A 57,671-nucleotide genomic window follows, 5' to 3' on the forward strand; every position below is an offset into this window, starting at 1 on the left:
AACAAAAGTGCAGAGCGCCGGTTAGCGAAGTACGGACTGGACTGAACCACAAGAACAGAGTAAGCTTCGAAGGTTTACCTATTAGAATAAAGGAAACATGCCCCTTCACGGAGATGAGGGGGGACTCTCGTTAGTCGCTAGCGCTAGGAACTGGACGTGTCAATACTACATGTTATCTACTTTTAGTATATTTTATAATTTCCTAGACAACAAGAAAAGAAGCCTTTTTCACAAAGAAAATGGCTTCTTTTTAATAGTTACTTTATGTACGTTTTTTTCGCTCTTGATAAAGCCTAAACCGATAAATACCTAATACCAATGCAATGACGATCATGCATTCTGCGACAGGCAAACCTAGTATTGCAAAAAAAGTTAACCCAATGCATCCAATTGCTAATATTACATAGACGATCGCTGATTTTAGTAGTGGTAGTTGTTTTGCAAAACCAAGCTTATAGCAGATTACTGTTAGAATAACGATTGTGACATATAGGAAGAATAGGCCTCTGAATAAGATGGCTAATTCGTCATCATTTGCTAAATTAACTTCTCCACCTAGACTGTTCATAAAAAATGTAGTAATTGGTCCAAGATGGTCTGGTATCTGAATTGATTCTTGCTCGATCACTTCGCTTCCCCCTTCAAGTAAAACCTTCCTTTGTTATCATACTAAAAATCCATTATTTAAGCTAGAGTTTCATTGCAACATGAAGTCATTTCTTTTTCTGCGAGAATCACTTATACTATTACAAAGGAGTGAAACGATGAAGTCTATTCAATATTCAAAACTACTTTTAGCAATCTTAGTTATTCTTTCCTTTTCTGGTGTAGGTATCGCAATTGCATATAGGAATACATTCCTAGCCATTGCCGCTTTGTTACTTGGATTTATTATTATGGGATTTGGGATAGCACTTAAAAGAAAAGACGCAGTAAATTAAACTACATTAAAAGGACTGCCTCTTTGGGCAGTCCTTTTTCTTATAAGATAAGAACGTATTTATTTTACAAGTGTCTAGCTCCGAGCGCCAGAAACTACTCGACTTCTCGAATAGCCTACGATAAGTCATCATTGATTCGCATGCTTCATCATGATTCCTTTATCTTTAGTCGATTCGCTCCAGTCGTTACGTTTCTTAGCGGCGCTCTGCGCTTTTCTTGTGTCTAGCTCCGAGCGCCAGAAACTACTCGACTTCTCGAATCGCCTACGATAAGTCATCATTGATTCACATGCTTCATCATGATTCCTTTATCTTTAGTCGATTCGCTCCAGTCGTTACGTTTCTTAGCGGCGCTCTGCGCTTTTCTCACTTCAATTCAATATACTCGGAAATTAATTTTTCATGGATTCGTGTATTACACGCTAAAACTGTGTTATTTGTTAACATATCTAATTTTTGACCATTAGCTTGTGTAACTGTTCCACCTACCTCTTCAACTAATATAGATCCGGCTGCTACGTCCCATGGCGCCAATTTCAATGTTAGATAACCATCGACACATCCTTCAGCAACAAAAGCTAGTTCTAATGCTGCTGACCCATAAGATCTTGTTCCTCTAATTTTTTTAACAAGCGCTTGAACCTTCTTATAATTGATTTTTGGGTTTTCACATACTAAATAGCTATTTAATACCATGATTGATGTATCGAGGTTTCGGTTTTCATCTAGTTTTGGCAATTCGACTCCATTTTTATAAGCCCCTTGTCTACGAATCACGCTATATAAAACGTCCTCCATAACATTATAAATCAGTCCTACTTCACCAACACCATCATGATATATACCGATAGAGATAGCAAAATTCCGCTTTTGGTGAACAAAATTCATTGTGCCATCGATTGGGTCTATGATCCATATCGTGCCGTCTAATGACTCAACATCGTCACCAAAGCCTTCCTCTCCCAACATAAGGTGCTCAGGGTACGTTTCTTTTATTTTATTAGCAAAGAATTCCTCTGTATTTTTATCCATATGTGTAACGAGATCATTTGGGTTAGATTTCGTATCTATGTATAAAGGTTCGTCAATTACATCTCTAATATGTGCTCCTGCTTCGAGAATCCACTTTTTCGCCTGTTCAAAAAGCGCTTGTATTTGCTTTTTATCCATGCTATTTCCTCCAACTTTCATTAATAAGATTTTCATACATCTTACCAAAAAAGGTAATATGATGCACGCTTGGACAATTATCCTCCGTGATAAACTTGTCTAGCTCCCACGTAATGCATGTTCGTTTCTATCATATGTAACTTGTGATAAACTAATATCAATTGAAGATGGAAAGGTAGTGCAAAACAGATGAGTTTTACTGGGTTTAATCAAAATGATTTTCAAACGTTCACCATAAATGGATTAGAGGAACGGATGGAAGCAATTCGCGAGCGTATACAACCAAAATTCACACAAATTGGACAAGAGTTAACTGACCATTTGTCTGCTACTCTCGGAAATGAAATGTTCTTACATATTGCAAGACATGCAAGAAGGTCTGTCAACCCTCCTAATGATACGTGGTTGGCCATTGCAGAAAATAAACGCGGCTATAAAAAGCATCCACATTTTCAAGTAGGCTTATTTGATGACCATGTATTTATCTGGCTAGCGTTCATCTATGAACTACCCAATAAATCAAAAATCGCTAACGTATTATTGGATAAATATGATGAACTAACAAAGTTGCCAGACACTTATGTTGTATCGCTAGATCATATGAAAAAGGTAGCAATGCCCATCTCTGATTTAACAGAAGACAACATCATAAGATTCCGCGATGTAAAAAAGGCTGAATTTTTAATTGGTCAGCATATCGCGTCAGATGATCCAATATTACAAGATGGCAAACAATTTATTAAAGTGTGTAAAGAAACAATTGACACGCTCGTCCCCTATTATCGATTAGCAGTTTCTACAGTTTAAGGGCTGACAATTGCCAGCCCTTTATTTAGTTTGTTATTGCATTGTTAATCGTTGTCCTGAACGAAGCGTTTCTGCTTTTTGAACGGTCCGGTAACAGGAATATCCAGACTCTTTTTCAAATTTAGCACATAGTTGTTTTTCTTCACTTTTTGCAGGAACTATTTGTTTGAATCTTGTATAGGCAATCATGACTTCATCTTGTTTAACACCTGATTCATATGCCTTTTCCACTATAGAAAAGAAATTAACAACATCAATTATTTCTTGTTTTGACCAATGATCTTCAAACGGGTAACTGTAACTCATAAAAACAACTCCTTTTCATCCTATATGTAATTAGTTTATGTGATTCTGACATTTCCATTAATATCGTATCATGAATATAATCATTTATGTCAAAACTAGCTATTAAGCTTATGATTTGCTATAATTCAGTTTGCTTTAATCTTTTTAAGAGGTGTACTTACATATGAAATCACAAAGTGAAACCCCTTTATTTTCAGGGGTAACAGCCCACGCGCAAAAAAATCCAACTCAATTTCACATTCCAGGACATAAAAAAGGAATTGGCATGGATCCCGAATTTCGTGCTTTTATTGGTGATAATGCATTGTCAATTGATTTAATTAATATTCAGCCATTAGACGACCTTCATCATCCGCATGGTATGATTAAAGAAGCCCAAGAGCTTGCTGCTGAAGCATTCGGAGCAGATTATACATTCTTTTCTGTTCAAGGCACAAGTGGAGCTATAATGGCTATGGTGTTAAGTGTTTGTGGACCAGGTGATAAAATTATTGTACCAAGAAATATTCATAAATCGGTTACAACGGCTTTAATTTTTTCCGGTGCAACACCTATTTTCATTCACCCAGAGGTTGATGAGGATTTGGGGATCTCCCACGGGATTACACCGGAAGCTGTAGAGAAAGCGTTGACTGCTCACCCAGATGCTAAAGCAGTATTAGTGATCAATCCTACCTATTTTGGCATCGCAGCTGATTTAAGAAAAATAGTTGGCATTGCTCATCGTTATGATATTCCAGTGCTTGTTGATGAAGCACACGGGGTACACATACACTTTCACGAAAATCTACCTGCTTCCGCTATGCAAGCAGGTGCTGATTTGGCAGCTACTAGCGTCCATAAGCTTGGTGGTTCGATGACGCAGAGCTCCGTATTAAATTTACGAGAAGGATTAGTCTCTCATGAACGCGTGCAAAGTGTACTTTCAATGCTAACAACAACATCAACATCTTATATTTTGTTAGCGTCATTGGACACAGCACGTAAGCAGCTTGCTTTACATGGTAAAGAACTTATTGATCGTACAATAAACCTCGCGCAACAGACGAGACAAGCAATCAATGATATTGAACACTTGTATTGTGTTGGAGAAGAGATTATAGGAAGTAATGCAACATTTAACTACGATCCAACAAAACTAATTATTTCAGTTAAAAACCTCGGCTTAACAGGACATGATGTCGAGGTATGGCTTCGGAAAAAGCATAATATTGAAGTAGAATTGTCTGATTTATATAACATCCTTTGCATTATTACCCCTGGGGATACGATAACAGAGACGAATCAATTAGTAGAAGCGCTGCGAACGTTAGCAACAGAATCAGCTGTTAACGTGACCGAGAAAAAAATAAAGGTTAACATTCCAGATATTCCTCTGCTCGCTTTATCACCACGAGATGCTTTCTATGCTGAAACAGAGATTGTGGAATTGGATGAAGCTGCTGGCAGGATTAGTGCCGAATCTATTATGGTCTACCCTCCTGGTATACCAATATTTATTCCTGGGGAAATAATTACAGAAGAAAATATACAATACATCCATCAAAACTTGGAAGCTGGTCTTCCTGTACAAGGTTTAGAAGATGAAACGATCAAACATATTCGTGTTATCAGAGAACATAAGGCATTTCAATAATTGAAAAAAAGGAAGGTGCTAGATTACATAGCACCTTCCTTTTGCTTATTCTGGAAGCTTTAAAAGCTTTGGATCGACAAACTCATATCCTTTTTCACGTAAACCTATGACGATATCATCAAGAGCTGCAGCAGTCCATTCTCGGTCATGCATGAGTAGATTGGCGCCATTACTTAGTAATGGTGTATTGACCATTATATCCGCAATTGCTTCCTCTGACATATAATCAGAGTTCCAGTCATATCCATACGTCCAATTCATCTGAAGCATACCTTCATCTTTAACAAGCTGTGTTGAGAAATCCGTGTTGACTCCATTTGGGGCACGGAAATATTTAGGCTTTTCTCCAATAATCTCTTCAATTAACTTACTAAGGCTTAAAATTTCTTCTTTCTGCTCTTCCTCAGAAATAGTACTTAATCTTGTATGATTGTATGTGTGGTTACCAATTTCGAAGCCCATCTCATGTATCTGTTTCAACACTTGTTTCTCTTCATCTGTATCTATGAAATGACCATTAACAAAGAAAATAGCTGGTACATTTAATTCCTTTAATGTATGTGCCATTTCCAAAGCATAAGTATCTGGTGCATCATCAATTGTCAATAATGCAACTTTTTCATTAGCATCTTCAGTTAAAGGTTTAACACTCCAAACGCTAGAGATCTCATACTGTGCTTCCAATTCCTCTTCTGGTTGTTCAACAGGTTCTGGATCCGTTTGTTCATCACCAGTGTCTTCTTCTGGTGTAGTTAAATCTTGTTCAGGGGCAGGATCTTCTTCCTGATTAGTGTTATCTTCACCACTGTTATTCTCTTCCTCTACCTGATCCTGCTCATCCGTTTCATTTTCAGGAGCCGGATCTTCGTTCGTGTTACAACTTACTAATAGTACTAAAACAAATAAACTAATGATAAACCAAATGCTGTATTTCACTCTCACTAAAATAACCTCCTGATGTATGTGGACTACCTCTTATTATAATCGATTTAGAAGTAGTTGAGTATGAATATTTGATAAAAGTGATGACATATTTCACCATTTTTAAAACAACTCTATTCAAAAAGCCTACCTCCAGTAAGGAGATAGGCAACTTTTATAAATTTATTTAACAATATGGATAGGTAACCCAAGCGCGACTTCGGCAGCTTCCATTGTTATTTCACCAAGTGTTGGGTGAGCGTGAATAGTTAGTGCTAAATCTTCTGCAGTCATACCAGCTTCAATAGCTAAACCAAGTTCAGCAATCATGTCACTAGCATTAGGACCTGCAACTTGAGCACCAATCACTAAGCCATCTTCTTTACGAGTAATAAGCTTTAAGAAGCCTTCACTATCGTTAAGTGATAGCGCACGACCATTAGCAGCAAATGGGAATTTAGATGCTAAAACATCGTAACCAGCATCTTTTGCTTCTTGCTCTGCATATCCTACAGTTGCAAGTTCTGGTTCAGAGAAAACAACAGCCGGAATTGCATTATAGTCAATTTCAGATTTTTCTCCACTAATAGCTTCAGCAGCAATCTTACCTTCATAAGATGCTTTGTGCGCTAATGGTGGTCCAGCAACGATATCACCAATTGCATAGATGTTATCAATATTTGTGCGACATTGTTTATCAATATTGATGACACCGCGATCTGTCATTTCAATGCCAACTTGTTCAAGTCCAATTTCACTAGTGTTTGGACGTCGACCGACAGTCACTAGTACATAATCAGCTTCAACTGTAACTTCTTTACCTTTAGCTTCATATGTTACTTTTACGCCATCCTTAGATTCTTCCACACCTTTAGCCATGGCTTCTGTAACAATATCTACACCTTTTTTCTTCAAGTTACGTTTTACTAATGACGACATTTGCTTTTCAAAACCGCCCAAAATGTCTTTAGTACCTTCAAGAATAGTAACTTCTGTACCGAAATTAGCGTAAGCTGTACCTAATTCAGTACCAACATAGCCTCCACCAATAACAACCATCTTTTTCGGTATTTCCTTCAAATTTAGTGCGCCAGTAGAATCTAGTACACGTTCTGAATATTTGAAGGTAGGAATTTCAATTGGACTTGAACCCGTTGCAATAATACAGTTTTTAAATGTATATGTTTGAGAGCTTTTATCATCCATTACTTTTACAGTGTTTTTATCTACAAAGTAAACTTCACCTTTAACGATGTCTACTTTATTTCCTTTTAAAAGGCCTTCAACACCGGAAGTTAATTTGTTAACTACAGTGCCTTTCCATTCTTGTACCTTAGAAAAGTCAACACTTACTTTATCGACTGTAATACCCATGTCATCAGAACCATGTGCATATTCATAGCGGTGACCTGCTTGGATTAGTGCTTTAGATGGGATACAACCTACGTTTAAACATACTCCACCTAATGCACCTTTATCAACAATAGTAACCTTCTGACCAGTTTGAGCTGCACGGATTGCAGCAACATACCCACCAGGTCCAGCTCCTACTACTAGTGTATCTAACTCAATTGGAAAATCTCCTACTACCATAATTTACGCCTCCATCATAATTAATTGTGGATCGTTCAACAATCGTTTAATCTGGTTCATTGCCATTTGCGCCGTAGCACCATCTACAATACGATGGTCAAAGCTTAGCGATAATGCTAATACTGGTGCAACAACAATTTCACCGTCACGTACGACAGGTTTTTCACCGATACGTCCAATTCCTAAGATTGCTGCTTCTGGGTAGTTTAAAACCGGAGTGAACCATTGTCCACCTGCTGATCCAATGTTAGAAATTGTGCTAGAAGCACCTTTCATTTCATCTGAAGATAGCTTACCATCACGCGCTTTAGTTGCAAGCTCATTGATTTCTTGTGAGATACCGAAAATTGACTTTTTATCAGCATCTTTAACAACTGGAACAAGTAGACCTTTTTCTGTGTCTGCTGCAATTCCAATGTTATAATAATGCTTTTGAACAATCTCGTCTGTTGCATCATCAATAGAAGCATTAAGTATTGGATACTCTTTCAATGCTGAAACAAGTGCTTTAACTACATATGGTAAATACGTAAGTTTAATTTCTTTCTCAGCTGCAACTGCTTTAAATTTCTTTCTGTGTGCAACAAGTTCTGTTACATCAATTTCATCATGCAAAGTTACATGAGGAGCTTTTGTTTTGGAATTAACCATTGCTTTAGCAATTGCCTTACGAATTCCACTCATCTTCTCACGAGTTTCAGGATATTGCCCTGCAGGTACTGCTTGCTCTTTTGCTGCAGCAGGTGCTTCTGATTGTTGTTCTGCTTGTGCTTCTGTTTCGGCCACTGGCTGATCTCCGCTTAAGAAGCTATCAATATCTTCTTTTATGACACGACCATTTTTTCCAGAGCCTTGTACGTTACTAATATTAACGTCCTTATCTCTTGCATATTTACGAACGGATGGCATTGCGATTACGCGTGCATTACTGTCTTCCTCACTTTTTTGAGGAGCAGCACCTGATTGTTCCGCTGCAGGCGTTTCTGTTTTAGCCTCAGATTTTTCTTCTTTTTTAGGTTCTTCTTCTTTCGCAGGTTCTTCTTCACTTCCACCTGCATCTTCATATCCTTCTGCATCAATAGATATAATTGTTTGACCTACTGTTGCGACAGCACCTTCATCAAAATGAACTTCTTTAACGGTACCTTCTACCGGTGAAGGTATTTCAACTACCGCTTTATCATTTTGCACTTCACAAAGTACATCATCTTCTTTAATTTCATCTCCAGGCTTAACAAACCATTTAACGATTTCGCCCTCGTGAATTCCTTCACCAATATCTGGGAGCTTAAATTCAAAAGCCATTGATTGTACCTCCTATCTTAAGTTAATTAAAAGTTAATTACTGCATTCACTTTTTCAATAATATCATTGTAATTTGGTAACCAAACTTCTTCAGCTTGTGTAAATGCATAAACTGTATCTGGAGCAGCAACAGTTAAGATTGGCGCTTCAAGATGTAGGATTGCACGTTCTTGAATTTGAGAAACAACATAGGAAGCCATACCAGCTGTACGCTGTGCTTCTTGTACAAATACAACACGATTTGTTTTTTCTACGGATTGTAAAATTGTCTCCATGTCTACAGGCATTACTGTGCGAAGATCGATAACTTCAGCTTGTATGCCATCTTTTTCTAATTCTTCAGCCGCTTTTAAACAAGAGTGAACCATCGCACCATAAGCTATAAGTGTAACGTCAGTTCCTTCACGTTTCACATCAGCTTTTCCAAGCTCGATTGTATACTCTTCTTCAGGAACTTCACCGCGGAATGAACGGTACAATTTCATATGCTCAAGGAAAACTACTGGGTCATTATCACGAATAGACTGAATTAATAATCCTTTCGCATCGTATGGTGTTGATGGAATAACAACTTTTAAACCAGGCTGTTGAGCAACTAAACCTTCTAATGAATCCGCATGAAGTTCTGGTGTATGAACTCCACCACCGAACGGTGAACGGATTGTAATTGGTGCATTTTGCGTACCACCAGAACGGTAGCGGATACGCGCAATTTGACCACTAATTGCATCCATAGCTTCATATACGAAACCAAAGAACTGAATTTCTGGTACTGGACGGAAGCCTTCCATAGCAAGACCAAATGCTAAACCACCAATTCCTGACTCTGCTAATGGTGTGTCAAATACACGATCTTCACCGAATTCATCTTGAAGGCCTTCTGTAGCACGGAAAACCCCGCCATTTTGACCTACGTCTTCACCGAAAACAAGTACATTTTCATCATTTTTAAGTTCCGTACGCATTGCATCAGTTATTGCTTGAATCATTGTCATTTGAGCCATGATTTACTTCGACTCCTTTGCTTTATATTCATCAAACTGTTCTTGTAAGTGAGCTGGGATTTCTTCATACATATTGCTGATTAAATCAGTCACTTTTTGTTTTGGATATTCATCTGCTTTTTTAATTGCAGCTTTAATTTCATCTTTTGCTTGATCAATTACTTTGTTCTCTTCTTCTTCAGACCACAGTCCTTTATCCTCTAAGAATTTACGGAAGCGAACAAGTGGATCCTTTTTCTCCCATTCGTTATCCAAATCTTCTGTACGATAACGGGTAGGATCATCTCCAGCCATTGTGTGTGGGCCATAACGATATGTTAATGTTTCAATCAACGTTGGACCTTCACCATTAACAGCGCGTTCTCGAGCATCTTTAGTTGCTGCATACACTGCTAATACATCCATACCGTCTACTTGAATACCTTCAATACCTGCAGCTACTGCTTTTTGAGCAAGCGTTTTGGCAGCAGATTGCTTTTCAACAGGTACAGAAATCGCGAAACGGTTGTTTTGCACGACGAAAATTGCTGGAGCGCCATATGCCCCTGCAAAGTTAATCCCTTCATAGAAATCACCTTGTGAAGTACCACCGTCACCAGTATAAGTAATTGCAACTGATTTTTTACCACGCTTTTTCATACCAACAGCTACACCAGCACATTGTGTATACTGTGCACCGATAATAATTTGTGGGCTTAACGCGTTTACACCTTCTGGAAATTGATTGCCGTGATAATGTCCACGTGAAAATAGGAATGCTTGATATAACGGCAGACCATGCCAAATAATCTGAGGTACATCACGATAAGCTGGAAGAATAAAATCTTCCTTTTCTAATGCAAATTGTGTACCAAGCTGTGAAGCCTCTTGTCCTGCTGTAGGTGCATAGAAGCCTAATCTACCTTGACGATTCAAAGCTATGGAACGTTGATCTAAAATACGAGTATAAACCATTCTGTGCATTAATTCTTTTAATTCATCATCTGATAAGTCAGGCATAGCATCTTCATTTACGATTTTGCCTTCTTCGTTCAGAATTTGAAACGTTTCAAATTGGTTTTCGATAGAATCTAATGTACGTTTCAAAAAGACTCACCTATCCTTTCTTTTCCTTCTTCGATTGTTTTATCATTAACTAGCTTTCCCAAAAGATGAAAAAATCTGTACCATATTTGCTATAAATACCTTACCCAATGTTCGTAAAGTTTAATCTTGTCTGTACCCCTATATAAACTGTTACAATAATAAGATAAATACTGACTGGTACAATTTTTATACAGTTTATAGTTTAGCTTATTTACATATAACGGTCAAACACTTTGAATCGTATTCCTACAATTTTTAATGGATTTTTTTATAGAAAGATAAGGTTATTTAAACATCCTTTTTATAGCATAATATTAACTGTTTCACTAATTGGCTTCTACTGTACTATAAAATCAAATGCTAGCTGATTTTTCTTTTTTCTCGTTAATTGCTATTTTCCAAAAAATAAAAGGCCTCGCATGACGAGACCTTCATAATGTAATCTATTCTGCTTCGCTATATTCAACATCTAGTCCTGCTTGACTATAGAACTGTTCTTTCATGTTATTGTACTCATCAGTTTTGGCATTGAATTGTTCATTTGCTGCAATCACTTCTTCATAACTACTGTTAATGGAGTCGATATGAGTTGTTAACTCTTCCTCAGTTAAATCTTCTCTCTGAAGCATTTCATATAGTTGTTTATCCAACTCTAGTGATGCTACATAAGCTTCATTCAATGCTGTATATGCTTGATAGCGATCTTCCATTGTTTGATATAGTTCTTCTGCCTGTGTTTTGACTTCTTCCTCCTCAATCTCCTCAATCAATGGCTGGATTTTGTCAAATTCATCTTTTGCTGCAGTGATACTTGCTTCTTCAGTCTCAATAAGTTCTGCACGCTCATTTATGATAGTAATTGCCTGTTCTGATAATTCCTTAACTTGATCGATTTCTTCCAAGCCCAAATTGATTACTTGTTGATAGATATCCTTCTCTTGTTGTTCTAATTCGACTAGCGGTTGTTGCTGATCCGCAAAGGATTGTTCTAACGAAACAGCTTCTTCCATATGCTCGTACATTTTTTCTACTGTTGATGGTCCGCTACTACATGACACTAACCAAATAAGTGAAGCAGTCAGGAGTAACGATAACTTTTTCCAAGACACTGTTTTTCCTCCTATCGTCTAGTTGAACGATTTAATATGTAAGTAATTTTCCCATTACTTTTTCCATAGTATAACATATCAATCAATAAAAAAAGAAATTTCTATTATAACTTAATCAATTTGACAATATAGATTTTTAACTATGGTCAATTGCATGCAATCGAAGTAAATAGTTTCTAACTCTTACGGCACTTATGTTCCTTTGCAAAAGACTTGCTTTTATTTAATCATCCTTATTACATTGTATCTCATGTTCAAGCTTTTTATAACATAACTATTGCCATTTTATAGCTTGTCTTGTTAAACTATATTGCAGCTAAAAAAGTGAACGGAGGCGTAAATAAATGATTACAATGGATGATATCATTCGTGAGGGAAATCCTATTTTAACAAAAGAAGCAAAAACGGTGCCACTCCCTGCCAGTGATACAGACAAAGCCATTTTAAATGATATGCTTATGTATTTAAAAAATAGTCAAGATGAAACAACTGCTGAAAAGTATGATTTACGACCTGGTGTTGGATTGGCCGCACCGCAAATAGGCATTTCCAAAAGAATGGTTGCTGTTCACTTTGAAGATTTCAACGAAAATCTATACAGTTATGGACTGTTCAATCCTCGCATTGTTAGTCACTCAGTAGAAAAAGCTTACTTGTCTACTGGTGAAGGTTGCTTGTCTGTTGATCGAGAAGTTCCTGGTTTCGTACCGAGGTATGCTAGAATCACAGTCAAAGCTACTGATCTAGATGACAATGAGCTAACAATAAGATTAAAAGGATTTGCTGCTATTGTTTTCCAACATGAAATCGACCATTTAAATGGAGTTATGTTTTACGACCATATCAACAAAGAAAATCCTTTTGAAGTACCGGAAAACAGTCGAGAAATCGACAGATAATAGAAGACGAATAACAAAGGAGCCGAGAGATATCGGCTCCTTTGTTATTCGTCTAAAAATTTATAAAACCCGTTTAATAATACTTTCAAAACGTCTTAAGTCCAAGTGCCATAAAGGCTAGCGAATCACTTCAAAAGTCCTACCTCATAAAGCCCCTTGACTAACCCTTCATTATCTACATCATCTGTTACATAGTCAGCAACTTGTTTAAGCTCGAAAATAGCATTGCCCATGGCAACACCGACACCAACATGTTGTAACATCTCCATATCATTTAAACCATCACCAAACGCATAGGACTGATCATGACTTATACCGGATGCTGCTATTAACTTATCGACACCTATTGCTTTAGAACCACCCAACGGTAAAACATCACAAGATAAATCATGCCATCTAATAAATCTTAATTGTTGATGTTCACGTGTATATCGATCCTCAGATTGCTGCTCACAAAATAGAAGCACTTGATATATAGCATTTTTTTCATAATATTGTGGATCAATTTCGGGATAATCTCTTTTTAACGTTTTTAAACTTTCACTAACACGTTCGTCATTATTATTAGAAGCTCTCATTTCCTTGTGATTCATATAGACAAGTGAATGACCGGAAGCATTTGAGCTGTTTGTTAGTTCAGTTAAATGCTGATATTCAAGTGGATTTTCATAGATAGTCTCGCCTTCGAAAACAACATACTGTCCGTTAAAGCTTACGTATGAATCGATTTCCAGTTGCTCTCTAATATCTTTGAACATAAATGGAGCACGACCGGTAGCAATCACAACGTAAACTCCTTGTTGCTTCAATTGCTTTATTGCTTCAACCGTTTGATCAGGGATTTGCTTATTATGATCCACTAGCGTCCCATCTATATCAAAAAAAACAATTTTTTTATTCAATTTCATCCCCCTTTGTTACTAATTTAAGTGATCGAATGTAGTGATTTCTGCATAAAAAATGATGAATTAACAAAAAATATCATTACATGAAAACGCGATATAATCAAGTTTCTGAAGGCATGAAAAAAATATTTTGCATACTTTCATGGCTTTTCTATTTCAATATTTTACTAATCATACTATACTGTAAGTTAAGAGGGATTGGATCGGTGAACGTTTTTAAATTGCTTTTCTTTATGTCTAAGAAAGGAGCTGTAAGGAAACAATGTTAAAACGTTTAAGAGAAAAGCTAAAAAAGAGATGGAAAGATTTGTTAGGGCGAAAAGGTCGTGTACCAACTACATGTAAAAATGATTAATATTAATGTAACAATCCTACTCTAGTGTTCGGATTACAATGCTATGCTATGAATAAAAAACGGAAAATAGACAATTAAGTTAGGAGAGATGGTATTGATTTACAAAGTACTATACCAAGAAATACCAAATGAAATTCCTGTTCGTGAACGCACGAAGAGTTTATACATCGAGGCCGTATCAGAAAGAAAAGTACGTAAAGCACTCTCCGATCGCAATATTAATATCGAATTTATCCAGCAGCTTGACGAAGCACACTTAAACTATGAGCAAAACGCAGAAGATTTTGAAGTGGAGACAGTATAACTATGAAATTTGTCAAAAATGACCAAACTGCGGTGTTTGCATTAGGTGGTCTTGGGGAAATTGGCAAAAATACGTATGGCGTTCAATTCCAAGATGAGATTATCTTAATAGACGCAGGTATTAAATTTCCTGAGGATGAATTATTAGGAATCGATTATGTTATTCCTGATTACACCTATCTAGTGCAGAATCAAGATAAAATTAAAGGACTTTTTATTACACATGGGCACGAAGATCACATTGGAGGTATTCCATACCTTTTAAGAGAGATTAACGTTCCTATTTACGCTGGAAAACTTGCGATCGGACTGATAAGAAACAAACTAGAAGAGCACGGTCTATTGCGAAATACCGTGATGCATTCTATTGCAGAAGAAGATATAATTAAATTCCGGAAAACATCGGTAACTTTTTTCCGTACTACTCATAGCATACCTGATTCATATGGGATTGTAGTAAAAACACCACCTGGAAATATTGTTCATACTGGCGATTTTAAATTTGACTTTACACCTGTAGGTGAACCAGCAAACATTGCTAAGATGGCTGAGATCGGAAAAGAAGGCGCACTTTGCCTACTCTCTGACAGTACAAATAGTGAAGTGCCAGGATTTACAATGTCCGAAAAAAAGGTAGGAGAAACCATTAGTGATATCTTTAGCCGCGCTAAAGGTCGATTGATTTTTGCAACGTTTGCTTCTAACATATATAGATTGCAACAAGTTGTTGAGAACGCAGTGAAACATAACCGTAAAGTTGCTGTCTTTGGTCGAAGTATGGAATCTGCCATCACGATTGGACAAGAACTTGGTTATATTCAAGCACCTAAAGAAACATTTATTGATGCCCATCAAATCAATCGCATCCCAGCACAGGACGTAACTATCTTGTGTACAGGTTCACAAGGCGAACCAATGGCGGCTTTATCTCGAATCGCAAACGGAACACACCGACAAATCCAAATTATCCCTGGTGACACAGTTGTATTTTCATCCTCTCCAATCCCTGGAAATACACTAAGTGTAAGCAGGACCATAAATTTACTTTATCGTGCAGGCGCGGATGTTATTCACGGCCCTCTTAATGATATCCATACATCTGGACACGGTAGTCAAGAAGAACAAAAGTTAATGTTGCGTTTAATAAAACCGAAATACTTTATGCCGATTCATGGTGAATATCGTATGTTAAAAGAACACACCAAGCTGGCAACAGCTTGCGATATCGATCCAAGCAACAGCTTTATTATGGATATTGGAGATGTACTTGCCCTCGGCAAAGACAGTGCAGCAATTGCTGGTAAGATTCCTTCTGGGACTGTTTATGTTGACGGTAGTGGTATTGGTGATATTGGTAATATTGTTCTTCGAGACCGACGAATTCTTTCTGAGGAAGGTTTAGTAATCGTAGTAGTAAGCATTAACATGAAAGAATTTAAGATCGCATCTGGTCCTGATATCATCTCTAGAGGATTTGTTTATATGAGAGAGTCAGAAGATCTTATTAACCAAGCTCAAAAAATAGTTGCTACTCATCTAGACAAAGTGATGGAGAGACGAACAACTCAGTGGTCGGAGATAAAAAATGAAATAACCGACACCATTGCTCCTTTCCTTTATGAGAAAACTAAAAGAAAACCAATGATTTTACCAATCATTATGGAAGTATAACTAAAAAGCCCTTTCCTCCAGTTGGAGAAAAGGGCTTTTTCTACTTAATCGTCATCTTCTACTACAAGATTTTTCTCAAATCGAGAAATATCTTTGTCCGCACCAATAACAATCAATATGTCTCCCTCATTGATCATTTCAGATGCCATTGGAGATACGTTAATAAACTTGTCCTTTTTTTGCTTAATTGCCACAACGTTACACCCATATTGAGCACGTATGTCTAGATCAATTAACGTCTTTCCAGTCATTTTACGTCCTGCCTTCACCTCTGCAATACTATGGTCATCAGATAGTTCCAAATGATCCAAAATATTGTTTGAAATAATACTATGTGCAATTCGCTTTCCCATGTCTCTTTCCGGGTGAACTACTTGGTCAGCACCAATTTTATTCAATACTTTCTCGTGGTAATCATTTTGAGCTTTAACCGTGATTTTTTTAATCCCTAGTTCTTTTAACATTAGTGTTGTTAAAATGCTTGCCTGAATATTGTCACCAATGGCGACGATCACATGGTCGATATTTCTTACTCCTAATTCTTTCAATACTTTTTCATCTGTACTATCTGCAATCACAGCATGTGATGCAATATTTTTAAATTCGTTAACCTTGTCCTCTTCAATATCAATAGCTAATACTTCCATACCTTCTTCACTAAGTTCACGGCAGATACTACCACCGAATCGACCTAAGCCAATGACAGCAAATTCTCTTTTCATGACGTTTTCCTCCAACTCAAGTAATGCATGCCATTAGTCTACCATATTTACTTTAATAAAGGGAGTTCATAATATAGAATATTCATTCTGAAAGTTTGTTGTTATTGCGCAAACCAGCTAGTATGCGTCGTAGTGTTTAGGTATTCACTTATCATACATGTGCACCGCTGCGGGGTCTCACTTACGCCACTATTCCCGCAGGAGTCAAAGTGTAGGGCCTACGCTTCATAAAAGGTGTGTAACAGAAAACCACCCTAAGCTGTGGTAAAATACGTCACTCCAGCGGGAAAGGAACAGTCTGAAGCCCCCGCAGAGAGTGCTCTTTGCGATCAAGGAGGCTGAAGCGTTCCCCTCGGAAAGGGCGTATTTTTCCACAGCGCCGGATTAGCAATCACTACTACGACGCATTTTACTTCGATTACGGATTTTCAAAAAAGCAAGTAACTTTACAAATCCCTGTATCTTATAAAAAGACAAAAGCCTTTGTCAAAATTGACAAAGGCTTTTGTCTTACAATGCATCTAACATTTGGAATTGTGATTTGACTAGGTCGAAGTATTCGCCCTTTTCTCGCATTAATTCGTCATGATTTCCTTGCTCTAATATTTTTCCATGTTCTAATACAATAATGTTATCCGCTTCTCGAATCGTTGATAGGCGGTGAGCGATCATAATTGCAGTTCTACCCTTAAGCAGTGTGCGCAATGCTCGTTGAATCTTTACCTCTGTTTCTGTATCAATACTAGCTGTAGCTTCATCTAAAATAATAATTCGAGGATTTGCTAACAGCGCTCTTGCGAATGATAGTAATTGGCGCTCCCCAGCGGAAAGGACGTTACCTCTTTCCTCTACCTCGGTCAAATAACCATTCGATAGTCTTCTAATAAAATCATCCGCTCCAACAACTTTCGCTGCTTCATATACCTCTTGATCAGTAGCTTCGGGTCTACCAAAGCGAATGTTTTCCAAAATCGTTCCAGAAAAAATAAAAGTATCCTGTAAAACAACGCTAATATTGTTTCGCAAACTATCTAGCTTCATGTCCCTAATATCTTGACCATCAATTTTCACAACCCCATTAGTAGGATCATAAAATCGACTAATTAAGTTAGCAATCGTTGATTTACCAGAACCAGTATGACCAACTAACGCGACCGTTTGACCAGCTTTCATTTCTAGAGTAATTTCATGCAGCGCAATTCGATCTTCATTATAAGAAAATTGTACACGATCAAATTCAATATGTCCTTGCATATTAGTGAATTCTTTCGCATTTGCGCTTTCCTCAACATTCGGTTGTTCATCTAAAAATTCGAATATACGTTCAGAAGAAGCCATCGCCATAAGCAACTGATTGTATATTTGACCTAAGCGAGATATCGGCTCCCAGAACATTCCAATTAAAAAGGCAAATGTTACAAAAGTACCTGTTTCTATCCCACCGTTCTCTGGACCAATAATAATTAAATGTGCACCATAGGAAATTAAAATAACAGTTCCAATTGCGTTACTCAGTTCCACGAACGGTCCAAAGAAGGCGCTTTTCTTTGTAGCAATACGCTCAGTTTCAAAATTCTCTGTATTTACACCATCAAAAAACTCTGTATTTTCTGGTTCTTGTGAGAAAGATTGTGTAATTCGAATCCCTTGCATGCTCTCATTTAAATGTGAATTTAATCTAGAGCGCTGGATCCGTACATCCTGCCAAGATCTGCGGATGCTTCTACGTAGTTTCGTAGAAATGTAAAACATAATTGGCAAAATAATCATTACCGCTAATGCTAATTTAGGACTTAGTACAAACAGGATTGCAACAATACCGAAAAGCATGACTAAATCCATTAACAGGTTAATGATCCCGTTCGTAAATAATTCCTGCAATGCATTAACATCATTTAAAATACGTACGAGAATGGAACCAGCTGACCGTTTATCAAAAAAGTTGTGTGATAAACGTTGAACGTGAGAAAAAAGGTGTCTTCTTAGATCATAAATAACGTTTTGACCTAGAATATTAACCCACCTAATTCGAAGCGTGTTCGCGACATAACTAAATAGATATAAAACAGCAATGCCTATTACCAGATAAGTAAGGAAGCGAATATCATTATTCGCTATCGCGATATCAATAGCAACCTTACCGATAAGAATTGGTACTGCCAATCGGACAATTGTTGATATTAACATTGCGATTAAAGCGCCAGGTAATAATTTTTTAGCGTATGGTTTAATATAGGTTAATAATCGTGCCATCTGCTTCCAGTTAAACGGTTTTTCAACTGCTTGATCTAGTGGATAATAGAAGCGTTTTAAATGACGACTTGTTTTATTGCCTATTTGGGTTGTTGCGCGTTTAGTCATTTATGCTCCCCCTTAATTTGCAGCATTCATGATGGCTTCTTTGTCTTGATATTGAATGTCATAGACACGTTGATAAGGTCCACCATGGTGAAGTAGTGTCTCGTGTGTGCCACGCTCAACAATTTCTCCATCATCCAATACAAGAATCTCATCCGCATGTTTCAATGAAGAAATACGGTGCGCAATAATGAATGTTGTTCGATCTTTCATCACTTCTTTTAAAGCTTTTTGGATCTTAAATTCTGTCTCCATGTCTACCGCTGAAGTAGCATCATCTAAGATTAAAATGCTTGGGTTGATTAAGATTGCTCTTGCAATTGCAATACGTTGCTTCTGACCACCTGAAAGCCCCATTCCTCTTTCACCAAGCATCGTATCGTAGCCCTTAGGCATTTCCAAGATAAACTCATGGGCCTGTGCTCTTTTAGCAGCATCAATAATTTGTTCCATCGATGCATCAGGATTTCCGTAAGCTATATTTTCTTTTATCGTAGTAGAAAACAAAAATGATTCTTGAAGTACAAAACCGATATTCCTTCTTAAAGCTTTTAGTTTATAATCGCTAGAAGGCTTTCCATCAACCATCACTTGACCTTGTTGCGGTTCATAAAAACGTGTAATTAATTGTGTAATACTTGTTTTTCCAGAACCAGTTCCTCCAATTAATCCAATAACCTTGCCTGGAGGTGCATCAAACGAAATATCTTTTAGTGCTGCATCATCATCCTCTTCATATCTTAACGTAACATTTTTGAAAGTTACATGACCATGAATGATTTCTTTATCGATCGTAGTATTTTTCTCTTCTATTTCCTCATCTGTTTCCAATATTTCTAACAAACGTTCACTTGCGGCTTTCGCTTGTGAAAATAAGTTGACGATGAAACCTAAATGCATCAACGGTCCTAAAATGTAAGTAACTAAGCTGAAGAATGCAATTAATTCACCTAAGGAAAGCTGATTGTCTACGACTAGATACCCACCAAACGCTAATAAGGCAACCATACAAACATTTCCGATAAATTCCATCAAAGGAAAATACTTCGACCAGATTTTAGATGTTTTTATGTTAATTTCACGATAATTCACATTGTTGTCTGTAAATCTATCAATCTCAAAGTCTTCTTTTGATAGAGATTTAACTGTGTTCATCCCACTAACATTTTCTTGGATCCGCGTATTCAGACGGCCTAATGATTTACGTACCTTTCGAAAAGATGGATGTACTCGCTTGTCAAACCGATAAACAACGACAGCTAGAAATGGCATCGCAGCCATTGTAACGAGTGCCAATTGAACAGAATAAAAAAACATAACCCCTAAACTAATAACAATTAATAAGACAATCTTAAGTAATTCTTTAAATCCAGCTGCTAGGAAAAATTTTAATCCTTCAACATCCATCGTTAATCTGGACATTAAGTCTCCTGTTCTTGCATTATCGTAATAAGTAAACGATAGCCTCTGAAGTTTCTGATATAAGCTATTTCTTAAACGATATACTGTAGAAGCCCCAAATAAATCTCCTAAATATTGTTGAAAAAAGTTAGCAACACCTTTAAATCCCACGAGCACAAAAAATCCTACAGATAAGTATGGAATGAGCTGAAATCGCCCTTCTAATACAACATCATCAATAGTTTTTTGTAAAACGATTGGGTATATGACAGTTATTGCGGTGACAATCAACATCGCAAACAAAGATGCGAAAAAAAACTTTCTATAAGGCCAGTAAAATTTCTTGAATTTTAATAAAGTATGCAACTGTCTCCCTCCTCCTGATGTTTTTTTACGTAACTATAAATATAACGGGTTCCGAAATAATTTTCCACCCTTTCGACTTAATTTTTATTATTTTTTTTATGTAGTTTTCTAGACTGGAATTTCTTAAACAGCAAAACGCTGAAATTGCTTTGCTGCGTTAATTATATGCATCTATGAAAAAACAAAAGCCTAACTCTTCAATGAAGGGTTAGGCTTTTCTAAAATATTACTTATCCGTTTTTCCAAGTACTCGATTAACGCGCTTGCGCAGCATTTTCATTCCACCGCCACCTGCTTGGAAATGGCGTAGGTTTCCTTCTGCATCAAAAACATAATAAGCAGGGACATATTGATTATCAAATGCGTCTGTTAAAGTATGTTTATTATCGACAAAAATAGGTTGTGTAATATTGTGTTCATCAGCAACTGCCTTGATTTGGTCTAAGTCTAGGTCCTTTTCAGAACGCGGCATATGAACTGCAATTACATTAAGCTCATCCTTGTATTCATCTCGGAATTCATTCACATTTGGCATTGCTTCTTTACATAAGCCACAACTCACAGACCAAAAATGAATCAATGTTGGTTTACTTCCTACTAATTCATCCTTAGAAACTTCACCATTTAGCCATGATGTTGCTCCATCAAAGTTAGGCATCGGCTCTCTAAGCTTCAATTTTTTTCCTCCTTTAGTTTCCAAATAGTAAAAAGGTCTAACAGATTGTTAGACCTCCACAAGTACTAAAGTGTTTCTTGTCCAGGTTTCCAATTCGCCGGACAAAGACCACCTGTTTGAAGTGCTTGCAGTACACGAAGAGTTTCGTCCACATCGCGACCTATATTGTTATGATTTACAACTTGATATTGCAGCTCACCTTCAGGACTAATAATGAATAATCCTCGAAGTGCTACGCCTTCATCTTCAATTAAAACACCGTAATCTTTTGCAACCTGATGGTTTGTATCCGCTGCTAACGGGTATTCCAAATCACCTAAACCATTATCTTCACGAGAAGTTTTAATCCATGCTAAGTGTGTATGTATTGTATCTGTTGATACACCAATTACCTCTGCATCTAAATCATCAAATTCATCAAAACGATCAGATAATGCAGTTATTTCTGTTGGGCATACAAATGTAAAATCCATCGGGTAGAAAAATAGTACCGTCCATTTGTCATTTTTCATATTTTCTTCTAAAGAGACTTTTCCAAATTCTTTGTTAGCTAGTACTGCGTCCATTTCAAAACGTGGTGCTTGTTTACCAACCATGCGTTCTGCCATATGTAATCCCTCCATATTATTGTTTAAAAATATGTTGTTCTTTCTTTCACAAACTTGATTATACAAAATTGATATTTCCTAGTCAATATTCAACAATATTCTACAAACTGAAGATTATCTACAATATCTACTAATATACCCAATGAAAAGCATGTTTATTCGATTCCAAATATCAATAACTTGATTATCAGCTCAGATTTCTATTATCATAAAGAAGACTGTAGAAAGGAGATGTACATATGGAATTTATTACGGATACAATAGAAAAGGTTTCGACCCTACTTGTTGGCCAGGGTCTACAAATTATCTTACTAGTTATTGGATTTCTTATCGTATCCAAAATTGGTAAAAAGGTTATTTCATCAAGCTTAACCAAAAACGTTGGTGCAGTGTCACCAGGAAGAATGAAAACATTAGAAAAGATGCTGCAAAATGTTTTTTCATACGTATTGTTTTTCGTATTCATCGTTATGCTACTCGGTATATTTAATTTTGATCTTGCACCACTAATCGCCGCTGCTGGTGTAGTTGGTCTTGCTATTGGTTTTGGTGCACAAGGTCTTGTTAGTGATGTAGTAACAGGATTCTTCTTACTATTAGAGCGCCAAGTTGAAGTGGATGAATACGTCACAGCTGGCGGCTATGATGGCATTGTTGAAGAAGTTGGTCTACGAACTACTCAAATTCGCAGCTTCGACGGAACATTGAACTTTGTTCCTAATCGCAATATTGCTGGGGTAAGCAACCATTCCCGTGGTTCAATGCGAGCACTAGTAGACATTGGTATTAGCTATGATGACAACATTGAAGAAGCGATGGCAGTTCTACAAAAAGTTTGTGACGAATTCAAAGAGAATGATGACCGATTTATCGATGGTCCTGATGTACTTGGCGTCCAAAGCTTCGGTTCTTCTGACATTGTATTACGTGTACTAGGTAAAACAGAGAACATGAAACAATGGGCTGTAGAACGTGACATGAGAAAACGAATCAAAGAAGCATTAGATGAAGCAAATATTGAGATCCCGTATCCACATCAAGTGTACATCAAAAAGGATAACGAGTAAGATATAACAGTAAGAAGGGCTATATTCTTAGTGCAACTAAGAATATAGCCCTCTTTTTTTAATAACTCAGAACTAGTGAAATCTATCCAAACTCTACTTCACACGATTCTCTACTTCTTGGCAGATTTGCTCTGCATTCATCCCAGATGCATTAATTACTGGACCATCTATACTTGCTGTAGCCATTCCCATCACATTTTGATCTTGACCAGAAATAACGCAACAATCACAGCCTTGTGCATCCTGCTCCTGCTTAAGCTCAACGATGTCATAACCTTTTTCTTGTAGTGCACTTCTTACATCTGAAAGTGTACCTTCAACACCTATTCTTGTCATTTTGAAACCTCCTAAGTAAATCTAAATACAAACATACATGTCTAGATTTCCCAGAAGTTTATTAACTATTCATTTCACGCTATAGCTCTCTAATTGCCGTTTCAACAATGTTAACCCCGATAGAAAGCGCTTCTTCATCCGGTGTTAGTTTGCTGTGATGCAGTCCATAAGGAGAATCAACTCCAAACCAGAACATGAAACCCGGAATATCCCTTAGCATGTATCCAAAATCTTCACCTGTCATTGCTGGCTTCGCATCATGCCAATCAAAGCTATGTGCTTGAGCTATTTCTTTAAAGCGCTCAACCACTTGTTCATCATTATAAACCTGATAATAGTTCGATCCATAATCAATCGATATCGAGCACTCATAACTAATTTCAAAACCCTTTACTAACATTTCGACATTAGCTTTAACTTCTTTCATTATTTCTGGGTTAAGTGTGCGAATGGTACCTTCCAATCTTGCCTTTTCTGCAACTACATTTTGTACAAATCCTGCATCGATTTTACCAATCGTGATTACTGCACTTTCTAGTGGGTCTATTCTGCGGGATACAATTTGTTGTAGCTGTGTAACAAAATAACTAGCAGCAACGACCATGTCTTTTGTTAAATGGGGATAAGCTGCATGTCCACCTTTTCCTTTGAAATCAATAAACAATTCACTCGTGTTCGCAAATAATAAGCCTGGTTTCGTTGATATCAATCCTGTTGGAAGTTCAGGAGCAATATGCAATGCGAAAATTAAATCAGGCATCCATGTTTGTAATTCTTCAGATTGCAATAAAGGCTCAGCACCACCTGGACCCTCTTCGGCAGGTTGAAAGATAAATACAACATTATCCTCAATAGGCTTCTCCGCTAATTTTTTTAGAGTTCCCAAGCCAATCGTCATATGAAAATCATGACCACATGCATGCATGTTACCTTCATGTTTAGAACGAAAATCATAATCTGTCTCCTCAAAAATTGGTAATCCATCGATATCACAGCGAAATCCAATCGTCCTTATAGGGTTCGTTCCATGTACCTTCACCAATATACCCGTCTTCCACTTTTTCACTGAAAGGTTATTCTGCTTAAATGTCTGTATCTTATCTAAGAGGAATTGTTGCGTTTTAAATTCTTGAAATCCTAATTCCGGTATTTGATGTAACGCTCTTCTTATTCTTTGTAATTCGGTAATTGCCACGGGTCATGTTTCCTTTCAATTTTATTAGTGAATTTTAAAAACAGCAGGAGGTTTCCTCCTGCTGTTAAAATTTCTATTCTTCGTCTAATTTACGCAATGCTTGCATAATTTCGGTTTTTGATTTTGTTTGAGCATCAATTTCCTTAATTACCTTGGCTGGTGTCCCTGCAACTACTGTGTTTGGTGGTACATCTTTTGTCACTATTGCACCTGCTGCCACTACAGCACCTTCACCTACAGTAACTCCCTCAAGTACAACTGCATTTGCACCTACAACAACGTTATCTTCAATAACTACGGGTTTCGCAGATGGTGGTTCGATTACACCTGCTAAAACTGCTCCAGCTCCAATGTGACAATTTTTACCAACCGTAGCTCGTCCGCCAAGCGTACAGTTCATATCAATCATCGTTCCTTCTCCAATTACAGAACCAATGTTGATCATTGCCCCCATCATAATTACGCATCCGTCTCCAATTTCAACTTGATCACGGATAACTGCACCAGGCTCAATTCGTGCATTGATTCCTTTTAAGTCCAATAGTGGAATAGCCGAATTTCTTCGGTCATTTTCAATGACAAAATCTTCTATCTGGTCTTGATTATTATGTAAGATGTCTTGTATTTCTTTCCATTCACCAAATAGTACAGCTGTATTTCCATTAACAAAATCTTTAACAGTATTAGGGAATTCGATTTTAGCTAGATTTTTACCTTTTACATACACTTTTACAGGTGTGGATTTTTTGCTATTTGAAATAAAAGAGATTATTTCTTGTGCGTCCATCATTTTCAATTCATGTTCCTCCTATGATTACATTGTTTTACTTCTATACTGTACCAAAAACAAATAATAATTTACAAGTAATAAATCTAGTCAAACATAGTACTATCACCACTCAATTCATTTGTTACCAAAAACAAACATACTTATTAGAATGGAAAGGTGGACACTGTGGCTAAACCAGCATAACTATTATCTTTGAGCTCCTCATTTTAAAATTGCTAGGTATTAAAAAGAGCCCCAAAAAGGGACCCTTCCATCACATTATTTAGTAATTAGCTGACTATATTTACTTACATGCAGAAATCTGTTCAGCTGTTTTAAGACTGCTCTTCTTGTTAAAATTCCATCGAAAAACCCTTGTTCGTCTACTACACATACGAATGTATGATCGATTAATATTTTCATGCACTTTAATAAATCATCATCTTTATGTAGACAAGGGATATCTTTGTTCATAACTTCTTGTACCTTTGTGGTGGATAGTTTTTCTAATTCAAATCGTTCGATACCAAGAATATGATTTAAGATAATCGTTTTTCCAATCGTGCCTTGAAACTTATAAGTTGTATCTAATACCGGAACAGCTGAGTACCCCGCCTTAACCAATACTAATAAGGCATGTTCTAGAGGATTACCCATTTGAACATGGGCGACTTTTTCTGAGGATATCATTAAATCCTCTACTACAATATCTGTTAAATCTTTTTCAATGCTTTTCATTGTTTCCACTCCTTTTCTTAGCTGTGAAGGAGCACTTCCTAGACCGTACCTACAACTTTATTCTAGCATAAATTCAAAAAAGTTACTATTGAATTATTGTTTGGTATTTATAATCTTGGATAAATCGTTACGGCGATCTCTAAGTTGGCAAACTGTTGCTGATTTTCACTGTCTTCAAACAATTTCTAGGTCACCATCCCCTACTGCTCTTTCAATATTAGGATTACATTCCCCTGCTGTCCCGTCACGGACAAACTCAAAGTCAGTTTGCCTAAAAATTCCTGGTTGAGCATACTGAATATCCTATTCTCCTCCTGTGAGAGGTTTCAACTGTACCAGCTATTACAATATAAACTTGGTTTTCCACTAAACGAGCTTGCGCACAATAACGTACTCTTAAGCATCCTTGACGATCATCATTACAGAATGGCGTGAATATAATAAGCACTAGGTCATAAATACGATGTCATGACAGCTTCTACATTCTTTTGACAAGTGCTCATCATCATGTTCATAGTATCTTGGAATCCTCCCACCAAATGATAATACTTTTCAAATTAAGCATTCTTGCAAGACCCTTTCTTGCATCATATAGCCTACGTCCAATTTTCATTCTTCTAAAATCAGGGTGCACCATGAATTCAATTCCGTATAAATAATACCCTTCAGGATCATGATTGATAAATATCCTTCATCGGTAATATCATCCGCTGAATACTTATCATCGTATTCATCAAAATTGATAATAAGACTGGAGCAACTGCCTGTGATTTGATCATCATACTCCACGCAAAACTGCCCTTCTAGAAAGCGCTCTAAATAAATTTCTTTCTAAACGCTCTTTTTTCCAATGGCTCATACCAGGAAAGCATATTTGTTGCAGCTTTAAAATTTCAACGATAACTTGGTGAGTGTGATTATGGATATTTATTTTTTTCAAATTTAGTCAGATCTAATTTTGATACTATACCAGCGTTCCTTTCTTTGATTAGTTCATTACATAGATGCATATGCTAAGATTTTATAGGGTACTTTTCCAAATGAACTTCGATACCCTGAATTAAAAGCAAGCAAGTTAAGGATATAAAATTAAAAAGCGTACAAGGGGTCCATTAGTATAAACCGACAATTCATACTATCGGTATTTTTTCTGTATAGTACAAGCATATTTCTTATGAAATTTAGTGTATAATTTATAGTGAATCGCAAAAGGTGAACAATTCGCAGCAAGCAGGTCTAAGCTGTGAATCTCCGAGACCACACTTTAGGCTTTTTAATCGCGTGAAAACTGGAAAAAAGGACCAACTCTAGAATTCACCGCTGATCAGTTACGCCCTTTTGAACAAATTCTATAAGAGATTAATAGAGAAAGGTTTTTGCCTTAATGAATCGTCGATCATTTTTAAAAAAATTATTGGCCAGCACCATTACTTTCTTAGGATTAGGTGGAGGTTCATTCTACTATGCACGTGAAATAGAGCCGACCCTGCTAACCATTCATGAACATACGATCAAATCAACAAAGATTCCTAAAGCATTTGAATCCTTTAAAATAGCTCAATTTAGTGATACACACTTAGGATTTCATTATACATTAGAACAATTCACAGAACTTGTACAAACAATTAATGACCAAGATCCCGACCTTGTTTTATTTACAGGTGATCTGGTAGATATGCCTAACAAATATGATTGGGATGATAAACTAATTGAGACATTAGCCAATATCACTGCACCATATGGCAAGTATTGGATATATGGAAATCATGATCACGGGGGATACGGCACAGATCTTGTTAAACGCGTGATGGATCAAAGTAACTTTCAGCTTTTACAAAATAGCAATGTTCAAATTAATATAGAAGAAAATTTCTTTACGCTAGCTGGATTAGATGATGTCATGCTTGGTCGTCCTGATATTGAGTCTGCCTTAGCGCAAACTGACGAAAATATTTTCACAATGTTGCTAGTTCATGAACCTGACTATGCAGATATAACCAAAAGTTATCCTGTTGACGTGCAGCTGTCCGGACATAGCCATGGTGGTCAAATCCAAGTTCCTCTCTTAGGTTATTTGTATACTCCACCTTTTGCAGAGAAGTATGTCGAAGGTAAGTACACAATAGGTACAAATCCACTTGAGTTATATGTCAGTAGAGGCATAGGAACTACAAGAATGCCTTATCGCTTCTTATGTAGACCAGAAATAAGCTTTTATACATTGAAACCTACCAATTAACTATATAAAACTAAGACAATTTATCGATTTTTTATTGTTATAATGATAAAATTGAAACGATTATTAGAATTGGGGGATAAACGATGCATAATCATTTGTACAAGAAGCTTATAGTGCTCCTATTATTATTTGTACTCACAGCATGTGGTTCAAAATATGAAGGTGATTTCTCTTATAACGTTCAACCATTTGAATTCACAAATCAGGACAACCAAACGGTCAGTAACGAGGACCTTGAAGGAAAGTTTTGGATCGCTGATACAATCTTTACGAATTGCCAAACTGCATGCCCGGTAATGACTGCAAACATGGTCCAATTACAAGAAAGACTTCAACAAGAAGGCTTGGACAGTGTAGAGTTCGTTTCATTTTCGATTGACCCAGAACAAGACACTCCAGAGGTATTAAAAGAATATGGACAAGTGCGTGGAGTTGATTTTAGTAATTGGAATTTCCTTACTGGCTATCAGTACGATGAAATTAAGAAGTTTGCAATGGATTCCTTTAAGGCATATGTTGATGATGCAGGTGAAGATGACCAATTTATTCATACATCAAGATTTTATCTTGTCACCCCAGAGGGGAATACGATAAAAAGTTATGATGGATTTACAACAGATCAATTTGATACGATTATATCTGATTTAAAAAAAATGATGTAAACCAGTAGAAACTAAGAATAACTGCAGTTATTCTTAGTTTTTACGTTAACACGATTTGCCAATTGATGAAAGATTGTGTAAGATTAAAACAATCATAGATAAAGGGAGGTTTGCTAATGAGTGATACTGATCAAACGAACATTGACAATATTGCTAAAGCATTGTTTGTTGTCAATCGTCATGCAAAAACAGCACCAATACCACGACAATTGTATACAATGAAAAAACAAGCGATCCTTAAATTAATCAAACAAGAACAGGCAACAAAGGTTGGGCTTCACTTTTCTGATCACCCCAAATTTAGTCATCAACATTCTACCTTACTAGTAAAAGTAAGTAATTACTATTTCCATATTCCTCCATCAAAAGAAGATTTTAAAGCCCTGGAGCATTTAGGAAACGTTGATAAAGATTATCGAAATCCGAAGCCACAAATGTCATTATCACAAGCAAAAAGAATTCTTTCCAAATTTCTAGGATGGAATGAAAGTAAACAAAAAGAATTTGATCATAAGAAACCTTACTCTTCTTATTTCACCGCCTCTTCACTGGGTCAAATTAGTCGTTCTCCTTATAAACGTAATCGTAACTACTAAGTTCTCCCGGTTACAGGTGTTAAATGCAACTAAAGCATTTAGCACCTATTTTGATGTAGTCCTTGCTCCTATAGCATTAGTCTGATATTGCTCTAATAATCAAATATACAATTAACCCAACTACAGGAAAAAATAGGGTTCCAAAAAGAACTATAATAGCAAATTCTTTACTATTTCCCTTGCGAATAGAATCACGATAAGCCCAAATGCTTGTAATTATATTCAATACTAATAAAACCAGTCCGATAAAGATAAATACGCCAAAGACAAGTGCGATATCCAATTTAATCCCTCCTATATAATGTATATACGGATTGAATATCTTTATTGTTTCATTTTTATAGGTGGGTATGTAGAAATTTCTATATCAATTCTACGGCGTGAACACTCTCCACCTAAATCTAAGATTTTGATGGAGCATCTTTCCTAACATTGAAAGAACTTTTCCTGCTTCTGCGATCCTTGCCTTTCTCTTTCGAGGAAGGTCTTACACTATCTCCACAGGCGTAGATTATACTGTTCGGTCGTGACCTCGACCTACAGTGCATAGGGAATTGTAGAATAGGATACAATTGCTTGTACCTTTTCTAATCCTCGGTGTAGAATATTTAGGGCTGCATTTTCATCTCGATCCATCACCAGACCACATTTCGGGCATATATGTGTACGGACAGACAGCGATTTCTTGACATGGTTACCGCAGGTCCGATAGCTCTGTTTATGGAGAAAATCTCGTCGTTGGTTGGCTACTTTAGTGTGGACTTTTTGTACTTTTTCGACTTGCTTTTCCCAATTTTGGGTACCCTTTTGTCTGCGGGATAATCGACGTTGTTCCTTCTGTAGTTTCTTTTCTGCTTGCAAAAGATACTTGGGTGGCTCAATCTTCCCGCCATCGAAAAGAAAAGCAAAGCATTGGATGCCTAAATCAATACCAATTGTATTTGCAATCATCGGTGGATGGGTTTGTACTTGTTTTTCAACACTAAAAATAGCAAACCACTTTCCACTTTGTTTTTTGATGATTACTTGCTGCTACAAACTTTACAACTTCTTTATTAATCCATGACACTTAGCCGATCTGTTTGTCATAGAACTAGAGGCATGCTTTTAAACTTTGGCTATCTGTTCTTATTACGCAAATTATCCTAGTATGCGTCGTAACTTGGAGAGTGGTTAACTGCCTGGAGCGGAAATCACGAGCAATACATTACCTCGAATTATACTTCAAGTCTGAAGTTAAAAACTTTATAAAAAAAGTTTAAACAAAAAAGAACGCCCTCTGTCGTCCGAATATACTAAAGCGATTTTGAATTTTGTCGCTTCATTAGAGATGCTGTTGCTTGAACCAGTTGAATAACAAATAGAATTAACCCAAAGCCAATTATTCCGAGTATAGTGTCAGCTAAGTAACTAATCTCAAGCTCTTTTGAAAACTCTACTGCTTGCATTGTTTCAAAAAAGCAAATCATGAATAATAGCAATAAACTTCCTGAAATATATGCTAAAAGCTTGTCCCATTGAAGTAATACGAGTAAACGAAGCAGAGGCAACAACAATATGTAACAAAGTACAATTCCTAAAAATCCAAGTCCGATATAAATGTGTTGATCTGTTATTCCTAGCGGGCTGAGTTGTGATTTATTTATAATCCACTGGCTTCCGCTTGTTACCTGAGCATAAATCCAATTATCCATTGTAATCTCCCCTTTCTTTTTTATCATTATTCCCAAATAATTTGGTTGGTATACTAGCAATCTATTAGTGACAGCCTTATAATTAAAAGCAAAATAAAACACTGCAAAATAAGTACCCAGCAGTGTTTTTACGTTTCTAAATCAAGGAATTCTCGAAGACGGTTACGATAACTTTCAGCTTCTTTATATCCTTGCAAATAAAGAGCATGTAGCTTTTCTCTGTTCCTTTCAATTCGACTAACGTGGAGAGGTGCTTGCGGTCTAATAACTAGAACTTCACCATTCTTCTCCATTTCTTCAATTTTTGCAATCGTTTGATTGTATTTCAAATGTCTAGTTGCGATTGCCTTTATTAATTTAGGGTGATCTTTATAAGTTCGACTAAATAGCCATGAAAATTTCATGGCTTTTTTTACATAACCAGGGTTCCTTGTTAATACAACCACATGCTTTTTATTACCTGCATTTATAGAAGGTTGAATTGGAATTGGATCTGCGATTCCACCATCAAGCAATTCTTTCCCTTGTATATGTATACTTGGTGCTAATAATGGTAATGAACTTGAAGCTCGAATTACTTGAAGTAAATCATTCTGATTATGAAATTCATTAAAGTAAACTGCTTCCCCTGTTGTAATATCGGTTGCACCTACAACAAATTTTATTTTCGTTTCAAAAAACGTTTCAAAATCGAAAGGAACTAATTTTTTTGGAAGTATGTCGAATATAAAATCCATACCGAATAATTCTTTATTTTTGAACCATCGTTTAAAAGAAATATACTCAGGGTGCTCGCCATATTCAACCAGAACCTTATAATTTCTTCCTCTTTGTCTAGATATATAGGAGCTACCTACACTTGCTCCCGCAGATGCACCTATTACGTATGGGAATGTGATATCTTCATCATGAAAATAATCGAGTACGCCAGCAGTGTAAGTTCCTCGCATGCCGCCACCTTCAAGAACAAGACCAGTCTGCTCCAACATATTTACACTTCCTTTTACAATAATACGGAATCAATTTCATAATTACCTTATAGTTTTTGTTTCAACAATATAATGCCTGAAAATAGCTTAAAATTAATATTATGAAATTGATTAAACTATATACAGATTATAGCAATTCAAAATAAAAATCGAGTAATAAACCTCTCCCAACTTCTAATAAGGTAGTAGAGTAAAAAATACAAAAACCAAAAAATCCTTATAACAGTTTGTTATAAGGACCATCTCTACTTCATTTGGGTTATTTATAGGTTCTATGGTATTATCAACTTATGTGTTTTGTAATTGTTTTTTCACAGTACTAGCCTGTTTAAGCTCAACTTGCTCTTCAATTTTTTTCATTGCTTTTTCGTCATTTAATAGTTCCTGTTTGTTTTGATTGACTAGTTCTTCAAACGAGAGTTTACGAAGTCTCACACGTTTCACCCCTTATTTTACTGTTGTTAATCGCTTTCATTACTATTATAACCTATTTTCTATTTTAGACAAATCGAAATTGTGTAAATATTTTGTATTTTTTAATTATGGAGGAATCACCGTGGAACATTTGATCAATACCAATGTCGCACAAATTAAGATATCTGGAATTAGACAGTTTTTTAATTTAGTAGCGAACAAACCTGATGTTTTATCCCTTACAATAGGACAGCCAGATTTTCATACACCTGAACACGTAAAGGATGCTGGAAAGAGAGCAATTAACGAAAACTATACTACATACACTCAGAATGCAGGAATTTTGCCATTACGAAAAGCAATCTCTACTTTTGTACGAGAGCAATACGATTTATCCTATGATGCAGATTCAGAGGTAATCGTGACTGTTGGTGCATCACAAGCTATTGATATTACCTTAAGGACAATCCTTCAACCAGGTGATGAAGTTTTATTACCAGGACCCATTTACCCAGGCTATGAACCATTAATTCGTCTCGCTGGCGGTATTCCAGTACATGTTGATACAGCAGATAATCAGTTCAAATTCACCAGAGAATTAATAGCAAACTATATTACAGATAAAACAAAATGTATCATTTTACCATACCCATCTAACCCAACAGGAGTGACATTAACAAAAAATGAGCTTCATGAAATAGCGACAGAATTAGAGAATAAAGACATCTTTATTTTAGCAGACGAAATATATAGTGAATTAACGTACGAACAGAAACATGCATCAATTGGCATATTTAGTGAAGTTAGTAATAAAACAATAATTATTAACGGCCTCTCTAAGTCTCATTCAATGACTGGTTGGAGAATCGGTTATATACTAGCACCAAAATGGTTAGCAGAACATTTGCTTAAGGTACACCAGTATAACGTGTCTTGTGCATCCAGCATAAGTCAGTATGCTGCGCTTGAGGCATTAACTGCAGGAAAATCAGATCCAATTTTGATGAAAGATCAGTACAAACTAAGACGGGATTACTTGTTAAGTAGATTAGATAAAATGGGACTTGATACAGTGAAACCTGATGGTGCATTTTATTTCTTTTTTAAAATCCCAGGTATAACTACACAATCCTTCGATTTAGCAGTTCAATTAGTAGATGAAGCAAAACTTGCATTAGTCCCTGGAGATGCATTTTCAGATTATGGGCAAGGTTACTTAAGGCTATCTTACGCTTATAGTATGGAAACTCTCGTGGAAGGTATGAATCGACTGGAGCAATTTTTAATCAATAAAAAAATATAATGTAGTGAGGACTAATAAAATATTTGTTAGTCCTTTTTTTTACACTTAAACCTAGAAATTTTATCATTTTTCTTTTCCAGGTACTTGTTTTTCTCATACAAGTTAAGTAGCTTGTCCAGTTCTTGGCTTATTTGAATAGATTCAGAACTAGTAAAACCTTTGTTCCTGGCAACCTCGGTCATTTTATTCCGTAAACTTTCAATTCTATGCAACAAATACTGTGATCTAATCATTATACCGGGCTACCCCCCCTCTATGCTGAAAGAAATTTTGAACATGAGAATAAACAGTTGGGGTCCATGTCATCATCAAAAAATAATCAATGAACTATTGCTGTTGGCAAAGATATTGAAATATGAGGGCGTCTAGTTCTTGGCTCTGCCTTATTGTCTCACTACTAGACAGACCCTTTTTAGTTGCTATTTGAATCATTTGCATTCGTTTCGTTTTAATCTGGAGGTGTAAACTATCCGTGTCCATTACTGCCGTATTATATTCCTTACTCACTATCCCCAATACCCTTCTTTTTATATTTTAGATTAAAAAATACCATATAAACGTTACTGATTATGCCAAAGGTTGAGGTAGAAGTAAAGCGAATCGCAAAATAAGACAAAAAACAATAGAAATATTAAATAAAACCAATCGATACGACAATGATTCGACATATTTTTATTATTAATAAAAAGGTGTATTTGTTGTAATTACTGGTTCTATACAGAAGAAAATGATGGCAAAATGCCATCATTAACCTCGATCAAATATTTCAAATCCAATAAACGTTATAAGAATACCAATGGCAACAATAGAAAAAAGAGTATCTTCCATATGTAAAACCTCCTCCCAGTAAATCATAACCTTTTCTAATTATATCATACACATTTACCCTCGAGAAATATCAAAATTAAATACCATTGCATGTGACATCAAAATATTTAATTACATTAAATGGGTATGTTCAATAGTGCCGATATGATAGAATATTTGATGAGCAACAGAGATTGTGCTGGTTCACGTATGAAAGCAGGTGTAATAATTATGCTCTATTGTCCGTATTGCGGAGCTAAGACAAAAGAAGATGAACTATTTTGCACTCAATGTGGTAATAAAATCCCTAACGACATTTACAATAGGATGAGTAAAAATAAAGTGAATTATCGTTTTTGGTATATACCTTTGTCTCTACTAATAGCATTATTCATAGCCGTAGGTGCTTACTATCTTCATTTAGAAAACCAAAAAACACAAGCAAAACAATTATTTAACGAAGGCGAAGACTATGCATTAAATGGCAACTATCAAAAGGCCCTCCAATCATTTAGTAATGCCTTGGATCTAAATCCTAATTTCCCTTCAGCTGAAGAGAACAAAAATTTCATGAACATCACGATTGAAATCCAAGGAGAGCTGAGCAGAGTAGACTACTTGATACAGGAACAAAATTTCCAAGAGTCATTAGAGCTTCTCTCTAATGCAGAAGATAGACTAAAAAACTATAAAGGAGAACTAGTTAGCAACTTAGTTGATGAAATTGTCTCTAATAGAAAAACAACCCAACTAGAACATTTAAACGCGCAAATGGAGGAAGACCCGTCATTTGAGGATCTCAAGACGCTACTTTGGCAAGCTGAAGCTATTCAAATCGAGCAAGCAAATGTAATTGCAGATGATATAAGAAATAGGATCGTCTCTTATGCCTATTCCAATGCTAATCAGCAATTAAAAACACATCAATTCTTAAATGCTCGTGACATCATTGAAGATGCATTAAAATATGCTCCTGAATCTGAAAAGCTCAAAAGTTTAAAAACTACAATTGAGAAAGAAAAAATTTCTTTTGAAACTGAACAGCAGCAACGAATCGAACAAGCAATGAGTGCAGCCGAAGAAGAACGCGAGAAAAATCAAAACGATGCAGTCAGCCTTGGTGATATAAAAATCAGTAAAGATGATCAAAATAATTTAGTTGTGTCAGGTAAATTAACAAGTGTTGCTACAGTTCCGATAAACTCTATTTCCGTGGAATATGTATTGCTGGATGAAGATGATGTTGAACTTATGGCTAACGAAGTATTTGTATATCCAGATACACTGTATCCAGGAGAACAAGGTAACTTCGATTACACACATTTTGAAATTGCACCGGAAGATAAGGATAAACAATTGAAAGTGAAGATTAATAAAATAAAATGGTTTCTTGACTAGATAAAATGGAGTGAAACAATGAATAAAAGACATACCTATCTTCCTATTTTCCTATCGGTTATAATTTTAATTATTGGGGCTTCGTGTATATTTTTCATTTACAAGGATTGGACAAACTCTCCAATTGAAGTAAAAAACACACTAGCTCTCCAAGTTGCAGAACAAGAAGCAAGTGTAGATCTAACTTCAATTATTCACGAATCACAAAAAAGCGTCGTTCAAATTGAAGCTTTAAGCGATGCCAGTGAAAAAATAGGTTCTGGATTCTTATATAATGAAAAGGGAGATATCATTACAAACGCCCATGTTGTCAAAGATGCTACCTCGATTTATGTGAAGACAGCAAATGCTAGAACCTATAACGGGGCATTAGTAGGCATCGGCAAAGATACAGATATTGCAGTTATCCGAGTACCACAGTTGGCCAATCAGGCGAAAGCAACATTAGATCTTGATTATAACCCGACAGTCGGAGATGAAATATTAGCAGTAGGAAGTCCATTAGGTTTTCAGAATACCGTTAGTCTTGGCATTGTTGCAGGAGAAAACCGTACCTTTTCAATCGATGAATATAATTATGAGAATGTATTACAAATTTCCGCAAATATTACACACGGAAACAGTGGCGGGCCGTTAATCGATAGAGAAACAGGTGACGTGATTGCTATTAACTCAGCAGGAACCGAAGAAGGTGGAATTGGTTTTTCTATCCCTCTAAAAAAAGTTATTGAACAAATAGAGACTTGGTCTGAAAAAGCTGATCACAGAGAACTAGAATACCAAAGTGCAACAGAACTGGCGCAATCGATCAATCCTGTTCAATTAAAAGACGATGCGACATACCTGATTACGTATTTCTTTGACAGCCTGGCGATTCGTGACTATATAAATGCTTATGCACTTTTAGGAAGTGAATGGCAGAGCCGAACCACTTATCAAGCATTTCGTGAAAATTACATCCACCTAGTCGAAACTAATATATCGAATCTAACTAGTACCTTTGATGACGAAACAAATCAAGTTATGCTCACATTAACTGCTGATAATGTATTACGAACTTCCAATCAAGAAACAAAAACAGAAACTTATCAATATAAACTATATGTGGGGTATGAAAACGATCAATTAAAGATAATAGATAGTAACCGCGAATTAGTTAGTGAGTAAAATTATAAAAGTATCAATAATACAATCATCTTACACTGGAGGATGATTGTTTTTATTCCTTTATACAACTCTACTCAAGTTGTAAGGATTAGAAATTCAGTTTTTTATCCAAATTAGGTCAAACGTTTATACACAAGCGTAACAATTTCCCTATAGTATAAGTGTAATTATTCAGGAGGTGAGTATGTATGTCACACTTTGGATATAGTTGTGGATACCCTGGAACTTCTAGGAGGCTCACTAGCTCCCCTAAGGTGCGCGAAGTGGATTTCCGAAGCGGTGCAAGCACTCTCCAAGTTACGACGGAGTTTAGCTATTTTGCGTATTAACAACAATCTTTTAGAAACAGCCTTTGTTAATCTGTAATTCAAAATAAAAAATACAAACCCTACTCATTTAAAGGGTTTGCATTTTTTATCAGTAGAGCACCAATATGAACGTACATTGCTATATTTAAGTATTAATAATGAAGCCTGTCTTATGCTCTATCCTTAAATTCGTCCAACAATTCGTCACCCTCAAAACCTTCATCAATTAAGCTCTTTAACACCTTCGTGAATTGCCCTTTTTTCCGGTCGACTAATGTAGCAAAGAAAATAACAGTGATGTCATCTTCAATTTGTGTTATTTCACTAATAGACGCCATAAAAGTTGCCGGTTGGTTACTCTCTTTCGTAATCTTAGCCAACAAAATAATAATATTATTATCGTTCATTAAATCACGAAAATAATCTTCATAGCTCCGTTCAACATAAGCCTCAACTAACCATTGATTTTTATCATCTTCACGATCAATAATTAAGCCGTCTTTCAATTGAATTGGATTTTTACTCACAGTTTCCTTTGTTTCTTTCAATACATTTAGAGATATAAGTTTAAAGGTTTTCATAGTTAACCTCCTTTTCAATTGAAATGAATTGCCCTGTTCTCTTCGATTAACCCTGCACCTTTCCCCTATTAGATAAATCACTAACCTCTTAAATATAAATAAAATACCGTTTGTCGGGAAAATTTTAAATATGAAGCTATTTATATGATTCGTACTTTCGTATTTGTGAGTTATTCTATAACCGAGTTTAGTAATTGAACTCAATATATTTATATTTACCAAGAAAATCTGGCCAGCCATAACTTTTATGTGATTGTTTTCCCGAATACTTTCAACTGTACCTATTGTTATAATCCCTTCAAAAATCGATACCTTATAGTATCATTGTTCTTGTAAATACCTTTGTTACTCATTTTCAACTATAACATAAAGTACCTTTTACTATGAATTATTGTTTTTGTCGGAACTATATTTTTTGATTAAAAAATATATCTGGTGGTATAGTTCCATATACTATATATAAGGTTGGGTTTTTTATGGAAAATGAACAGAAGAAAAAGGAATATATCGATTTCCAAATCGGAAAGTATGATTTGTTTTTCAAAAAATCATATGAAATCATTTATAATGTAAATGACTTTCTTATTTCCTTATGGTTTTTATTAGGGAGTATTGGCTTTTTGTTTAAAGATTGGGAAAATCTAGCTGTTTGGCTTTTTATAATAGGTAGTGTACAATTTAGTATTAGGCCTCTTATTCGCGTTATCCATTCATTTCATCTAAAAAGATATGTGAAAAAACAATTTAAAGATTTTTCGTAAATAGTGCTCTTGGGAGTTGTTTAATATGAGAAAAGCAAGTTTTGGATTAATACTATTATTACTACTGATCAGCTGCTCACAACAGCAAGTAGAGCAAAGTAATGAAGAAAATGCACAAAGTGAAAAACAACCTTCACTAACGATTGAAGATACTGACGAAGTTATCGAAAATGAAGAGTTATATATAGAAATCAGCCAAAATAATGAAAAAGTGAAATTAAATTTAACAAACATACCTATTTTGAATAACTACCTAAAAGCTTCACCTGACACGCAGAAAGCGATTAACAGTATATCAGTTTCACCAATCGAGGCTACCGAACTCATATCATTATACTTACTTGAATTTTCTTGTAGCAATAGTCGTTGTTCATACATTTTGCTTGATCAATCCGATGAAAGTCGTTCTTATTTATTAGCTGATTTGGCAGAGTTAGATACAATCTCAGCTTCACCTTCACAGGATAAACTAATGTTTGTATTTAAAAGAATGAAGCAAACTAAAGTAGAAACAGCCATATTCAATAAATTAGTTATTATGGATATTGTAAATTGGAAAACACTACCGTTTACGTCTACTTTGCCAAACAGTCTAACTAAGTATACATCGCCAATATTAACCACTTATTGGAAAGATGATCAATCCATTCTAGTTACAGTTCCTGATGTAATCGAGCCAAACGTTGACTCTATAGTGTCTTGGGAATTATCATCAGACATGAACACAATAACAACTGAATTAAGTATCAAAGAATAACAAGGAGTGCCTACATGAATGCTACGCTAGAAACAATACTAAATCATCGATCTATCCGAAAATTTAAAAAGGAACAACTTACGTATGATCAAATTACAAATATTGTAGAGGCTGCTTGTCGTGCTTCTACTTCAAGTTATATGATGGCATACTGCATTATTGGAGTCACAGATGAAGTAAAAAAGCAAAAACTAGCAGAGATTTCCCATCAGGACTATGTTCAAAACAACGGTCATCTGTTTGTTTTTTGTGCAGACCTAAATCGTTTAACTATAAAAGCAAGTAAATCTGACTACGATAAAATGCTTGAAAACCTACAAAATACAGAACACTTCTTGGTCGCTTCTATAGATGCTGCTCTAGCAGCCCAAAACGCCGCCCTAGCAGCAGAATCTATGGGTTTAGGCATTTGCTATATCGGAAGTCTAAGAAACAACATCCAAGAAGTTGATTCCTTACTGAATTTACCTTATCATGTTATTCCTTTATTCGGAATGGCGGTAGGAGTACCCGACCAACAAAGAGAAATAAGACCACGATTGCCACACAAAGCAATCTATTTTGAAAATGAATACGAGCATGATAATCAAATTATAAATAACTACCTAAATGAATTTAATGATTTAGTTAATGATTATTATCAAAAACGAAGTTCGAATCAACGAAATGATACATGGACGGAGCAAATGGTTCGTAAATTCAATAAGCCAACGAGAATGGATGTTTCAAGCTTTGTCCAAGAAAAGAAATTTAATCGAAAATAAAGGTAGTCCAATTAGGACTACCTTTTTCTATGAGTTGTTATTTGAATATAAAATCACGATTTATTCGAATGTTAATCGGTTCGCCATTAACTTCTAATTGACAATGAACAAAAAGCGTATATGAACCAGGTTCACGAAAAGCAAATACCTGAAGATCATCCGGATGATAAATATCACCAGGGTCCATAATTTTAGTTACTGGACTTCCAGTAAACTTAGGGTTGTCATGATTAATAGATAAGCCTATTAAAGGAGTGCGGTGACTGAGTGTTATCGTTTCTGTACCAATATATTCTAATGAACGTAATACCTGTAAACCATTTTCATGATTTTCCATACGAACGTGTAGGATGAAGTTGTTGCTCTGTTCATCAATTCTTATTGGCTCAATCAATTTGGCGGTTGATGTCCCTTTTAACCAGTAGACAGTCAAAGATCCAACTAACAATAAAATGCATGTGACGAAAACTACTTTTTTTAACAACCACTACTCCCCCTTCTGTTCCTATGTACGATTTAACACCTACCTGTATAGACGGATAAAGTTATCAAATAGTTTCACTTTTTATAAAATTTGGAAAAAAACATAGTTTTAATATGCCACTGTTCAAGAGAATCTTATCGAATGATTATTATTGGATGACCCTTTAGAACCTAGAGACTCGCAATTAATGGTTGATATTCCCATACATTTTCTATCATAACATTGCAAATAACACAAATAGTATTTTTAACTATTTACCTAACCGTTAAGCATAAATCCTCTTATAATTTATTACCCCAATGAGAAAATTTTAATCCTACCTTCTCTTCCAACTATCTATATCCTTTAGTACATTTTATTCTAACATGTACCGAATAACACTTTACCATTTTTTGTCATTTGTCTACGCAGAATAAATTCACTCGTATAACTCATCCTATAATTGCAACACATTTTATTTGAGGAGGAACATAAATGACCGTTGCAACACAAGTAAAACAAACATTAGCTGGATTAAAAAGTGCCCAAGCTAGCTTTGAAACCTTTGCATTACAGACAGAAAATAAACAAGCAAAGAAAATGTATCAAAATGCAGCTCAACAAACCGAAACGATTCTCCAGTCTTTAGAACCTCGTGTTCAGCAAATTGAGAATGAAGAGCCGCAGTATAAACAGTAATACTAATAAAAGGTTGGCTCGTTACCAGCCTTTTACATAAAAAAGGTGGTGCACCATGAATGTAAATATAAGGTACTTTGTAGCAATTTTAATTATTAGTTTTCTATTTGGTTGTACACAGGATAGTCAAAATACACAGCCAAACGATATTGACAGTCAAAATATAACAAATATTACTCATCCCTCTTCCTTTGACCAAACGATAGCAAATCAAGCAAAGGAATGGTTATTATCTCGAGAAGAGGTTAGTGCAGTAAGTGGTTTTAATACGGATAAAAACCTATTATTAGCAATTAAAGTTAAACCGTTTGATCAATTTAATGAGCAAGTCTTAGAAAAAGAATTTAAAAAAGAATTAAAAAAGCAAAATCCAGATATGACTGTAGACGTTTCCTCTGACCAAAAAATATATATTGAACTAGATAAAATAGAACATAGAATGGTTAAACAACAAATGAATAAAACAGACGTTTTGAAAAAATATAAACAAATAACAAAACTAATGGACGATACGGCTTGATTGGAGAGTAATGTTTATGGCTAATAACAAGAAAAAAAACCTAACACCAACACAACAGCAGTACCAATCTTTTGCTGAAAAAAGAGAAGTTAAAAGACCGCTCTATAAAAATTGTTTAAGAGCTTTCTTAATCGGTGGAACAATTTGTCTTATAGGTCAATGTATTTCTACATTTTACATGTATTTTTTTGATTTTACAGAACAAACCGTAGGAAATCCTACGGTCGCAACACTTATTTTCTTTACGTTGCTCCTTACCGGTTTTGGCGTCTATGACCATATTGCACAATTCGCTGGTGCTGGAACAGCTGTTCCAGTTACAGGATTCGGAAATGCTGTAATATCAGCATGTATTGAACACCGGACAGAGGGGTTTGTACTCGGTGTCGGTGGCAATATGTTTAAACTAGCTGGTTCTGTAATTTTGTTCGGTGTGTTTTCTGCTTTTGTCATCGCCCTTGTTAAAACTATAATAACGCAATTGGGGGGATTGTAATGCTTATCGGTCATCGAACTTGGACATTTGAGAACAATCCAACAATTATTTCTACCGGTACTGTTGGTGGTCCGTTTGAAGCGAACGGTCGAATTCCAGAAGATTTTGATCTGTTACATGATGATTTATGGTTGCAACAAGACTCATTTGAAAAAGCACATAAAATTCTTATTGATGAGGCTTGTCAGAAAGCAATTGAAAAAGGTGGTATTCAGAAAGAGCAGGTGCAATTCTTCTTAGCGGGTGATTTAATCAATCAAATTACCCCTACAAGTTTCGCGGCCCAAACACTTGGAACCCCTTATTTAGGTCTTTTCGGCGCATGTTCAACCTCGATGGAAGGTTTAGCATTAAGTGCTTTCCTTATAAATGGCAAAGGAGCAAAATACGTACTAACAGGTGCAGCGAGTCATAACGCTGCAGTTGAAAAACAATTTCGATACCCTACTGAATATGGAGGACAAAAGCCTCCAACAGCACAGTGGACTGTAACAGGTGCTGGTACCGCACTCCTTAGTGATAAGGGGCAAGGACCTAAAGTAACATCTGCAACAATTGGAAGGGTTATTGATATGGGATTGAGTGACCCGTTTAACATGGGAGGCGCAATGGCTCCTGCTGCCGTCGATACTATCGAAGCACATTTGAAAGAGAGGAATGTCACTGCAGATTATTACGATTTAATCATCACAGGTGATCTTGCCCACATTGGACGTGAAATTGCACTTGATTTATTAAACAAACAGGGTACTTATATACATCCAGATAAATTTGTTGATTGTGGATTGACGATTTATCGGGAGGATCAACCCGTGCTTGCAGGAGCTAGTGGTGCAGGTTGCTCTGCAGTTGTTACTTATGGCCACTTTATAAACCGGATGCTAAAAGGAGAACTAAACCGTATTTTAGTCGTTGCTACCGGCGCGCTATTATCACCACTTAGTGCACAACAAAACCAGACGATACCATGTATCGCTCATGCTGTCTCAATAGAAAATGGAGGTGCGTAATCGATGACATTCTTTTGGGCATTTGTTGTAGGTGGTCTGATTTGTGTGATTGGACAGATTATGTTTGATGTATTTAAATTAACGCCTGGCCATACGCTCAGCACCTTAGTAGTGTCAGGAGCTTTACTTAGTGGATTTGGTTTATATGATAAATTAATTGATTTTGCTGGCGCAGGAGCAACTGTTCCAATTACAAGTTTCGGGAACTCATTAGTTCATGGAGCCATGCAAGAAGCTGAAAAGCACGGAATTATAGGGGTCGTAACGGGAATGTTCGAAATAACTAGCTCAGGAATATCAGCAGCAATTATTTTCGGGATGATTGGCGCGATTTTTTTCAAGCCAAAAGGATAAAGGAGGAAAATTTTTTGACCGTTGGATCGCAAGTAAAACAGACGTTATCAAGTGTGAAAGGAATGCAAGCAAGTTTTTCCAACCTATTACAACGAACACAGGAAAAAAAGGCTCAACAAGTTTTTCATGAAACAATGCTATCACTCGATGAAATAAAAAAGGACTTACAACAACGTGTCGGTGAATTGGAGCGCGAAGAGTTACAATATAAAGGCTTTTAAAACAAGGAGTAGACCATATGCCTGAATGGGTAAATGTTATTATTCGATCAACTAGTCTCCTGATAACACTTTTTTTCTTTACCAAGTGGCTTGGTAAGAAACAACTTTCTCAGTTAAGTATCTTCGAGTATATAACCGGTATCGCTATTGGTAGTATTGCAGCAACGATGTCAATGGGTACTGATATCCCCATTGTACACGGCTTTCTTAGTATGAGTGTGTGGTTTGTTATACCATTATTGATAGGTATCATAACATTAAAAAGTAAAAAAATCCGTGATTTTATTGAAGGAAAAGGAACTGTATTTATTAAAGATGGTAAAGTGATGGAGGATAATCTAAAAAAAGAGAAATATACAACCGATGATCTGCTCGAAAAATTACGAAATAACAATTTTTTTCAAGTGGCTGATGTTGAATTTGCCGTGCTTGAAACAGACGGAACATTAAGCATACTACCGAAAAAAGAAAATCAACCTTTAACACCTAAGGACTTAGGCTTAGATTTAGCTCCTGTAAAAGAACCACAAACAGTAATAATGGATGGTAAACCAATATACGAACCTTTGGCGACCGCAGGCTTGAGTTATAATTGGCTGACTACAGAATTAGACAAGCTTGGTGTTACGATTGAAAACGTATTTCTTGGTCAAATTGATCATTATGGGCAGTTAACTGTAGATCTATTTGACGATAACCTAAAGGTACCAACACCACAGGAACTTCCCCTGCTGTTAGCAACGATGAAGAAATGTCAAGCAGATTTAGAATTGTTTGCCTTAGCAACGGAAAACCAAGCCGCGAAAACAATGTATTCGCATAACAGCGAAAAATTACAAGCAGCTATTGAACGCGTCAAACCATTTTTAAATAGTTAGATAAGAAAAGCGCAGAGCGCCGCTTAGAAACGTAGCGACTGGAGCGCATCGACTAAAGATAAAGGAATCATGCCCCCGCATAGGGGGTATGTCGACGTTGGACGGCAAGTCCGCCTTTAGTCGACCTTCGATAAAACTTGAATCGATGATGACTTATCGTAAGTCGATTCGCGAAGTCGCCTAGTTTCTGGCGCTCGGAGCTAGACACATGAAAAATTCTATATGAAAAAGACCGATACAGCTATCAGTCTTTCCTTACATCTATATCTTTAAAGCGACCTTGCCAAATTGCTTCGCTTCCTCCAAGTAGAGAAATGCAGTATCTGTATTTTTCAACGGAAACACTTGATCAACCACTGGATGCAATTGGTGTTTTTCAATAAATGCGAGCATCTCACGCAATTCTTCTCGACTGCCCATGGTTGAGCCGAGCAACTGGTATTGTCCATAAAAAAATGAGCGAATATCGATCGTGACATGATCATCTGTAGTAGCTCCAAAAGTAACCATTCTACCTCCACGCATCAACACTTGCAGTGAACGATTAAACGTAGCTTCTCCCACACTGTCTATTACAATATTAATTGTTTCATTCGCCAAAACATCATACCAATCACTATTCGTGTCTATCGCCCGGTCCGCTCCTAACGCTATTGCCTTATCTTTCTTTTTCTGACTCCTAGACGTAACAATTACTCTTGCTCCTACAGCTTTTGCAAACTGAATTAAAAATGTCGTGACACCGCTTCCTGCACCAGGAATAAAAACCGTATCACCTTGTTTCAGCTGTCCTTTTGTAAAAAGAGCTCGATAACCCGTTAAGCCAGATAGAGCAAGTACTCCCGCTTCCTCACCTGTTAGAAACGCAGGCTTTTTCTCCAACCAATCTGCTACTATTACAATTTTTTCAGCAAACGTACCATGACCGGGCATTCCTACTATTTCAAATCCTTCAGGCGGAGCATCACTCTTTTCTTTCCATCCGATACCAGGGTTTATTATAACCTCATCTCCGACAGAGTAATTTGATACACCCTCTCCTACTTGTTCCACAATTCCTACTCCGTCCGACCCCAACACTAAAGGATTCGGATTATCTCCTCTTCGTTTAGGAATGTTCAGGTCACGATGATTTACACCTGCATATTTTAATGCGACCTTTACCTCTCCTCTTGCAACTTCCGGCTCATCAATATCTGTATAACTTACAGCTTGTCCCTTATGTACAAATGCCTTCATTAGTCCACCTCTTTAGTAATTATTGTGTGTATAATCTTATCATATTCATTTATAAACTCGCTAAAAGCTTGTTTACAGACAGAAATATCAAAAAATGGTGCGCACATGATTCATATTATAGTACACATTCCCAAAATATGATAACCACTTAAGATCCCGATAGGGCTAGATAATTCTATACTTGTCTAATAAGAAAAAGCCCCAGTATGGAGCTTTTTCCAACATTTAAAAAATAACTAGAGCCAACAGCGTGGAAACAATCAAACCGATAATTACTGGCACAAAGTTTTTCCGAACTAACTCCATAACTGGTACACCACAAAATCCTGCAATTGCAATTAATGAAGACCATGCAATAATCGTACCGCCACCAGTCCAAATAGATCCCATTTGTCCTATAGCCGCTAAAGTTGTAGGATCAATTCCGTTAGCAAGCGCCTCTGATAGTGAACCGGTTAAAGGTAATCCAGAAAAACCTGAACCATCCAATCCAGTAATCATGCCTATAATCAATATACTTACTGCAGCGAGCAAGGCATTCTGCGGTAAAAAGTCTTGTGTAGAATTTACAAGATCAAACAATAGCTTAGGCCCACCTTCTTCAATTCCCAGTATACTTCCTGAGAAATCAGAACTACCGAGAAAAAAGAATCCTGCAATCGGAATTACTGGACCCATTGCCTTAAAAGCAAAGATGAATCCTTCTGTAATATGATCAGAAATATTATCTAATGCACGGTGCTTTCCGAAAGCCACAGTTGAAAGTAAAAGTAATATAACAGCAACTCCGCCTATAAACGCAGCGCCATCTCCTCCTTCAAATCCTCCCATTCTACCTGCAGATAACTTCGTTGTGATCATAACAATCATTACGATTAACATGGAAACAGGAACTAAAATGGCAAATAGCTTGCTCCACAAAGTTAAGTGTTTTGCATTAGAGGATTTGTTTGTTTCTTCTTTCAACCCCTGCATGAAAGATAGTTCCTGCTCAATTTTCGGGTCATCTTTTGTACGAATTGACTTACGGTTAAATAGATATGCTAATGAAATTGCAACACCACCAGTAATAAGTGAAAGGATTAACGCTTGGTCTGCTAGTGTTGTTACATCAACTCCAGCTGCTTTTGCGGATAATCCTGGTGCAACTTGAATCACATAATCTGATGATAAGGCCATCCCTTGACCAGCTAGTGCTACTGCCATCGCAGCCACCATCACTGGCAACCCTGCACGAATAGCCGCTGGTACAAGTAACGCACAAATCAAAGGAACAGCTGGTGTCGGCCAGAAAAATAAGGAAATTAGGTAGGTCACGATGATGAGTACAAAATAGGCAATATGTCCGTTGACCATTACCTTCTGAATCGGTTGAATCATGCGACGATCGGCACCAAGGTCTTTTAATGAATGTAGCAATGCAACCATGAACGTAATAATTAGAAATATGTTAAACAACTCTTTAGCTGCGACTAAATTTGCATTAAACACGGTTGTAAAACCATCAATCACATTACCTTGATAAACCCAAGCAACCAAAAAGGTCCCTAATAATGTAGGAAGTACTACCCCTTTTCGGAACACCATCGTTAAAATGATAATTAATGTAAAAGCCCCATATATCCAATGAGACAAAGACAATTCAACCACGGTTCGTTACCTCCTCTAAGCACATAGTTACAGCAATTAAACTGTGCTATAGCCTATGCGTAGAGAAGTAAATAGGTTCTCCACTGCTAAAACTACTATATATATAATTAAGGACCGGTTAATGTCATTGACAGACTGATTTCGTCATATCTATAAAAAAACAGACTAGCATGTAATTCTTTGCTAAACTTTTTTAGATGCTATTTCTTTTTTATAAAGTCTAGCACCTCTTGATCAATCTTGCCTAATTCTAATTCGCGTTCTTCGAAATTTTCCGTATGAAGGAATCGTATTAAAGCATCAAAAAGTGTATCATCAACTACTTCGTCTGATTGTAAATATCCCCATCGATATAGTCCTTGTTACTCATCGGACCTTACTTCTCCTGTGATTTCCAGGATGTTTTATGGTTTTGTTTCCCAAAACATAGTTGTTGGAGCTGATATAAACGGATAAGTTCATCAATTGGCTCTGGATGATCATCGACACGTAAATCAATTAAAATATCATTTAATCCACCATAACCACCTTTGTCTTTTACAACATAGATGGCAGACGATTGCTTCCCTCTACTATCGCCTCCAGCAGTTTGAGCTGCAGTCAATGCAGCTAGCAAGCGATCAGAAAGACTACCTGATGTCGTTTCAAACGCTTGTCCCATCGAAGTGACTGTTTCTTTGTTAATTAAAATATTCCCTTGGGCAGCATAGTTGTTCCCAGTCATTCCCCTTGCCCAATCATAACAATTAGTCCCTGTAAAGCTGGCTGCATTGCCACGAAAATCAACAATTCCTACTTGCTTTTCGTTATCAGGATCCGATTCAGTAAGGATTTTAATGGTTTCTTCAACATATTACCAGCTTCTAGTAGTTCCAATCCTTTAGAATCCGTACGATGGATTCGCAAAGGCCTGGGTTGCAATCGCACCGACGCCGTCTTTCGCCCAAGGTACATCCGAACCAATCGCAATGATTTTGATTGTACAGCTACACCTAGCTCCCCTGTATCCGGATCAAAACCTACAATAGAAAATGTTGCAATAATGTCCTTTTTACGTATGTCTCATTCATCCTCCTCTTATTTTGTTACTTATTTTATAGGAAAGCCCATATAACTTGCCATACAAACGATTGTAAGTGGATCTAATAGAATTAAAAAAACTTGTATTCAACAGTCAACTCTCCATATATAATCAAATCATTAGAGTCAATTTCATGACATTCTCACCCGTTTGTATCCACGTATAGTTTTGGGTGCAGTTTAATCTAAATACATGTGAATGGTTAAAGATCAATTATGAAATCAACAAAACTAAAAATCACCTAATAAGATCAGAAAGGATTTTTCATCTTGTTATTTCTTCCGGTAAACTTAGAATCTGCAAAACAAATAAGTACATGGAAATACGAACAACCGTACAATTTCTATGATCATTTAGAAAATGAAAATGGTATAAAAGAATTACTTAACGGGACTTACTATGCTGTCAAAGATAGCAAAAATGAATTAATTGGATATTTTTGTTTTGGTGAAAGTGCTCAAGTACGAGACGGTGTTACATTAGGTATATATAGCAATAAACAATCTATTGACATCGGATTGGCGATGCATCCTATTCTTACAGGAAAAGGATACGGCAAACAATTCGTCCAGTCTGGAATACAATTTGCCATACATCAATTTCACCCTAAAGCACTTCGTCTTAGTGTTGCCACATTTAACCAACGTGCAATAACCGTTTACGAAAAGATAGGATTTAGACTAATAAAGTCATTTAAGAATGGTTCGAAAAATTTTCAATTGATGGAGTATCAATTAGAAAATGATAAAAATCGAAAGAGGTAATACATTTGTCCGAGTTAAAATCAAAGTTATCTTCTTTATCACCCCCAAGACTTCTAGCACTTAGCTTTCTTGGAGTCATCTGTGTTGGAACATTGCTACTTAAGCTACCAATCTCTACATCTATGTGCATTTCATGGGTAGACGCCCTATTCACAGCAGTCTCAGCTACAACTGTAACTGGACTTTCTGTGGTCGATACAGAGAGCGGGTTTACGATGTTTGGCAAAACTGTGATCATGCTAATGATTCAATTTGGTGGAATAGGATTAATGACCTTTGCCGTATTTACCTTATTGATTATGGGACGAAAAATATCCTTACGTCAGCGCGTAAACATTGCAGAGTCATTTAATCAACATTCACCAGGCGGGATTGTTAAACTAGTGAAGCTATTAATGACCTTCGTATTTTTAGTAGAGGGGATTGCTTTTTTTATATTATCTATGCGGTGGGTACCGGTATTTGGATGGAAAGACGGACTATTTAATAGTCTATTTCACACAATATCGGCTTTTAATAATGCCGGGTTTTCTACTTGGTCAAATAATTTAGAAGATTACGTGACCGATCCAATTATAAATATAACGATTACTATTTTATTTATTGTTGGCGGTTTAGGGTTTACTGTTATCGCTGATTTACGAGCAAATAAAAATTGGCATCCTTTAATGCTGCATACAAAAATGATGTTAATAGGTACTTTAATCATTAATGTCGTATCGATGCTAGTTATCTTTTTCATTGAATATAATAATCCAGATACTTTAAAACCATTAACCGACTTAGGCAAACTATCTGCATCCTATTTCCAAGCTGTTACAACAAGAACAGCAGGCTTTAATACAATAACCATTGGGAACATGGAAGACACCTCACTCATTTACATGATGCTCCTCATGTTTATCGGGGCTGGAAGTGCGTCTACAGGAAGTGGTATAAAATTGACGACCGCAATGGTTGTTGTCCTTGCAACAATCACCTTTTTGAAATCGCAAAGAGAACCAGTTTTATTCAAAAGAAGAATTGAACAAGCCGTAATTGTCCGTTCAATTTCAATTGTAATTATGAGTTCACTTGTAGTTTTTTCATTCATATTGATTTTATCAATAACCGAGAATGCACCTTTTTTAGCGATAATGTTTGAAGCCGTTTCCGCGTTCGGAACCGTCGGATTATCAATGGGTATTACAGCAGATTTATCTGTTGTGGGCAAGATTCTAATAGTAGCTTTAATGTTTATTGGTAGAATTGGTCCTTTAACCTTTGCGTTTTTGCTTGCTAAACCACACGAAACCCATATACGTTACCCAAGCGATCGTGTGTTTACGGGGTGAATCTTACATTTTATAAATAATGGCGCTTTTGATAAAATTTGTTGCTCTTTATACTTTGTAATTGAACTAAAATGCGTAGTAACCTGAGAGTGTGCTTATACCCGCTCCGGAAATCCACTTCGCTTTCCACGGGTGGCTAGTGAGCCTCCTCACGCTATCGCGTTGCGGGGTCTCACTTACACCACTAGTCCCGCAGGATAAGGAAAGCTACGGCAGCGATACATCGCACGAAGAAAATTGGGTTTTATTTTCGAGGAGTCGAAATGGATTTCCTCCGCTGCTAACGGGATTGCTCTTTACGTCGGGTGATTGGAGCTCCAGGCAGTCGACTCCAGCGGGAAAAGTGCGAGCTGAAGCCGCGCCCGCGAAAAGCGACTGCCTGGAGCGGAAATCACGTGCACTACGTGACGACTCATATTAGCTACTTTACGCAATAACAACACTATGTTAAATATAGGCTAAAATTAAAATGGTCGGTAAACTGAATCTTCAGCTACCAGCCTGTTTTAATTACTTATCTATCTGAGTCAATTTCATAATTACCTTATACAGCTATCTTCATCCATATATAGTCCGGAGACGGTTCAATCCGACTATATATGGATGAAGATAGCTAAAAATCAGTATTATGAAATTGACTAATCTAATACATGTTTAAACCTTTCTATTAAATTCTCTCGGTAAGTTTCGAAAAGTTTTTTTGCACCGTCCAAAATAATTTTTATATATTCTTTAGATGGTTCAACTTCACTAGCCTCTTTATTGACAACACCATATGTTGTTGCTTCCATAGAGTTTCGATCATCAAAAGGAACTACTTGTACACTAACCCTTTTATACATCTGCCATAGGAAAAATACAAAGCCATATCATTCTACTCCTTTACATAGTTAATAGTTTATCTCTCACCATCTTATCATTGGATTAGATAATTGGCCGGCCACTTCGGATTGATTGCTTAAGTAATTGCTGCATATAACCAATACCCTTACAACGCTGTAATGGAAACTTATATAAATGGTCATCTGAAAAACTCCCGAAAATGTATGGTTTATATTTTTTCCCTGTTAAAATAACTAGTTCTTGATATTGATCTAGCTGTTTACTATATATCTGGTCTTGTAGGAATTGATTTGATACAACTTCAACATTTTTCATCCCGAAGGTAACATTATAATTTTCTTTAACTATATCAGTAGGCAATAAATATCCGTACTTAGCAGATAACACTACCCATTGGTCACAAAAAGTTTCTGCATACTGTTCGCACAAACAGTGAAAGGTACTAATATAAGCCTGTTTAGCAGGAACAGGTCCGACAGCATCTTTTACATCCCATATTTTTTTCGATCCACAGGGAATAACAGCTAATTTTTTCATTTTATCCTCCCTCTTTATCAATTTCGTCACCATATAATTGTTTCAAGTCATCTCGAACTAAAAAGCATTATAATTAATATAAATATCTATTAATAATAGCATAATATTTGTTGAATAATAATTCATAATTTTCATCAACTAACGAACACTAAACGTAAGGTTATCTTACATCGCAAGATACAAAATATAGCGCAAGCACTTGATAATGTTGTACTTTACAATAATACCCAGATTTTATTGCATGACCTAATAAAAATTGATGAAAAATTTTTTCAATTTTAAATTTCTTGTTATTATTAGGTTGTAAACGCTTACCGCGCGGGCGATTGTCTCAAATATCAGAAAATTTTAACTAAAGCTGTTGACCTGCTGTCTAAATGGTTGTATGATTGTCGTCAACCAAAGGATTTAGTTAGTAAATTTCACTAAGGTTAGATTGTATATTTTAAGGTTATTGATTGGCACACATAAATCTTTAACTTAATTTCAAAAATGATGGACTTTCTGCTTTGGTCATATTACAATAGCTTGGGAATTCATCTATAATAACGAGATCAACGAACAACAATATATGAAATCGATGACGGGAACAAAAGAATAAGACATGTGTAATTACAGAGAGCCGGGGTTGCTGGAAGCCCGGAATTACACCTTATTCTGACATCGTCCCTGAGTGTTAAGCAGAACGGGGAAACCTATTAAGCTTAGCCAGGTGTATAACCTACACCTGTTATCAAAAGATGCCACGCTTACTAAAGCATGCATCATAAGGCAGCATTTGTAAGAATGCTGTGAATTCAGGGTGGTACCGTGAAAAGCTAAAGGCCTTTTCTCCCCGTGTAAACCGCAAACTAGTTTTGTATTTGTGGTGTATTCGGGAAGAATTGGCCTTTTTATATTAGGTGTATAAAACAAACTGAAATCAGTTTCACTTTATTATTTAGGAGGGATTACTAGTGAAGGTAGAAGCAAAGCACGAAGTTGAAGCCAAAACGAAGCCGAAGACAGGTGCAGATTTACTCGTAGAGTCGTTGATCAAGGAAAATGTCGACACAATTTTTGGTTATCCAGGTGGCGCAGTGTTACCCATCTACGATTCCTTGTTCCGATATAAGGAGAACTTTACGCATATCCTTACTCGTCATGAACAGGGAGCCATTCACGCTGCGGAAGGTTACGCAAGAATTTTAAGAAAACCCGCTGTTGTAATTGCTACTTCAGGACCAGGGGCGACAAACTTAGTTACTGGTATTGCTGATGCGATGATGGATTCATTGCCAATGGTTATCTTCACTGGTCAAGTAGCTAGAGGAGTTATTGGTACGGATGCCTTTCAAGAAGCTGACGTAATCGGTATTACTACACCTATTACAAAGCATAACTATCAAGTTCAAGATGTTAAAGATCTACCGAGGATCGTTCGTGAAGCATTTCATATTGCTTCCACAGGAAGACCTGGCCCAGTTGTTGTTGATATCCCTAAGGATATATCAGCTAACCATTGTGAAGATAGCTATGACACAGATTTTCATCTTCCCGGTTACCAACCGACAACAAAGCCGAATCCATTACAAATTAAAAAACTTGGGGAAGCATTGGCAAATTCAAAAAAACCAGTAATTCTATCAGGAGCTGGAATATTACATGGAAATGCAACAGAGCAATTAATTGCATTTGCCGAACGACACTCCCTTCCAGTTACAACAACACTGTTAGGACTTGGCGGATTTCCTGGAGATCATGAACTAGCACTAGGAATGGCCGGTATGCATGGCACGTATTCAGCTAATATGGCTTTATACGATTGTGATTTACTCATTAATATCGGAGCGCGTTTTGATGATCGCTTAACAGGAAACTTACAACATTTCGCTCCTAACGCGGTTGTTGCGCATATTGACATTGATCCAGCAGAAATTGGTAAAAATGTTTCTACAAACATTCCAATTGTTGCTGATTCTAATGAAGCACTACTAAGTATGCAAAAATTAATTAAAAACTCTCCAAATCACGGAGATTGGTTAAGAGACTTGCAGACAAACAAGAAGAACTACCCACTCTGGTATAACAATCCGAAAGAAGAGATGGTGCCACAATGGTTAGTTGAAGCGGTTTATAAAGTGACCAATGGTGAAGCTATTGTTACAACCGATGTGGGTCAACATCAAATGTGGGCTGCACAATATTATACTTTCAATAAGCCTAATCGCTGGATTACTTCTGGTGGACTTGGAACGATGGGATTTGGCTTCCCAGCAGCAATCGGAGCACAAATTGCTGCTCCCAACGAAACCGTAGTTGCACTAGTTGGGGATGGCGGCTTTCAAATGACATTGCAAGAACTATCTGTATTGCAAGAAAGAGGCTTGCCTGTTAAAGTAATCATCGTTAATAACTGTGCACTTGGCATGGTCCGACAATGGCAAGAGAAGTTTTACGAAGAACGTTATTCCGAATCTTTACTATATGTTCAACCAGATTTTGTGAAGCTGGCGGAAAGCTATAACATTCGAGGCGCAAAATTTGAAACACAAGAAGAATTAATTGACCAATTGCCTGAACTAATCGCTTATGAAGGACCAGTAGTAATCGATGCACGCGTGCTTCAACTGGAAAATGTATATCCTATGATCGCACCAGGCAAAGGACTTCATGAAATGATTGGGGTGAAACCATGAGACGCATTATAACTGCAACTGTTCAAAATCGCAGCGGAGTGCTGAACCGTGTAACTGGTCTGCTACAAAAAAGACAGTTTAATATAGAAAGCATTTCTGTTGGTCGAACAGAAATCGAAGGTATTTCTAAAATGACTTTCGTTGTCGAAGTAGAAGATAATCAAAAACTAGAGCAAGTAACAAAACAGCTAAACAAACAGATCGATATTATAAAGGTTTCTGACATTACCGATAAAGCAATCGTTGCACGCGAATTAGCTCTGGTGAAAGTCCTAAGCAGCGCTCAGTTACGCAGTGAAATTCAAGGTATTATCGAACCGTTTCGGGCATCCATCATTGATGTGAGCAAAGATAGTCTCACTATCCAAGTAACAGGTAAGCCCGATAAGATCGAGGCTTTAATTGATTTATTAAGACCATACGGAATCAAAGAACTTGCTCGTACTGGCATGACTGCTTTCCTTCGGGGACAGCAGCCGCAAGTAAATGAGTTTACACCGTATTCATTGTTGAAATCATAAGCAATATTCAGAGGCTAAACCTCTGAGTACACAAAAGTTTCTGAATGTTTGAACTACTACCCTTGTTGTACACTTACTTTATATATACTAATAAAATTTGGAGAGGATGTTTCATAATGACAAAAGTACTATACCACAATGATATTCAAGAAGAGGTTTTAAAAGGAAAGAAAATCGCTATCATCGGATATGGGTCGCAAGGTCATGCCCATGCACTGAACTTAAAAGAAAGTGGATTTGATGTAGTTGTAGGCTTGCGAAAAGGCGGCTCTTGGGATAAAGCTGTTGAAGATGGTGTTGAGGTCCAATCCGTTGCTGACGCAACTGCTGTAGCAGATGTTGTAATGATTCTATTACCAGATGAATACCAACCTAAAGTGTACGAAGAAAGCATTAAACCGAACTTACAACAAGGAAATGCACTAGTATTTGCACACGGATTTAATATTCACTTTAACCAAGTTGTTCCACCAGAAAATGTCGATGTTTTCTTAATTGCACCTAAAGGTCCTGGACACCTTGTGCGCAGAACATTTGAAGAAGGCGCTGGCGTTCCTGCTCTTTATGGCATATTCCAAGATTATACTGGTCAAGCAAAAGACATTGCACTTGCTTATGCAAAAGGAATTGGCGCAGGACGTGCAGGAATTTTAGAAACTTCTTTCCAAGAAGAAACAGAAACAGATCTTTTCGGTGAGCAAGCCGTTCTATGTGGTGGCGTTACTAGTCTTGTAAAAGCGGGATTTGAAACACTAACAGAAGCCGGTTATCAACCTGAAGTTGCTTACTTTGAATGTTTACACGAATTGAAATTGATTGTTGACCTAATGTATGAAGGTGGACTAGAGGGTATGCGTTACTCTATCTCCGACACTGCTCAATGGGGTGATTTCGTCTCCGGTCCAAGAGTTGTAAACGAAGATACAAAAGCACGTATGAAAGACGTATTAACTGATATTCAAACAGGTGCATTTGCTAAAGGCTGGATTCTTGAAAACCAAGCAAACAGACCACAGTTTAACGCTATTAATAATAAAGAAAATAGCCATCCAATCGAACAAGTTGGAAGAGAGCTTCGTGAATTAATGCCATTTGTTAAGAAAAGAGTAAGCCCAAAAAAGGAAGTGGTCACGAATGACTCAAATTAAAATTTTTGATACTACCCTAAGAGACGGCGAGCAATCTCCTGGGGTTAACCTAAACCAATTGGAAAAGCTAGAAATAGCAAAACAATTGGAGCGCCTTGGAGTAGATATTATGGAAGCGGGATTCCCCGCTTCCTCCAAAGGTGATTTTGAAGCAGTCAAGAAAATTGCGCAAACCATCAAGCATTCCTCCGTGACAGGTCTTGCACGAGCAACAAAATCAGACATTGACTACGCATGGGAAGCGTTGAAGGAAGCGGAAGAACCACGACTGCATCTTTTTATAGCTACCTCCCCTATTCATATGACATATAAACTCAAAAAATCGCCAGAACAAGTGATTGATATTGCTGTCGATATGGTAACCTATGCTAAAAAAAATTTTCCGCAGGTAGAATGGTCTGCAGAAGATGCATCGAGGTCTGATTTAGACTTTTTAGCTAAGATTATTGAAAAAGTAATCGATGCTGGTGCAACTGTCATAAATTTACCAGACACCGTTGGTTATACTACACCAAAAGAATATGGCCAAATGTTCCGTTATATTCGTG

The 57,671-nt window shown here is 36.6% G+C and carries 63 protein-coding genes and 2 pseudogenes (1 of these 65 only partly in view); 29 read left to right on the forward strand and 36 right to left on the reverse strand.

Annotated elements, in window-relative coordinates; genetic code table 11:
• Positions 1-262: 262 nt before the first annotated feature.
• Complete coding sequence (locus ACI6MV_RS01845; protein WP_407268140.1) at positions 263-628, reverse strand: YlaH-like family protein; 366 nt, start codon at positions 626-628, stop codon at positions 263-265.
• A 136-nt stretch (positions 629-764) separates the two neighbouring features.
• Here ACI6MV_RS01845 and ACI6MV_RS01850 point away from each other — a divergent pair, with 136 nt between their 5' ends.
• Positions 765-941, forward strand: coding sequence for a DUF5325 family protein (locus ACI6MV_RS01850; RefSeq protein ID WP_407268141.1), 177 nt, complete (start codon positions 765-767; stop codon positions 939-941).
• A gap of 366 nt (positions 942-1,307) precedes the next feature.
• Here the strand turns inward: ACI6MV_RS01850 and ACI6MV_RS01855 are convergent, their stop codons facing one another.
• The gene (locus ACI6MV_RS01855; protein ID WP_407268142.1) at positions 1,308-2,111 is read right to left on the reverse strand and encodes an inositol monophosphatase family protein; all 804 of its coding nucleotides are present in this window, start codon (positions 2,109-2,111) and stop codon (positions 1,308-1,310) included.
• 189 nt (positions 2,112-2,300) lie between these two features.
• Between ACI6MV_RS01855 and ACI6MV_RS01860 the strand changes: the two genes are divergently transcribed.
• Complete coding sequence (locus ACI6MV_RS01860; protein WP_407268143.1) at positions 2,301-2,918, forward strand: YktB family protein; 618 nt, start codon at positions 2,301-2,303, stop codon at positions 2,916-2,918.
• 33 nt (positions 2,919-2,951) lie between these two features.
• Here ACI6MV_RS01860 and ACI6MV_RS01865 read toward each other — a convergent pair whose 3' ends face one another.
• On the reverse strand, positions 2,952-3,224 hold the full coding sequence (locus tag ACI6MV_RS01865) for a UPF0223 family protein (protein WP_407268144.1): 273 nt from the start codon (positions 3,222-3,224) through the stop codon (positions 2,952-2,954).
• A gap of 163 nt (positions 3,225-3,387) precedes the next feature.
• Here ACI6MV_RS01865 and ACI6MV_RS01870 point away from each other — a divergent pair, with 163 nt between their 5' ends.
• On the forward strand, positions 3,388-4,860 hold the full coding sequence (locus ACI6MV_RS01870; RefSeq protein WP_407268145.1) for an aminotransferase class I/II-fold pyridoxal phosphate-dependent enzyme: 1,473 nt from the start codon (positions 3,388-3,390) through the stop codon (positions 4,858-4,860).
• A gap of 45 nt (positions 4,861-4,905) precedes the next feature.
• Here the strand turns inward: ACI6MV_RS01870 and ACI6MV_RS01875 are convergent, their stop codons facing one another.
• The 6 genes from ACI6MV_RS01875 to ACI6MV_RS01900 all read right to left on the reverse strand — a co-directional run bounded on the left by ACI6MV_RS01875 (position 4,906) and on the right by ACI6MV_RS01900 (position 11,878).
• Entirely contained in the window at positions 4,906-5,802 is an 897-nt protein-coding gene (locus ACI6MV_RS01875) for a polysaccharide deacetylase family protein (protein WP_407268146.1), read from the reverse strand.
• A 162-nt stretch (positions 5,803-5,964) separates the two neighbouring features.
• Positions 5,965-7,374, reverse strand: coding sequence for a dihydrolipoyl dehydrogenase (gene lpdA / locus ACI6MV_RS01880; protein WP_407268147.1), 1,410 nt, complete (start codon positions 7,372-7,374; stop codon positions 5,965-5,967).
• Positions 7,375-7,377: 3 nt separating this feature from the next.
• Entirely contained in the window at positions 7,378-8,679 is a 1,302-nt protein-coding gene (locus ACI6MV_RS01885; protein WP_407268148.1) for a dihydrolipoamide acetyltransferase family protein, read from the reverse strand.
• Positions 8,680-8,705: 26 nt separating this feature from the next.
• Entirely contained in the window at positions 8,706-9,683 is a 978-nt protein-coding gene (locus tag ACI6MV_RS01890; protein ID WP_407268149.1) for an alpha-ketoacid dehydrogenase subunit beta, read from the reverse strand.
• 3 nt (positions 9,684-9,686) lie between these two features.
• Entirely contained in the window at positions 9,687-10,769 is a 1,083-nt protein-coding gene (gene pdhA, locus ACI6MV_RS01895; protein ID WP_407268150.1) for a pyruvate dehydrogenase (acetyl-transferring) E1 component subunit alpha, read from the reverse strand.
• Between the two features lie 443 nt (positions 10,770-11,212).
• A complete protein-coding gene (locus tag ACI6MV_RS01900; protein ID WP_407268151.1) occupies positions 11,213-11,878 on the reverse strand; it encodes a YkyA family protein in 666 nt (221 codons plus the stop codon).
• Positions 11,879-12,222: 344 nt separating this feature from the next.
• Here ACI6MV_RS01900 and def point away from each other — a divergent pair, with 344 nt between their 5' ends.
• A complete protein-coding gene (gene def / locus ACI6MV_RS01905) occupies positions 12,223-12,777 on the forward strand; it encodes a peptide deformylase (protein WP_407268152.1) in 555 nt (184 codons plus the stop codon).
• A gap of 125 nt (positions 12,778-12,902) precedes the next feature.
• Here the strand turns inward: def and ACI6MV_RS01910 are convergent, their stop codons facing one another.
• A complete protein-coding gene (locus ACI6MV_RS01910) occupies positions 12,903-13,685 on the reverse strand; it encodes a Cof-type HAD-IIB family hydrolase (protein WP_407268153.1) in 783 nt (260 codons plus the stop codon).
• 446 nt (positions 13,686-14,131) lie between these two features.
• Between ACI6MV_RS01910 and ACI6MV_RS01915 the strand changes: the two genes are divergently transcribed.
• Both ACI6MV_RS01915 and rnjA read left to right on the forward strand, forming a co-directional pair.
• Positions 14,132-14,341 carry a DNA-dependent RNA polymerase subunit epsilon gene (locus ACI6MV_RS01915; RefSeq protein ID WP_407268154.1) on the forward strand — a complete coding sequence of 70 codons (210 nt, stop codon included), beginning with the start codon at positions 14,132-14,134 and terminating at the stop codon, positions 14,339-14,341.
• Positions 14,342-14,343: 2 nt separating this feature from the next.
• Complete coding sequence (gene rnjA / locus ACI6MV_RS01920) at positions 14,344-16,011, forward strand: ribonuclease J1 (RefSeq protein ID WP_407268155.1); 1,668 nt, start codon at positions 14,344-14,346, stop codon at positions 16,009-16,011.
• 44 nt (positions 16,012-16,055) lie between these two features.
• Here the strand turns inward: rnjA and ACI6MV_RS01925 are convergent, their stop codons facing one another.
• From ACI6MV_RS01925 to ACI6MV_RS01945, 5 genes are all read right to left on the reverse strand, one after another.
• Positions 16,056-16,733, reverse strand: coding sequence for a potassium channel family protein (locus ACI6MV_RS01925; RefSeq protein WP_407268156.1), 678 nt, complete (start codon positions 16,731-16,733; stop codon positions 16,056-16,058).
• A gap of 510 nt (positions 16,734-17,243) precedes the next feature.
• Positions 17,244-19,094, reverse strand: coding sequence for an ABC transporter ATP-binding protein (locus ACI6MV_RS01930; RefSeq protein ID WP_407268157.1), 1,851 nt, complete (start codon positions 19,092-19,094; stop codon positions 17,244-17,246).
• A 12-nt stretch (positions 19,095-19,106) separates the two neighbouring features.
• Positions 19,107-20,858, reverse strand: coding sequence for an ABC transporter ATP-binding protein (locus ACI6MV_RS01935; RefSeq protein ID WP_407268159.1), 1,752 nt, complete (start codon positions 20,856-20,858; stop codon positions 19,107-19,109).
• Between the two features lie 226 nt (positions 20,859-21,084).
• Entirely contained in the window at positions 21,085-21,534 is a 450-nt protein-coding gene (locus ACI6MV_RS01940) for a TlpA family protein disulfide reductase (RefSeq protein WP_407268161.1), read from the reverse strand.
• 65 nt (positions 21,535-21,599) lie between these two features.
• Positions 21,600-22,142 carry a peroxiredoxin gene (locus tag ACI6MV_RS01945; protein WP_407268163.1) on the reverse strand — a complete coding sequence of 181 codons (543 nt, stop codon included), beginning with the start codon at positions 22,140-22,142 and terminating at the stop codon, positions 21,600-21,602.
• A gap of 239 nt (positions 22,143-22,381) precedes the next feature.
• Here ACI6MV_RS01945 and ACI6MV_RS01950 point away from each other — a divergent pair, with 239 nt between their 5' ends.
• Positions 22,382-23,209, forward strand: coding sequence for a mechanosensitive ion channel family protein (locus tag ACI6MV_RS01950; protein ID WP_407268164.1), 828 nt, complete (start codon positions 22,382-22,384; stop codon positions 23,207-23,209).
• Positions 23,210-23,302: 93 nt separating this feature from the next.
• Here the strand turns inward: ACI6MV_RS01950 and ACI6MV_RS01955 are convergent, their stop codons facing one another.
• From ACI6MV_RS01955 to ACI6MV_RS01975, 5 genes and pseudogenes are all read right to left on the reverse strand, one after another.
• Entirely contained in the window at positions 23,303-23,545 is a 243-nt protein-coding gene (locus ACI6MV_RS01955) for a YkuS family protein (RefSeq protein WP_407268165.1), read from the reverse strand.
• A 79-nt stretch (positions 23,546-23,624) separates the two neighbouring features.
• Positions 23,625-24,740 (reverse strand): N-acetyldiaminopimelate deacetylase, encoded by a 1,116-nt coding sequence (locus tag ACI6MV_RS01960; RefSeq protein WP_407268167.1) that lies wholly within the window; start codon positions 24,738-24,740, stop codon positions 23,625-23,627.
• 73 nt (positions 24,741-24,813) lie between these two features.
• The gene (gene dapD / locus ACI6MV_RS01965; protein ID WP_407268168.1) at positions 24,814-25,536 is read right to left on the reverse strand and encodes a 2,3,4,5-tetrahydropyridine-2,6-dicarboxylate N-acetyltransferase; all 723 of its coding nucleotides are present in this window, start codon (positions 25,534-25,536) and stop codon (positions 24,814-24,816) included.
• A 252-nt stretch (positions 25,537-25,788) separates the two neighbouring features.
• Complete coding sequence (gene cbpB / locus ACI6MV_RS01970) at positions 25,789-26,247, reverse strand: cyclic-di-AMP-binding protein CbpB (protein WP_407268169.1); 459 nt, start codon at positions 26,245-26,247, stop codon at positions 25,789-25,791.
• A 93-nt stretch (positions 26,248-26,340) separates the two neighbouring features.
• A pseudogene (locus tag ACI6MV_RS01975) lies at positions 26,341-27,215 on the reverse strand (GNAT family N-acetyltransferase).
• A gap of 416 nt (positions 27,216-27,631) precedes the next feature.
• Between ACI6MV_RS01975 and ACI6MV_RS01980 the strand changes: the two are divergent.
• The 3 genes from ACI6MV_RS01980 to ACI6MV_RS01990 all read left to right on the forward strand — a co-directional run bounded on the left by ACI6MV_RS01980 (position 27,632) and on the right by ACI6MV_RS01990 (position 29,744).
• Positions 27,632-28,486, forward strand: a complete 855-nt coding sequence (locus ACI6MV_RS01980) for a metallophosphoesterase (RefSeq protein WP_407268170.1) — start codon at positions 27,632-27,634, stop codon at positions 28,484-28,486.
• An 83-nt stretch (positions 28,487-28,569) separates the two neighbouring features.
• Positions 28,570-29,148 carry an SCO family protein gene (locus tag ACI6MV_RS01985; RefSeq protein WP_407268171.1) on the forward strand — a complete coding sequence of 193 codons (579 nt, stop codon included), beginning with the start codon at positions 28,570-28,572 and terminating at the stop codon, positions 29,146-29,148.
• Positions 29,149-29,264: 116 nt separating this feature from the next.
• Positions 29,265-29,744, forward strand: a complete 480-nt coding sequence (locus ACI6MV_RS01990) for a YkyB family protein (protein ID WP_407268172.1) — start codon at positions 29,265-29,267, stop codon at positions 29,742-29,744.
• 76 nt (positions 29,745-29,820) lie between these two features.
• On the opposite strand, the gene ACI6MV_RS01995 is transcribed toward ACI6MV_RS01990, so the two are convergent.
• The 5 genes from ACI6MV_RS01995 to ACI6MV_RS02015 form a co-directional block, all read right to left on the reverse strand.
• Positions 29,821-30,021, reverse strand: coding sequence for a hypothetical protein (locus ACI6MV_RS01995; protein ID WP_407268225.1), 201 nt, complete (start codon positions 30,019-30,021; stop codon positions 29,821-29,823).
• Between the two features lie 260 nt (positions 30,022-30,281).
• On the reverse strand, positions 30,282-30,767 hold the full coding sequence (locus ACI6MV_RS02000; RefSeq protein WP_407268226.1) for an RNA-guided endonuclease InsQ/TnpB family protein: 486 nt from the start codon (positions 30,765-30,767) through the stop codon (positions 30,282-30,284).
• Positions 30,768-31,039: 272 nt separating this feature from the next.
• Positions 31,040-31,438 (reverse strand): hypothetical protein, encoded by a 399-nt coding sequence (locus ACI6MV_RS02005; protein ID WP_407268173.1) that lies wholly within the window; start codon positions 31,436-31,438, stop codon positions 31,040-31,042.
• 128 nt (positions 31,439-31,566) lie between these two features.
• On the reverse strand, positions 31,567-32,427 hold the full coding sequence (locus ACI6MV_RS02010) for a patatin-like phospholipase family protein (RefSeq protein WP_407268174.1): 861 nt from the start codon (positions 32,425-32,427) through the stop codon (positions 31,567-31,569).
• 288 nt (positions 32,428-32,715) lie between these two features.
• The gene (locus tag ACI6MV_RS02015) at positions 32,716-32,862 is read right to left on the reverse strand and encodes an FbpB family small basic protein (RefSeq protein ID WP_407268176.1); all 147 of its coding nucleotides are present in this window, start codon (positions 32,860-32,862) and stop codon (positions 32,716-32,718) included.
• Positions 32,863-32,983: 121 nt separating this feature from the next.
• Here ACI6MV_RS02015 and ACI6MV_RS02020 point away from each other — a divergent pair, with 121 nt between their 5' ends.
• Entirely contained in the window at positions 32,984-34,144 is a 1,161-nt protein-coding gene (locus ACI6MV_RS02020; RefSeq protein ID WP_407268177.1) for an aminotransferase A, read from the forward strand.
• A gap of 26 nt (positions 34,145-34,170) precedes the next feature.
• On the opposite strand, the gene ACI6MV_RS02025 is transcribed toward ACI6MV_RS02020, so the two are convergent.
• Both ACI6MV_RS02025 and ACI6MV_RS02030 read right to left on the reverse strand, forming a co-directional pair.
• Entirely contained in the window at positions 34,171-34,377 is a 207-nt protein-coding gene (locus ACI6MV_RS02025) for a Spo0E family sporulation regulatory protein-aspartic acid phosphatase (RefSeq protein WP_407268179.1), read from the reverse strand.
• 94 nt (positions 34,378-34,471) lie between these two features.
• Positions 34,472-34,651: an aspartyl-phosphate phosphatase Spo0E family protein gene (locus ACI6MV_RS02030; protein WP_407268180.1), complete on the reverse strand. Its 180-nt coding sequence runs from the start codon at positions 34,649-34,651 to the stop codon at positions 34,472-34,474.
• Positions 34,652-35,131: 480 nt separating this feature from the next.
• On the opposite strand from ACI6MV_RS02030, the gene ACI6MV_RS02035 reads away from it, so the two are divergent.
• Complete coding sequence (locus ACI6MV_RS02035; protein WP_407268182.1) at positions 35,132-36,349, forward strand: tetratricopeptide repeat protein; 1,218 nt, start codon at positions 35,132-35,134, stop codon at positions 36,347-36,349.
• 18 nt (positions 36,350-36,367) lie between these two features.
• On the forward strand, positions 36,368-37,516 hold the full coding sequence (locus ACI6MV_RS02040) for a S1C family serine protease (protein WP_407268183.1): 1,149 nt from the start codon (positions 36,368-36,370) through the stop codon (positions 37,514-37,516).
• A 478-nt stretch (positions 37,517-37,994) separates the two neighbouring features.
• On the opposite strand, the gene ACI6MV_RS02045 is transcribed toward ACI6MV_RS02040, so the two are convergent.
• Positions 37,995-38,405: a YwpF family protein gene (locus ACI6MV_RS02045; protein ID WP_407268184.1), complete on the reverse strand. Its 411-nt coding sequence runs from the start codon at positions 38,403-38,405 to the stop codon at positions 37,995-37,997.
• A 476-nt stretch (positions 38,406-38,881) separates the two neighbouring features.
• On the opposite strand from ACI6MV_RS02045, the gene ACI6MV_RS02050 reads away from it, so the two are divergent.
• From ACI6MV_RS02050 to nfsA, 3 genes are read left to right on the forward strand one after another with little or no spacing between them, the layout of a single operon-like run.
• A complete protein-coding gene (locus ACI6MV_RS02050) occupies positions 38,882-39,166 on the forward strand; it encodes a YrhK family protein (RefSeq protein WP_407268185.1) in 285 nt (94 codons plus the stop codon).
• Between the two features lie 25 nt (positions 39,167-39,191).
• On the forward strand, positions 39,192-39,923 hold the full coding sequence (locus tag ACI6MV_RS02055; protein ID WP_407268186.1) for a hypothetical protein: 732 nt from the start codon (positions 39,192-39,194) through the stop codon (positions 39,921-39,923).
• A 14-nt stretch (positions 39,924-39,937) separates the two neighbouring features.
• Positions 39,938-40,687 (forward strand): oxygen-insensitive NADPH nitroreductase, encoded by a 750-nt coding sequence (nfsA, locus tag ACI6MV_RS02060; RefSeq protein WP_407268188.1) that lies wholly within the window; start codon positions 39,938-39,940, stop codon positions 40,685-40,687.
• Positions 40,688-40,724: 37 nt separating this feature from the next.
• Here nfsA and ACI6MV_RS02065 read toward each other — a convergent pair whose 3' ends face one another.
• Positions 40,725-41,171, reverse strand: a complete 447-nt coding sequence (locus ACI6MV_RS02065; RefSeq protein ID WP_407268190.1) for a hypothetical protein — start codon at positions 41,169-41,171, stop codon at positions 40,725-40,727.
• 474 nt (positions 41,172-41,645) lie between these two features.
• Between ACI6MV_RS02065 and ACI6MV_RS02070 the strand changes: the two genes are divergently transcribed.
• The 7 genes from ACI6MV_RS02070 to ACI6MV_RS02100 are packed head-to-tail and all read left to right on the forward strand — an operon-like array spanning position 41,646 to position 45,328.
• A complete protein-coding gene (locus ACI6MV_RS02070; RefSeq protein ID WP_407268191.1) occupies positions 41,646-41,849 on the forward strand; it encodes a DUF1657 domain-containing protein in 204 nt (67 codons plus the stop codon).
• 55 nt (positions 41,850-41,904) lie between these two features.
• The gene (locus ACI6MV_RS02075) at positions 41,905-42,369 is read left to right on the forward strand and encodes a YhcN/YlaJ family sporulation lipoprotein (RefSeq protein WP_407268193.1); all 465 of its coding nucleotides are present in this window, start codon (positions 41,905-41,907) and stop codon (positions 42,367-42,369) included.
• Between the two features lie 16 nt (positions 42,370-42,385).
• Positions 42,386-42,865: a stage V sporulation protein AC gene (gene spoVAC / locus ACI6MV_RS02080; RefSeq protein WP_407268194.1), complete on the forward strand. Its 480-nt coding sequence runs from the start codon at positions 42,386-42,388 to the stop codon at positions 42,863-42,865.
• Positions 42,865-43,875: a stage V sporulation protein AD gene (gene spoVAD / locus ACI6MV_RS02085; RefSeq protein WP_407268195.1), complete on the forward strand. Its 1,011-nt coding sequence runs from the start codon at positions 42,865-42,867 to the stop codon at positions 43,873-43,875. The genes spoVAC and spoVAD overlap by 1 nt, the downstream gene beginning before the upstream one ends.
• 3 nt (positions 43,876-43,878) lie before the next feature.
• Positions 43,879-44,229: a stage V sporulation protein AE gene (gene spoVAE, locus ACI6MV_RS02090; RefSeq protein WP_407268197.1), complete on the forward strand. Its 351-nt coding sequence runs from the start codon at positions 43,879-43,881 to the stop codon at positions 44,227-44,229.
• A 14-nt stretch (positions 44,230-44,243) separates the two neighbouring features.
• Positions 44,244-44,450, forward strand: a complete 207-nt coding sequence (locus ACI6MV_RS02095) for a DUF1657 domain-containing protein (RefSeq protein ID WP_407268199.1) — start codon at positions 44,244-44,246, stop codon at positions 44,448-44,450.
• A 17-nt stretch (positions 44,451-44,467) separates the two neighbouring features.
• Positions 44,468-45,328 (forward strand): DUF421 domain-containing protein, encoded by an 861-nt coding sequence (locus ACI6MV_RS02100; RefSeq protein WP_407268200.1) that lies wholly within the window; start codon positions 44,468-44,470, stop codon positions 45,326-45,328.
• 261 nt (positions 45,329-45,589) lie between these two features.
• Here the strand turns inward: ACI6MV_RS02100 and ACI6MV_RS02105 are convergent, their stop codons facing one another.
• The 5 genes and pseudogenes from ACI6MV_RS02105 to ACI6MV_RS02125 form a co-directional block, all read right to left on the reverse strand.
• Positions 45,590-46,567, reverse strand: a complete 978-nt coding sequence (locus ACI6MV_RS02105) for a zinc-binding dehydrogenase (RefSeq protein ID WP_407268201.1) — start codon at positions 46,565-46,567, stop codon at positions 45,590-45,592.
• Between the two features lie 225 nt (positions 46,568-46,792).
• Positions 46,793-48,154, reverse strand: coding sequence for a hypothetical protein (locus ACI6MV_RS02110; RefSeq protein WP_407268227.1), 1,362 nt, complete (start codon positions 48,152-48,154; stop codon positions 46,793-46,795).
• Between the two features lie 263 nt (positions 48,155-48,417).
• Positions 48,418-48,513: pseudogene (locus tag ACI6MV_RS02115) on the reverse strand (putative peptidoglycan binding domain-containing protein); the annotation flags it as partial.
• 80 nt (positions 48,514-48,593) lie between these two features.
• Positions 48,594-48,941, reverse strand: a complete 348-nt coding sequence (locus ACI6MV_RS02120; RefSeq protein WP_407268202.1) for a DUF1028 domain-containing protein — start codon at positions 48,939-48,941, stop codon at positions 48,594-48,596.
• A 156-nt stretch (positions 48,942-49,097) separates the two neighbouring features.
• Positions 49,098-49,196, reverse strand: coding sequence for a DUF1028 domain-containing protein (locus ACI6MV_RS02125; protein WP_407268228.1), 99 nt, complete (start codon positions 49,194-49,196; stop codon positions 49,098-49,100).
• 371 nt (positions 49,197-49,567) lie between these two features.
• On the opposite strand from ACI6MV_RS02125, the gene ACI6MV_RS02130 reads away from it, so the two are divergent.
• Both ACI6MV_RS02130 and ACI6MV_RS02135 read left to right on the forward strand, forming a co-directional pair.
• Positions 49,568-50,062 (forward strand): GNAT family N-acetyltransferase, encoded by a 495-nt coding sequence (locus ACI6MV_RS02130; RefSeq protein ID WP_407268203.1) that lies wholly within the window; start codon positions 49,568-49,570, stop codon positions 50,060-50,062.
• 5 nt (positions 50,063-50,067) lie between these two features.
• Positions 50,068-51,396 carry a TrkH family potassium uptake protein gene (locus ACI6MV_RS02135; protein WP_407268205.1) on the forward strand — a complete coding sequence of 443 codons (1,329 nt, stop codon included), beginning with the start codon at positions 50,068-50,070 and terminating at the stop codon, positions 51,394-51,396.
• A gap of 638 nt (positions 51,397-52,034) precedes the next feature.
• On the opposite strand, the gene ACI6MV_RS02140 is transcribed toward ACI6MV_RS02135, so the two are convergent.
• Together ACI6MV_RS02140 and ACI6MV_RS02145 are read right to left on the reverse strand one after the other, a co-directional pair.
• Positions 52,035-52,238, reverse strand: a complete 204-nt coding sequence (locus tag ACI6MV_RS02140; RefSeq protein WP_407268207.1) for a gamma-glutamylcyclotransferase — start codon at positions 52,236-52,238, stop codon at positions 52,035-52,037.
• Between the two features lie 82 nt (positions 52,239-52,320).
• A complete protein-coding gene (locus ACI6MV_RS02145) occupies positions 52,321-52,776 on the reverse strand; it encodes a DUF6884 domain-containing protein (RefSeq protein WP_407268208.1) in 456 nt (151 codons plus the stop codon).
• 956 nt (positions 52,777-53,732) lie between these two features.
• On the opposite strand from ACI6MV_RS02145, the gene ilvB reads away from it, so the two are divergent.
• The 4 genes from ilvB to ACI6MV_RS02165 form a co-directional block, all read left to right on the forward strand.
• On the forward strand, positions 53,733-55,454 hold the full coding sequence (ilvB, locus tag ACI6MV_RS02150; RefSeq protein WP_407268209.1) for an acetolactate synthase large subunit: 1,722 nt from the start codon (positions 53,733-53,735) through the stop codon (positions 55,452-55,454).
• Positions 55,451-55,975 carry an acetolactate synthase small subunit gene (gene ilvN / locus ACI6MV_RS02155; RefSeq protein WP_407268210.1) on the forward strand — a complete coding sequence of 175 codons (525 nt, stop codon included), beginning with the start codon at positions 55,451-55,453 and terminating at the stop codon, positions 55,973-55,975. The genes ilvB and ilvN overlap by 4 nt, the downstream gene beginning before the upstream one ends.
• Before the next feature lie 116 nt (positions 55,976-56,091).
• The gene (gene ilvC / locus ACI6MV_RS02160) at positions 56,092-57,123 is read left to right on the forward strand and encodes a ketol-acid reductoisomerase (RefSeq protein WP_407268211.1); all 1,032 of its coding nucleotides are present in this window, start codon (positions 56,092-56,094) and stop codon (positions 57,121-57,123) included.
• On the forward strand, positions 57,110-57,671 hold the 5' end (the start) of the coding sequence (locus ACI6MV_RS02165) for a 2-isopropylmalate synthase (RefSeq protein ID WP_407268212.1). It continues 983 nt past the right edge of the window; 562 of the gene's 1,545 nt are visible here — the first part of the coding sequence; its start codon is at positions 57,110-57,112; its stop codon lies off the right edge, out of view. The genes ilvC and ACI6MV_RS02165 overlap by 14 nt, the downstream gene beginning before the upstream one ends.

The organism is Radiobacillus sp. PE A8.2 (genome assembly GCF_045635475.1).
Taxonomy (GTDB): Bacteria; Bacillota; Bacilli; order Bacillales; family Amphibacillaceae; genus JBJGXI01.

Excerpts from the sequence above, each read along its gene's own strand:
- ACI6MV_RS01850 (WP_407268141.1), top strand. The coding sequence starts at position 765 with ATGAAGTCTATTCAATATTCAAAACTACTTTTAGCAATCTTAGTTATT.
- ACI6MV_RS01855 (WP_407268142.1), bottom strand. The coding sequence starts at position 2,111 with ATGGATAAAAAGCAAATACAAGCGCTTTTTGAACAGGCGAAAAAGTGG.
- ACI6MV_RS01860 (WP_407268143.1), top strand. The coding sequence starts at position 2,301 with ATGAGTTTTACTGGGTTTAATCAAAATGATTTTCAAACGTTCACCATA.
- ACI6MV_RS01865 (WP_407268144.1), bottom strand. The coding sequence starts at position 3,224 with ATGAGTTACAGTTACCCGTTTGAAGATCATTGGTCAAAACAAGAAATA.
- ACI6MV_RS01870 (WP_407268145.1), top strand. The coding sequence starts at position 3,388 with ATGAAATCACAAAGTGAAACCCCTTTATTTTCAGGGGTAACAGCCCAC.
- lpdA (WP_407268147.1), bottom strand. The coding sequence starts at position 7,374 with ATGGTAGTAGGAGATTTTCCAATTGAGTTAGATACACTAGTAGTAGGA.
- ACI6MV_RS01885 (WP_407268148.1), bottom strand. The coding sequence starts at position 8,679 with ATGGCTTTTGAATTTAAGCTCCCAGATATTGGTGAAGGAATTCACGAG.
- ACI6MV_RS01890 (WP_407268149.1), bottom strand. The coding sequence starts at position 9,683 with ATGGCTCAAATGACAATGATTCAAGCAATAACTGATGCAATGCGTACG.
- def (WP_407268152.1), top strand. The coding sequence starts at position 12,223 with ATGATTACAATGGATGATATCATTCGTGAGGGAAATCCTATTTTAACA.
- ACI6MV_RS01910 (WP_407268153.1), bottom strand. The coding sequence starts at position 13,685 with ATGAAATTGAATAAAAAAATTGTTTTTTTTGATATAGATGGGACGCTA.
- rnjA (WP_407268155.1), top strand. The coding sequence starts at position 14,344 with ATGAAATTTGTCAAAAATGACCAAACTGCGGTGTTTGCATTAGGTGGT.
- ACI6MV_RS01925 (WP_407268156.1), bottom strand. The coding sequence starts at position 16,733 with ATGAAAAGAGAATTTGCTGTCATTGGCTTAGGTCGATTCGGTGGTAGT.
- ACI6MV_RS01930 (WP_407268157.1), bottom strand. The coding sequence starts at position 19,094 with ATGACTAAACGCGCAACAACCCAAATAGGCAATAAAACAAGTCGTCAT.
- ACI6MV_RS01945 (WP_407268163.1), bottom strand. The coding sequence starts at position 22,142 with ATGGCAGAACGCATGGTTGGTAAACAAGCACCACGTTTTGAAATGGAC.
- ACI6MV_RS01950 (WP_407268164.1), top strand. The coding sequence starts at position 22,382 with ATGGAATTTATTACGGATACAATAGAAAAGGTTTCGACCCTACTTGTT.
- ACI6MV_RS01955 (WP_407268165.1), bottom strand. The coding sequence starts at position 23,545 with ATGACAAGAATAGGTGTTGAAGGTACACTTTCAGATGTAAGAAGTGCA.
- cbpB (WP_407268169.1), bottom strand. The coding sequence starts at position 26,247 with ATGAAAAGCATTGAAAAAGATTTAACAGATATTGTAGTAGAGGATTTA.
- ACI6MV_RS01980 (WP_407268170.1), top strand. The coding sequence starts at position 27,632 with ATGAATCGTCGATCATTTTTAAAAAAATTATTGGCCAGCACCATTACT.
- ACI6MV_RS01985 (WP_407268171.1), top strand. The coding sequence starts at position 28,570 with ATGCATAATCATTTGTACAAGAAGCTTATAGTGCTCCTATTATTATTT.
- ACI6MV_RS01990 (WP_407268172.1), top strand. The coding sequence starts at position 29,265 with ATGAGTGATACTGATCAAACGAACATTGACAATATTGCTAAAGCATTG.
- ACI6MV_RS02005 (WP_407268173.1), bottom strand. The coding sequence starts at position 31,438 with ATGGATAATTGGATTTATGCTCAGGTAACAAGCGGAAGCCAGTGGATT.
- ACI6MV_RS02010 (WP_407268174.1), bottom strand. The coding sequence starts at position 32,427 with ATGTTGGAGCAGACTGGTCTTGTTCTTGAAGGTGGCGGCATGCGAGGA.
- ACI6MV_RS02025 (WP_407268179.1), bottom strand. The coding sequence starts at position 34,377 with ATGATTAGATCACAGTATTTGTTGCATAGAATTGAAAGTTTACGGAAT.
- ACI6MV_RS02035 (WP_407268182.1), top strand. The coding sequence starts at position 35,132 with ATGAGCAACAGAGATTGTGCTGGTTCACGTATGAAAGCAGGTGTAATA.
- ACI6MV_RS02040 (WP_407268183.1), top strand. The coding sequence starts at position 36,368 with ATGAATAAAAGACATACCTATCTTCCTATTTTCCTATCGGTTATAATT.
- ACI6MV_RS02045 (WP_407268184.1), bottom strand. The coding sequence starts at position 38,405 with ATGAAAACCTTTAAACTTATATCTCTAAATGTATTGAAAGAAACAAAG.
- ACI6MV_RS02050 (WP_407268185.1), top strand. The coding sequence starts at position 38,882 with ATGGAAAATGAACAGAAGAAAAAGGAATATATCGATTTCCAAATCGGA.
- ACI6MV_RS02055 (WP_407268186.1), top strand. The coding sequence starts at position 39,192 with ATGAGAAAAGCAAGTTTTGGATTAATACTATTATTACTACTGATCAGC.
- nfsA (WP_407268188.1), top strand. The coding sequence starts at position 39,938 with ATGAATGCTACGCTAGAAACAATACTAAATCATCGATCTATCCGAAAA.
- ACI6MV_RS02070 (WP_407268191.1), top strand. The coding sequence starts at position 41,646 with ATGACCGTTGCAACACAAGTAAAACAAACATTAGCTGGATTAAAAAGT.
- ACI6MV_RS02075 (WP_407268193.1), top strand. The coding sequence starts at position 41,905 with ATGAATGTAAATATAAGGTACTTTGTAGCAATTTTAATTATTAGTTTT.
- spoVAC (WP_407268194.1), top strand. The coding sequence starts at position 42,386 with ATGGCTAATAACAAGAAAAAAAACCTAACACCAACACAACAGCAGTAC.
- spoVAD (WP_407268195.1), top strand. The coding sequence starts at position 42,865 with ATGCTTATCGGTCATCGAACTTGGACATTTGAGAACAATCCAACAATT.
- spoVAE (WP_407268197.1), top strand. The coding sequence starts at position 43,879 with ATGACATTCTTTTGGGCATTTGTTGTAGGTGGTCTGATTTGTGTGATT.
- ACI6MV_RS02100 (WP_407268200.1), top strand. The coding sequence starts at position 44,468 with ATGCCTGAATGGGTAAATGTTATTATTCGATCAACTAGTCTCCTGATA.
- ACI6MV_RS02105 (WP_407268201.1), bottom strand. The coding sequence starts at position 46,567 with ATGAAGGCATTTGTACATAAGGGACAAGCTGTAAGTTATACAGATATT.
- ACI6MV_RS02110 (WP_407268227.1), bottom strand. The coding sequence starts at position 48,154 with ATGGTGTTCCGAAAAGGGGTAGTACTTCCTACATTATTAGGGACCTTT.
- ACI6MV_RS02120 (WP_407268202.1), bottom strand. The coding sequence starts at position 48,941 with ATGACTGGGAACAACTATGCTGCCCAAGGGAATATTTTAATTAACAAA.
- ACI6MV_RS02140 (WP_407268207.1), bottom strand. The coding sequence starts at position 52,238 with ATGTATAAAAGGGTTAGTGTACAAGTAGTTCCTTTTGATGATCGAAAC.
- ACI6MV_RS02145 (WP_407268208.1), bottom strand. The coding sequence starts at position 52,776 with ATGAAAAAATTAGCTGTTATTCCCTGTGGATCGAAAAAAATATGGGAT.
- ilvN (WP_407268210.1), top strand. The coding sequence starts at position 55,451 with ATGAGACGCATTATAACTGCAACTGTTCAAAATCGCAGCGGAGTGCTG.
- ilvC (WP_407268211.1), top strand. The coding sequence starts at position 56,092 with ATGACAAAAGTACTATACCACAATGATATTCAAGAAGAGGTTTTAAAA.